Here is a 56030-nt window from a genome sequence, read left to right as displayed (position 1 = left end):
CCAACATGACGGCCAACTGACCAAACGCGATGTGCGCGCCATCACCCTCGCGCGCCTCGCCCCGACACCCGGCGAACTGCTATGGGACGTCGGCGCTGGCAGCGGCTCAATCGGCATCGAATGGATGCGCGCGCATCCGAGTTGCCGCGCATTGGCCGTCGAAGCCGATGACGGCCGCCAACAATTGATCGAGCACAACCGCGATGCGCTGGGCGTGCCCGGGCTGCAATTGATCCGTGGGCGCGCGCCGCAGGCACTCGCAGGGCTGGAGCGCCCGGACGCGATTTTCATCGGCGGCGGTGTGACCCGCGAGGGCGTCTTCGAGACCTGCTGGGAGCAACTCAAACCCGGCGGCCGACTGGTCGCCAACGCCGTAACTCTGCAAAGCGAAATCACCCTGATGAACTGGCGGGAGCGCTACGGCGGCGAACTGACGCGCATCCATATCGCCCAGGCGCAACCGCTGGGCGAGTTCGACACCTGGCGTCAGGCGTTGCCAATCACCCTGCTCGATCTGGTCAAACCTCTTGATGCGTGACGAAACCGCCGAACAACCCGCGCCCCTGCGCAGCGGCCTGACCACCGGCAGCTGCGCCACCGCTACCAGCCTCGCCGCTGCTCGCCTGTTGCTCGGCGGCATCTCGGCCGACGCGGTGCAGATCGTCTTGCCCAAAGGCAAACAGGTGCAGATGCGTCTGGAGTTCTGCCGGTTGACTGACGACGGCGCTGAAGCCGGAACGATCAAGGACGCCGGCGACGACCCGGACGTGACCCACGGCGCACTCCTCTATTCGCGGGTGCGATTGATGGCCGAGCCGGGCGTTCGTTTCAATGCCGGCGCAGGCGTTGGCACCGTGACCCGACCCGGACTGGTGCTGGGCGTCGGCGAACCGGCGATCAACCCGGTGCCACGCAAGATGATCAGCGATCACCTGAGCCTGCTCGCCGCCGAGACCGGTTATGCCGGCGGCTTCGACGTCACGGTCAACGTCGAGGGCGGCGAAGCCCTGGCACTGAAAACCATGAACCCGCGCTTGGGCATTCTCGGCGGCCTGTCGATCCTCGGCACCAGCGGCATCGTCCGGCCGTTTTCCTGCGCGGCCTACATCGCCTCGATTCATCAGGGCATCGACGTTGCCAAGACCAACGGCTACCTGCACGTCGCAGCCTGCACCGGCAACGCCAGCGAAGACACCATGCGCCGGGTTTACGACCTGCCGGAAATCGCCTTGATCGAAATGGGTGACTTCGTCGGCGCGGTGCTCAAGCATCTGCGCAAAGTGCCTGTGGATAAACTCAGTTTGTGTGGCGGTTTCGGCAAGATCAGTAAACTGGCGGCCGGGCACATGGATCTGCACTCGCGCCATTCCAGCATCGACTTGCCGCAACTGGCGCAATGGGCGGCGGCGATTGGCGCGGATGAGATTTTGCAGTTGGGCATCCGAGCGGCGAACACCAGTCAGCAAGCGCTGGCCATGGCCAGTGCGGCGGGGATCGCATTGGGGGATGAGGTCTGTCGCCACGCGCTGGAATTCGCCCGCAGCGTGGTGCCGGCACAGGTGCAGGTCGAAGTGTTTGCGATTGATCGTCAGGGCGGCATTGTCGGCCATGCCGGAGGTTTTGCATGAAGCGGATTTTGCTGCTGGGCGGCGTGACTGAAGCGCTGGCCATCGCCCGTAAGCTGGGGCCTGAGCACATTTACAGTCTGGCCGGGGTGGGTCGGGTGCCAACGGATCTGACTTGTCAGGTGCGCGTCGGTGGTTACGGTGGCGCCGAAGGTCTGGCGCAATTCATCCGTGACGAAGGCATCGACCTGCTGTTCGACGCTACCCATCCCTACGCCGCGCAAATCAGCCACAACGCCGCCAACGCCGCGCAACTGGCCGGCATTCCCTGCTGGGCCTTGCGCCGCCCTGCGTGGCAGCCGCTACCGGGTGATGACTGGCGCGAAGTCAGCGACTGGGCTGAGTTGATGACTGCCCTCAAACCGTTCTACCGCCCCTTGTTCACCTTGGGCCGCGAGCCACTGCAACACCTCGACGAAATCCCTGCGGATCAATTCTGGACGCTGCGCGCCCTCGACGTTTATCCCGGCAACGAACACTGCGAAGTCATCGCCGCTCGCGGGCCGTTCCTGCTGGAAGATGAACGCGCGTTGTTCGAGCGGCAGCAGATCGATGTGCTGATCAGCAAGAACAGCGGCAGTGCGGCGACTGAGCCGAAGCTGGAAGTGGCGCGCGAGCGTGGGGTGCCAGTGATGGTGTTGAAGCGGCCGGGATTGCCTGGGGTTGATCGGGAGTTTGGATCGGTGTCTGAAGTCCTTGATGCCTTCTCTGCGTCAGACGTTTCCTGATTTCAAATTTACCCGCGAATTAGCCGGCAGATTTTTAAGAAGCGGCCGACTGTTCCCCACTACAGCTTCACTCCACTATTCCGCTTCCTTTAATCCAAACAGGCAGACAGTTCGGCAGTTTCCGGGAAGCATCAACTGCCTCCGGGGAAATTCTGTCTTGCCAGCCTGTATCCCAAGGAATACGATCCGGACATGATCGACTTTGAACGATCCCGCACATTTGCCGAGTGGCTCGATATCCTGAGAGACACCATCGGTAAAGCGCGAATCATCGCCAGGCTTCGAGCGGCCGAGCATGGCAACTTTGGTGATTGCGAGTTCGTAGGCGACTCCGTTTATGAAATGCGGGTTCATTACGGCCCCGGCTACAGGATTTACTTCACACGGCGAGATGAAGTGATTTATCTGCTGCTAATCGGGGGAGACAAGTCGACGCAAAAACGAGATATCAAACGTGCCATAAAGATGGCGCAACGTATCGGTAATGAGGAGTAAGTCATGACCGAAAAATTCACCCGTTTCGATGCTGCCGAGTTTCTGAAAACACCCGAGGAAATGGCGGCTTACCTGGACGCATGCTTTGACGAAGATGCCGGGGATGGAGTCCTGATCCGTGCCGCACTCAATGACATTGCCCGAGCCCAAGGCATGACCCAAGTGGCTCGTGATGCCGGCCTGGGCCGGGAAAGCCTTTATAAAGCTCTAAGCAGCACTGGCAATCCTGAATTCGCAACTATTATGAAAGTCATGAAAGCACTGGGTCTGAAGTTACATGCCGTGGCAATTTGATTGATCTGCGACACCAAACCGCACGACGCTTTTTTACTTATCGGCCCTGATCAGGCTAAATAGCCGCGCCTGATCGCCCACCCAACGGATCTGTCCCATGAACCGACACCGGCTCGCATTTGCCTGGATCGCCTGCTTTGCAGTGCTGTTCAACATGCTCGCCATGCCGATGACGGGAGCGATGGCGCAAGCGGCCAATTCACCGGCCGAGCAATTGCTGTGGAGCAGTTTCTGCACCGGCAGCGGGACGAAGATGGTGGCGATCAACATCGGCACCACGGAGCAGAAAGCCCCGTCCAACGACAACCACTCCAACATGCAGCATTGCTGGTGCTGCTCGGGTTCAGCGCCTTTGGTGGCGCTGCCGGGGCATACGCCGCAGCTGTATTTCGCCCGCTTTGAGAGCAATCGCAGCGTGGCGCCCGCCTCACTGCAAACACCCACACCGCGCCAGCAATGGCCGAGCCTCAATCCCCGCGCTTCCCCTCTGGTTTGATTTGTTCGCGCAATTGACCTGCGTTTCAAATCGTTCTGGAGAACTGCCATGTTGAACAAACTCTTCGTCATCGCTGCGCTGTTGCTGCCTGCGTGCTTCGCCCATGCCCACGAATACAAGGCCGGCGAGCTGGAAATCGCTCACCCGTGGTCGCAGGAACTGCCACCGAATGCGCCTACCGTTGCCGCTTACTTCATCATTCACAACGCCGGCAAAAACGCCGACCGCTTGCTCAGCGTCGACTCGCCAATCGCCCCCGAGGCGCAATTGCACGAGCATGTAATGCAGGGCGATCTGATGAAGATGCAGCAAGTGCCGAGCGTGGAAATCCCGGCGGGCGGCAATGTCACTTTCGCGCCGATGGCCTATCACGTGATGCTGCTCAACCCGACGGATCGCAGCCTGCTCAGCGACGGCAAAAGCTTCCCGCTGACGATGCATTTCGAGAAGGCCGGTGACGTCACCGTCGAAGTGGCCGTGCAGAAGAAGCCGCCGGAAACCACACAAGCCCACGCGCACGCTCAGTAAGCCTTTCGGCTGACCGCAATCATGCGCCCGTCCAGCGCCAGGTCTATCCGCAGCAACCGTGAGCACGGTAGCTGGATCGCCCTGTTCGCCATGTTGATGATCTTCATCGGCCCACTGATTTCTCAGTCGATGCCGATGGATCAACACGCCTCGACGTCCATGCCGATGAGCATGGACATGTCGATGGACATGCCGATGAGCATGGACATGTCGATGGACATGCCCGGTATGGATCACACCGCGCATGACGTCAAATCCTCCGTCGAACACTGCCCGCCGCAATCCTCGCACCACGCGCTGTGGGAAAAGTGCGGCTACTGCAGCCTGCTGTTCAATTGCCCGGCACTGACCGGCGGCGGCACGTTCGCCGCATTCAGCATCGCCCACGCCAACACCTTCACCTCGCCTTTCCCGCGCCTGGGCCATGCCCGGCAAACCTTCTTCCCCGGCGCCCGCACGCGCGCCCCGCCCATCGCAGCGTAATCACCCACCGCTGATTACACACGGTTGAGAAGACAGCTTCAGGCTGCCGGCCGTGTCGTTTACGACTGTTTGATGGAAATTGTCATGTCCAGGTTTTCTGCTGTTCCACGTCTGGGTTCTACCCGGGCGACCTTCGCTTTGAACGAATCGCGCATTCGTTTCAGGCACGCTATCGCCGTCCTTTGCGGCGTCCTGCTGTCCCCGCTGGTGCTGGCCGATGACCACGCCGCACACGCGGATGAAGTGAGTCCGACGGTGATCACCGCCATCGCGCCGAGTTCGCCGCTGACCATCGTCACCAACCCCAAAGACCCGCGCCAACCAGTGCCAGCCAGTGATGGCGGCGATTATCTGAAGACCATTCCGGGGTTCGCGCTGGTGCGCAATGGCGGCACCAATGGCGATCCAGTGCTGCGCGGCATGTTCGGTTCGCGGCTGAATATCCTCACCAACGGCAGCATGATGCTTGGCGCGTGCCCCGGTCGAATGGACGCGCCGACCTCGTACATCTCGCCGGAAACCTACGACAAACTCACCGTAATCAAAGGCCCGCAAACCGTGCTTTATGGCCCCGGCGCATCGGCCGGCACGATTCTGTTCGACCGTGAGCCGGAGAGTTTCGGTGAAGTCGGCACGCGGATGAACGCGAGCATTCTGGCCGCCTCCCACGGCCGCTTCGACAAAGTCGTCGACGCCGCAGCTGGCGGGCCATTGGGCTACGTGCGAGTGATCGGCAACACCGCGCACTCCGACGATTATCGCGACGGCAATAACGACATCGTCGCCTCGCGCTACGACAAGTGGAACGGCGACGTGGCGCTCGGCTGGACCCCGGACGCCGACACCCTGATCGAGTTGACCGCCGGCAAGGGCGGCGGCGAAGCCCGCTACGCCGGACGCGGCATGGACGGCTCGCAGTTCCTGCGCGAAAGCCTCGGTCTGCGTTTCGAAAAGTCCAACATCACTGACGTGCTGGAGAAACTGGAGGCGCAGGTCTACTACAACTACGCCGACCACGTCATGGACAACTACACCCTGCGCACGCCGTCCGGCACCGGGATGATGGCCGGGCCCATGGCGTCGAACGTCGACCGCCGCACTCTCGGCGCGCGGATCAAAGCCACCTGGCGCTGGGCCGACATCCAGTTGATCACCGGCCTCGACGCGCAGACCAACGAGCATCGCCAGCGCAAAGCGATGGGCATCGACACCTACAAGAATGTGCCGCGCAACAAAGACGCCGATTTCCATAACTACGGCGTGTTCAGCGAAATGACCTGGTACGCCGCCGACCGTGATCGCCTCATCACCGGCGCCCGAATCGATCGCGCTTCAGCCAAGGATTACCGGCAAACCACCAGTTCGGGAATGATGTCCCGGCCGAACCCGACCGCCGACGACACTCGCGCTGACACATTGCCCAGCGGCTTCGTGCGTTATGAGCATGACCTGTCCGACAGCCCGACCACGCTCTACGCCGGCCTCGGTCACGCGCAGCGCTTCCCGGATTACTGGGAGCTGTTTTCGCCCAAGTCGGGACCTGCCGGTTCGGTCAATGCATTCGATTCGATCAAACCGGAAAAGACCACTCAGCTCGACTTCGGCGTGAACTACAAAAGCGCCGACCTTGAGGCCTGGGCCTCGGGCTACATCGGCGTGGTGCGCGATTACATCCTGTTCGATTACACCCCCGCGATGATGGGCATGAGCACTTCGCGCGCCGAAAACATCAACGCGCGAATCATGGGCGGTGAACTCGGTGCCGCTTACAACCTCACCGACCACTGGAAAGCCGACGCAACCGTGGCCTACGCCTGGGGCAAGAACAGCAGCGACGGTAAAGCGCTGCCGCAGATGCCGCCGCTGGATGCACGTTTCGGCCTGACCTACAGCGAAGACAACTGGAGTGCCGGCGCACTGTGGAGGGTGGTGGCCAGGCAAAACCGTATCGATCAGAACAAGGGCAACGTGGTCGGCAAGGATTACGACAAGAGTTCGGGCTTCGGCGTGTTCTCGCTCAACGGTGCCTACCGGATCAACAAGCACTGGAAGGTCAGCAGCGGCGTCGACAACCTGTTCGGCAAGGCTTACGCCGAACACCTGAACCTGGCGGGCAACGCCGGTTTCGGCTACCCGGCCAACGACCCGCAAGCCATCAATGAACCGGGGCGCACGCTCTGGACCAAGGTGGATATGAGTTTCTAACAGCATCGCCGGCAGGCTGGCTCCCACTGTAGGAGCGAGCCTGCTCGCGATCGGTTGCGCTGCAACCGCAAAAGACAACTAAAAGATCCAAGCCAAGCGGAGCAAACGTGATGCAAAAGCCCAAACCGAATTTCTACAACCTGGCCTGGCGTTGGCATTTTTATGCCGGATTGTTCGTCGCGCCCTTCATGGTGATGCTATCGCTGACCGGCATCATCTATCTGTTCAAACCGCAGCTCGATTCGCTGATGTACAGCAGCCTACTCAACGTCCCGGCCGGGCATCACACGGTGCCGGCCGATGACCTGCTGCAACGGGTGAAAAGTGCTTATCCACAAGGCCAGATCACTCAATACCTGCCGCCGGTAAATGCCGAACGCAGCGCGCAATTTGTAGTGAAGAACGCCGGCGACGAACTCAACGTGTTCATTGATCCGTACCACGGCGACATCCTCGGCGAGCAGGATGCCAAGCAGAATCTGCAAGCTATCGCCCGAGCGATTCACGGCGAATTGATGATCGGCACGGTCGGTGACCGGCTGATCGAAATGGCCGCTGGCTGGGGCATGGTGCTGGTGGTGTCGGGGCTTTTCCTCTGGTGGCCGCGCGGCCAGGCGGCGGGGATTCTGTGGCCGCGTCTGAACAGTCGCGGGCGCGTGTTGTGGCGCGATCTGCACGCCGTCACCGGGTTCTGGGGGGCGACACTGTTGCTGGTGATGCTGCTCAGCGGCATGACCTGGACCGGCTTCTGGGGCAAGCAATACGCCCAGGTGTGGAACGTGTTCCCGGCGGCGATGTGGGACAACGTGCCGACCTCCGACGTCGAGGCCCGCAGCCTCAACAGCGCCACTCGCCAGACCGTGCCTTGGGCGATGGAAAACACGCCGATGCCGATGTCCGGCGACCATGCCGAACACATGGCCCATGGCAGCGCAAATGCAGGCCCAGCCTCGCCAACCATCAGCCTGCAAGACGTGCAGAACATCGCCACTCAACGCAAGGTCGAACCGGGCTACAGCATCACCCTGCCGACCACCGCCACCGGCGTTTTCACCATCGCCGTGTTCGCCGATGACCCGCGAAACGACGCGACCCTGCACGTCGATCAATACACCGGCAAAGTCCTCGCCGATGTGCGCTTCGAGCATTACGGCACAGTGGCCCGCGCCACGGAAATCGGCGTGATGCTCCATGAAGGCAAGATGTTCGGCACCTTCAACCAGATCGTCGTGCTGCTGATCTGCCTGATGATTCTGCTCAGCGCCGTCAGCGGGGTAGTGATCTGGTGGAAGCGCCGACCACAGGGCAAATTCGCTGTGCCGCCGCTGCGTCATGATTTGCCGAAGTGGAAAACCGGGGTGGTGATCATGCTCGCGCTGGCGGTGATTTTTCCGCTGGTGGGGGCTTCGCTGGTGGTGGTCTGGTTGCTTGATCGACTGCTGCTGTCGCGGTTTGGCGGGCAACCTGAATCTGCCTCACCTTCATCATGAGTCCACCGAGATGCGCGTTTTAGAGAGGTCTATAAAATGCCGGCCTTATAAGTCGGTGTTTTTTAGTGTTACTGTATAACCCTAATTCGCCATTCTGCCCGCGGCCAAAAGCTGCGGGCATTCTTTTGAAGAAGTGATTCACCATCCCCGATGAACAAGTACCTCTTGTCCAGCCTCTGCCTGTTCGGCCTGAACAACGCCCATGCCGACAACCAGGCGCTGACGCTGCCCACCGGCACCATCAGCGCACCGGCCATCGACGACGCAAGCGTCAGCCTGACCACGCCAACCACCGCCGGCTCGCGCCTGAACCTCAACGCCATGCAAACTCCGGCCAGCGTCGAAAGCCTCAGCGGCGAACAGGTCCGCGCCCGGGGTGATCGCAGCGTGCAGGACGCGGTGTCGCGCAGCACCGGCATCAGCCGCACCGGTACGCCGGGCGATGGCGGCACCTCGTTGCAGGCCCGGGGTTTTACCGGGCAGAGTTCAGTGATGCAGTTGTATGACGGCAATCGCCTGTACAGCGGCATGGGCACGGTGACGTTCCCGGTCGATACCTGGTCAGTGCAGCGCGTCGATGTGCTGCGCGGCCCGGCTTCAGTGCTGTACGGCGAAGGCGCGACGGGTGCGGTGGTCAACGTGATCCCGAAGAAGCCGCTCGAAGGTGAAATCGAAAACCACGCGCGCGTCGGCTATGGCTCCTACGACACTCAGCAACAGGCCTTCGACAGCGGCGGTTCGCTGAGCGATACCCTGAGCTACCGCCTCAATCTCAATCGTCTGCGCAGCAACGGCTGGATCGATCGCGGCGATTCGTCCAGTGACTTCATCAGCGCTGCCCTGCGCTGGCAGGCCACTGATGATCTGGCGTTTACCCTCGCCCACGACTACGGCGAACAGCGCCCGCAGAATTACTTCGGCACGCCGCTGATCAACGGCCACTTCAAGGACAGCCTGCGCAACAAAAACTACAACGTGCGTGACGACAAGCAGCACTACAACGATCAATGGACGCGCCTGACCAGCGACTGGCAGATCAACGATGCCGTCAGCGCCAGTAACGAGCTCTACTACCTCAAGGCCCAACGCCGCTGGCAGAACGCCGAGAACTTCAACTTCGACGCGGGCAGTCAGCAACTGAGTCGCAGCGGTTACTTCGGCATCGGCCACAAGCAGGAACAGGTTGGTGATCGTCAGACGTTCACCTTCAAGCACTCGCTGTTCGGCCTCGATAGCCAGACCGTCACCGGCGTCGATTACAACCGCATCCGCTTCCAGCTCGACAGCAACTCGCCGTTCAACGACGTGCTGCCGAACGGTCAGCCATTGGATCTGGATCACCCACAAAGCGGGTATTTCGAGAGTGCCGATCCGTACCGCGATCAGTTCGACAGCACCACCAGACAGATGTCGGCGTTCGCCGAAAACCGCACGCAGTTGAGCGAGCGCTGGTCGTTGGTGACCGGCGTGCGTCGCGATTATGTGCATGTCGGTCGTAACGACTTGACCGATGGCAGCCAGAGCGACCAGACCCTGACCGGCAACAACTGGAAGGCCGGCCTGGTGTTTGCGCTGACGCCCGAGACGTCGTTCTACGGCCAAGTGGCAACCAGCACTGATGGCATCGGCGGCTTGATCTCTCTGAGCCCGAGCCAGCAGCAATACGATCTATCGACCGCCCGCCAGACGGAAATCGGCCTGAAGCAGTTGTTCTGGGATCAGCGTGGCGAGTTCACGCTGGCGGCGTATCGCATCGTCAAAAAGAAACTGCTGACTGACGATCCGGGCAACCCGACGCTCAAGCAGCAGGTCGGCCAGCAATCGTCCAACGGACTTGAAGCCAGCCTTGATCTGCAACTGCCGAACGCCTGGCAACTGCAGGCCAACGCCGCAATTGTGAAGGCCAGGTACGACGACTTCTCGGAAGTGGTCAACGGGCAAACCCTGTCGTATAACGGCAACCGCCCGTTGGACGTGCCGCGACGCACCGCCAATCTGTGGCTGAACAAAGCGCTTAGCGATGACCTGAAGGCCGGTGCGGGCGTGCGCTATGTCGATGCACGTTACGCCGATATGGCCAACCGTAACGAGTTGCCGAGTTACACCGTGGTGGATGCGACAATGTCGTGGCAGGCCTTGCGTAACACGACCTTGGGTTTGCAGGTGAACAATCTGTTTGACCGCCGGTATGCGCAAAGCCAATACAATGGCGGGCAGCAGTGGATCCTTGGCGAGCCGAGGTCGTTTTTTGTCACCGCTGATTACACCTTTTGATCGAAGAATGCTGCCCCTCACCCTAGCCCTCTCCCGGAGGGAGAGGGGACTGACCGTGTTGTCTGGACAAGTTGCACCGACCTGAAAGACCGAGTCGAGCTCAGGCTCGAAAAGCATGAAGATCGGCTCCCTTTCCCCCTCTCCCCCCTGGGGGAGAGGGCTGGGGTGAGGGGGATGGATCTACCGAAAAAAAATGAAATCGAGAACACACCGAACGCCCTATGACGTCACTCACCCTCACGAATCTCGCCTGGACACCCCTGGGCCACGGCCACTGCCATCACCAGTTCCAGCTGCGTGACGCCTCCTTGCAGGTGGCCGCCGGTGAGTTCGTCGGGCTGATCGGCCCCAACGGCAGCGGCAAGACCAGCCTGTTGCGATGCGCCTACCGCTTCAGCCAACCGGAACACGGCGAGGTCAAACTCGATCACTACAACGTGTGGAAACAATCCTCTCGCTGGTGCGCGCAACGCATCGCGGTGGTCTTGCAGGAGTTCCCCGATGCTTTCGGCCTGACCGTCGAAGAAGTCGTCGCCATGGGCCGCACGCCGCACAAAGGTCTGTTCGACGGCGAAACCCTTGAGGATCGAAACCTCGCGACCCAGTCGCTCAAATCCGTCGGTCTCGAAGGCTTCGAAGACCATGCCTTCGCCACGCTGTCGGGCGGCGAAAAGCAGCGGGTGATTCTTGCCCGCGCCCTGACCCAGCAACCGCAACTGCTGATCCTCGACGAGCCGACCAACCACCTCGACCCGCGCTATCAGTTGGAACTGCTGCAACTGGTCAAGCGTCTGCAAATCGGCACGCTCGCCAGCATCCACGACCTGAACCTGGCCGCTGCGTTCTGCGACCGACTGTACGTGATCAACCACGGCCGCATCGTCGCCAGCGGCACACCGCAAGAAGTCCTCACCACGGAACTGTTGCGCGACGTCTTCGGCGTCGAGGCATTGATCGACTCTCACCCTCTTCACGGCTACCCGCGAATCACCTGGATAACCCGACCATGACTGTGCGTTCCCTGCTTTGCGTTGCTCTTCTGCTGTGCAGTGCCCAAGCCTTGGCCGAGGCCACGAAATACCCACTGCCCCTTCAAAGCTGCAACCGCGAAGTGACCTTTAAAGAAGCGCCAAAACACGCGGTCAGCCATGACATCAACATGACCCAGATGATGCTCGCCCTCGGCCTCAAATCGAGGATGGCCGGTTACAGCGGCGTCAGTGGCTGGAAGTCGGTCACCCCTGAGATGCAGTCGCTCCTCGATGGCCTGCCGGAGCTGGCAGCGAAGTACCCGTCGGTGGAAACCCTGCTCAACGCCAACGTCGACTTCTTCTTCGCCGGCTGGGATTACGGCATGCGCGTGGGCGGCGATCTCACGCCGCAAACCCTGCAACCGCTGGGCATCAACGTCTATGAGCTGACCGAGTCCTGCGCGTTCGTGATGAAGCGCCCGGCCGCGACCCTGGACGACACCTACAACGACCTGCGCAACCTCGGCAAAATCTTCGACGTGCAGGATCGCGCCAATGCGCTGATCGCCGAGATGCAGGCGCAGGTCGCCGCAGTACGAAAAGACCTGCCCGCCGATAAGCCGCGCGTGTTCCTCTACGACAGCGGCGAAGACCGCGCCATGACCTCCGGCCGCCTCGGCATGCCGCAAGCGCTGATCGATGCGGCGGGTGGGCGCAACATTCTCGATGACGTCGAAGCGAGCTGGACGCGGGTCAACTGGGAGACCGTGGTCGAACACAATCCGCAGGTCATCGTGATCGTCGACTACAGCGAAATCACCGCCGAGCAGAAAATTGAATTCCTGCTGAAGAACAAAGCCCTGCAATCGATCGACGCGATCAAGAATCAGCGTTTCATCGTCATCCCGTACGTGCAGGCCACGCCGGGGATCGACAACGTGCTGGCCGTTGAAACCCTGGCCAAAGGTTTCCACGGCCAATGATCAACCGTCGCTACGCCCTGTTGCTGATTGCCCTAGGCGCCGTGTTGCTGGTGTCGTGCGTGGTGTCGCTCGGCTTCGGGCCCGCGCGGGTGCCGGTCGATGTGGTGTGGCGGATTTTGCTGCACAAGGCGTTTGGTTTTGGCGAGGTGAACTGGAGCGCTGGGCAGGAACATATCGTCTGGCTGATCCGCGTGCCGCGCATGTTGCTCGGGGCGCTGGTGGGTGCCGGGTTGGCGCTGATCGGCGCGGTGCTGCAAGCGGTGACGCGCAATCCTTTGGCCGATCCGCATCTGCTTGGCGTTACTTCAGGGGCGACGTTGGGCGCGGTGATTGTGGTGCTGCATGTCGGTGAAATCATCGGCCTGCTGACCTTGCCGATCGCGGCGTTTATCGGCGCGTTGCTGAGCATGCTGGTGGTGCTGGCGATAGCCAGTCGGCATGGCCGGCTCGACAGCGATCGCTTGCTGCTGTGCGGTGTGGCGGTGTCGTTCGTGATGATGGCGATCGCCAATTTGCTGCTGTTCATGGGCGACCACCGCGCCAGTTCAGCGGTGATGTTCTGGATGCTCGGCGGACTTGGGCTGGCGCGTTGGGAGTTGCTCGCGGTGCCGGCGGCCAGCGTGTTGCTCGGGTTGATCTTGCTGTTGGGCATGGCGCGTCCGCTGAACGCGTTGATGGCCGGCGAACAGACCGCCGTCACCTTAGGCCTGAATGCCCGGTCGGTGCGTCTGCGGGTTTTCGTCATCGCTTCGTTGATGACCGGGGTGCTGGTGTCGATCAGCGGCTCCATCGGGTTTGTCGGGCTGATGGTGCCGCACATTGCGCGGCGCCTCGTCGGCGCCGAACACCGGCGATTGCTGCCGGTGTGCGTGCTGATCGGCAGTGTGTTCCTGATCTGGGTCGACGTTGCCGCCCGCACAATGATCGCCCCCGAAGACCTGCCCATCGGCGTCGCCACCGCGGCCATTGGCGGGCTGTTCTTTATCGGCCTGATGCGCCGCCGCTGACCCACCCCCCCTCTCCCCACTGTAGATACCGTCTTGCCCCTCATCGGGCAAGGGCAATTTTCGGGTCAAATGGCTGGCCCGATTTAAGAACGGCGTAGACAAAATGTAGGAGTTTGCGCATCGCTGCACAGATGATTTGCTTGGGGGCCTTGCCGTTGGCCTTCAAGCGGTCCTTCATGGCGATGATTGCCTTGTTGTGCTTCAGTGCAACCAACCCAGGCATGTATAGACCCGCCCGAACGCGAGCCGATCCGATCCTCGAAATCACTGTTCTGCCTTTGAATTTTCCCGAGTCCTGCAGCTTTGGGTTCAACCCGGCGGCAGCGACCAGCTTGCGAGGGTCGTCATATTTACGCAGGTCGCCCAACTCGGCCAGCAGCCGCTCAAGGGTTTTCTGGCCGATACCGTCGATGGTCACGATCAAGTCGCGCATTTGGCGCATGTCTGGATCATCGTCGATGTGTTTTTTGATTGATTTGTGAGTTTCAACGATCTCTTTCTCGATGTGACGCAGCACAGAGTTGATCGAGTCTTTGACCTTTTCGTCGGATACATCCAGGCGATTGAGCTCCATTTGCTCCATTTCCTGAAGGTCATCCAAGCGACGTACCATCGCCTTTAGCTGACGATATTTCAGCGGCTCTGGAGCCCAAAGCTGAAGCTTTTCAGCCTTTTCCCGAGCAAAGTCAGCGATCAATTTGGCGTCGCTTTTGTCGGTTTTGATCCGGCGCAGCTCGCTGTCGGCGTAAGCGTGGGTCGTAGCCGGATTGACGACGCAGACCCGGTAACCCTTGTTGTAGACGAACTCGGCAAGTTCCAGGTGATAAACGCTGGTGGCTTCCATCACGATCAGAGCTGTAGGCTCGACCTGCTTGTTCAGCCAGGCGTCAAACTCTTTGAAACCTTTTGAGTCGTTAGCCAGTTTGGCCTTGGTTTTGTGCTTGCCGTTTGGCAGGTGAGTGGCGATATCAAAGGTATTTTTAGCGACATCGACGCCGACGAAATTGGACATGACCGTTTCTCCATTAATCCGTTTTCGATCATCACTGCACTCTGTCCAACCTTGCGAATGCGGGCTCTCGCCAGAGACGGGCCCAAGATACCGTTCGAACTATACGAGTGAGTGTGGAGGGCTGGAGCACGATCTACATCACAGGCAAAAAGCCTAAGGAGCTGCACGGCTTCCAAGTCCCTCCCTCGATGATCAGTCGAGAACTATCGCTCCTGACGGAGCGATAGTCGAGATACAAGGAGCTGCCGAAGGCTGCGATCTTTTGATTTTTTGCTTAAAAGACAAGATCAAAAGATCGCAGCCTTCGGCAGCTCCTACAGGTATCGGTTCGCGCCCCAATCTGGCGCGGCCGCCTGCACCAACGCTCCACCAGCGTCCCTTCATGGTGCATCGCAATCGCGCGCAAGCGCTCTAAACCGACATTTTCCTGCCCAAACCCGACCGGGCACAGCCCTTGCAAAACACCCTTCAGTCGTCCGCATCTGCCAACCATAAAAAACTTTAACGTTCATGGAGATCGCACAATGAAGCGTCGCAGTTTGATCAAGGCTTTCACACTCTCGGCATCCATTGCCGCGATGGGCATGACCTGGACAGTCCAGGCCGCCGAGACCATCAAGGTCGGGATTCTGCATTCGTTGTCCGGCACCATGGCGATCTCCGAAACATCGCTCAAAGACATGGCGCTGATGACCATCGACGAGATCAACGCCAAGGGCGGCGTCAACGGCAAGATGCTTGAACCTGTGGTGGTCGACCCGGCGTCGAACTGGCCGCTGTTCGCCGAAAAGGGCCGGCAGTTGCTGACCCAGGACAAGGTAGCGGTGGTGTTCGGTTGCTGGACTTCGGTGTCGCGCAAATCGGTGCTGCCGGTTTTCGAAGAACTCAACGGTCTGCTGTTCTACCCGGTGCAGTACGAAGGCGAAGAGATGTCGCCGAACGTGTTCTACACCGGCGCCGCGCCGAACCAGCAAGCGATCCCGGCGGTTGAATACCTGATGAGCGAAGAAGGCGGCAGCGCCAAGCGCTACTTCCTGCTCGGCACCGACTACGTCTACCCGCGCACCACCAACAAGATCCTGCGTTCGTTCCTGCACTCCAAAGGCGTGGCCGACAAGGACATTGAAGAGGTCTACACCCCGTTCGGTCACAGCGACTATCAAACCATCGTTGCCAACATCAAAAAGTTCTCGGCTGGCGGCAAGACTGCCGTTATCTCCACAGTCAACGGCGACTCCAACGTGCCGTTCTATAAAGAGCTGGCCAACCAGGGTCTGAAGGCGACTGACGTACCGGTCGTGGCGTTCTCGGTCGGCGAAGAAGAACTGCGCGGCATCGACACCAAACCGCTGGTGGGCAACCTCGCGGCGTGGAACTACTTCGAGTCGGTGGAGAACCCGCAGAACAAGAAATTCGTCGCGGACTGGAAAGCCTACGCGAAGAAACACAACCTGCCGGGCGCCGACAAAGCGGTGACCAACGACCCGATGGAAGCCACTTACGTCGGCATCCACATGTGGGCGCAAGCAGCTGAGAAAGCCAAGTCCACCGACGTCGACAAAGTCCGCGAAGCGCTGGCCGGCCAGACCTTCGCCGCACCGTCTGGCTATACGCTGACCATGGACAAGACCAATCACCACCTGCACAAACCGGTAATGATCGGCGAGATTCAGGCCGATGGTCAGTTCAACGTGGTCTGGCAGACCGAAGGGCCGATCCGCGCCCAGCCGTGGAGCCCGTTCATCGATGGCAACGACAAGAAGCCGGATTATGCGGTGAAGAGCAACTGAGTCACTGGATGTCAGCCTTGCGCTTGGCGTGGGGCTGATGCAATTCCCCTGTGGGAGCGGGCTTTTGTGGCGAGGGGATTTATCCCCGATGGGTTGCGAAGCAGCCCCCAATCCAGCAGTCGCGGTGTATCAGATTGATCGCGTCGACTGATTTCGCGACTGCTTCGCAGCCGATCGGGGTTAAATCCCCTCGCCACAAAGGCTCGCTCCCACAATGTCCGCGTCAAGGCGACTGACTATGCCCACTGCCCTCTACCGTTTTATCTGCGCCATCGCACTGTTGCTGCCGATGGCCACCCACGCCGGCGACGCCGAAGACTTCGTCGCGGCCAATCCCATGCAACAGGCCAAACTGCTCGAAGCCTGGGCCGCGCAGCCCGACCCGGCCCGTATCGAACTGATCAACGCCCTGCAACAAGGCGAACTGACCGTCGACGGCCAACCAAAAACCCTGCGCCTGAACAACCGCCTGCGGGGTCTGATCGACACCGCCATGGCCAGCCACCAATTGCTCGCCGCCGACGCCAAAATCCGTCTGACTGCCGCGCAGCAATTGCAGAAAAGCGCGAAACCCGCGCAGCTGAAATTCCTCGACCAGCAACTCGCTGGCGAAAAAGATGAAAGTGTCCACGCCGCTCTGAGCCTGGCGTTAGCCAATCTGCAATTGGTCGATACCGATCCGGCGGTGCGTCTGGCCGCCGTGCGCTTGCTCGGTGAAACCGGCGACCCACTGGCCCGCACCCGCCTCGAAGGCTTGCTCGAACCCGGTGTCGAAGCCGATGCTGGCGTGCGCACGGCCGCCGAAACCAGCCTCGCCCAGGTCAAACGCAAACTGCTGATCGGCGAAATACTCGGTCAGGCATTCAGCGGTATGTCGCTCGGTTCGATCCTGCTGCTGGCGGCCCTCGGCCTGGCGATCACTTTCGGCTTGCTCGGCGTGATCAACATGGCCCACGGCGAGATGCTGATGCTCGGTGCCTACTCGACGTATGTGGTGCAGCTGATGTTCCAGCGTTACGCCCCGCAGGCCATCGAGTTCTATCCGCTGATCGCGCTGCCGGTGGCGTTTTTCGTCACCGCCGCCATCGGCATGGCGCTGGAACGCACGGTGATTCGCCACCTCTACGGGCGACCACTGGAAACATTGCTCGCGACGTGGGGCATCAGCCTGATGCTGATTCAACTGGTGCGCCTGCTGTTCGGTGCGCAAAACGTTGAAGTGGCGAACCCGGAGTGGCTGTCCGGCGGCATTCAAGTGCTGCCGAATCTGGTGCTGCCGTACAACCGCATCGTCATCATCGCCTTCGCGCTGTTTGTGGTTGTCCTCACCTGGCTGCTGCTGAACAAGACTCGCCTGGGCCTCAACGTCCGCGCGGTCACCCAGAACCGCAACATGGCCGCTTGCTGCGGTGTGCCGACCGGACGCGTCGACATGCTCGCCTTCGGCCTCGGCTCGGGCATCGCCGGCCTCGGTGGTGTAGCGCTGAGCCAGATTGGCAACGTCGGCCCGGACCTGGGTCAGAGCTACATCATCGACTCGTTCCTCGTGGTGGTGCTCGGAGGTGTTGGCCAGTTGGCCGGTAGCGTGCTCGCAGCGTTCGGCCTCGGTATCGCCAACAAGATCCTTGAACCGCAGATCGGTGCGGTGCTCGGCAAGATCCTGATCCTCGCGCTGATCATTCTGTTTATCCAGAAACGTCCGCAAGGCCTCTTCGCACTGAAAGGACGGGTGATCGACTGATGAACCAGCCTCTGTTAGTCACGGCCACGCAAAAGGCCGGCCCGAAAGTCACGATTGCCATCGGCGCGGTGATTCTCGCGTTACTGATCGCATTGCCGTTGCTGTCGCTGTTGTCGCCGGACAGCGCGCTGCACGTCTCCGCTTACACCCTGACGTTGGTCGGCAAGATTCTTTGCTACGCCATTGTCGCCCTGGCGCTGGATCTGGTCTGGGGTTACGCCGGTCTGTTGTCCCTCGGCCATGGCTTGTTCTTCGCCCTCGGCGGTTATGCGATGGGCATGTACCTGATGCGTCAGGCCGCCGGTGATGGCTTGCCGGCGTTCATGACCTTCCTGTCGTGGACGGAGTTGCCGTGGTACTGGACCGGCACGAGCAGCTTTGTCTGGGCCATGTGCCTGGTGGTGTTGGCGCCGGGTTTGCTGGCGCTGGTGTTCGGCTTCTTCGCCTTCCGTTCGCGGATCAAGGGCGTGTACTTCTCGATCATGACCCAAGCCCTGACCTTCGCCGGCATGCTCCTGTTTTTCCGCAACGAGACCGGGTTTGGCGGCAACAACGGCTTCACCAATTTCCGTACGATTCTGGGCTTCGGCATCACTGAACCGGGCACTCGCGCGGTGCTGTTTCTGGCGACCGTACTGCTGCTGGTGGCGAGTCTGTTTATCGGCTGGCGTCTGGCGCAGAGCAAGTTCGGCCGGGTGCTGACCGCGCTGCGCGATGCGGAAAACCGCTTGATGTTCTGCGGCTACGATCCGCGTGGTTTCAAGCTGTTCGTCTGGGTATTGAGCGCGGTGCTGTGCGGTTTGGCCGGTGCGCTGTATGTGCCGCAAGTGGGGATCATCAACCCGAGCGAGATGTCGCCGACCAACTCGATCGAAGCGGCAGTGTGGGTCGCCCTTGGCGGTCGTGGCACGCTGATCGGGCCTTTGCTCGGCGCCGGTGTGGTCAACGGCATGAAGAGCTGGTTCACCGTGGCGTTCCCCGAATACTGGCTGTTCTTCCTCGGCGCGCTGTTCATCGTCGTGACCCTGTACCTGCCCAAAGGCGTGATCGGTCTGCTGAAGAAACGAGGTGAATCATGAGAGTCACGGCAAGCGCTGAATTCATGCTGGAGCCAGCCTTCTTCCCCGTCGAGCCGAACAAGGACGCCGGCACCAGCCGCGATTCCATCGGCCTCGGCCAACGCGTCGGCCCGGGCCTAGATACCCGCCACGGCACGATCCTGACCCTGGAAGACATCAGCGTCAGCTTCGACGGCTTCCGCGCGCTGAACAATCTCAATCTGTACATCGGTGTCGGCGAATTGCGCTGCATCATCGGCCCCAACGGCGCGGGCAAGACCACGCTGATGGACGTGATCACCGGCAAGACCCGCCCCAGCCACGGCAAGGCATGGTTCGGCGAAACCCTCGACCTGACACAGATGAGCGAAGTGCAGATTGCCCAGGCTGGCATCGGCCGCAAGTTCCAGAAACCGACGGTGTTTGAAGCGCTGAGCGTGTTTGAAAACCTCGAACTGGCGCAGAAGACCGACAAGTCGGTGTGGGCCAGTTTGCGGGCACGGTTGAGTGGTGAGCAGAAAGATCGCATCAGCGAAGTGCTGGAGACCATTCGCCTGACCACCTCGGTCAATCGCCCGGCGGGCCTGTTGTCCCACGGCCAAAAGCAGTTCCTGGAAATCGGCATGTTGCTGATGCAAGACCCGCAACTGCTGCTGCTCGACGAACCGGTGGCGGGCATGACCGATGCCGAAACCGAGTTCACCGCCGAGTTGTTCAAGTCGCTGGCAGGCAAGCATTCGCTGATGGTGGTGGAACACGACATGGGCTTTGTCGGCTCGATTGCCGACCACGTCACCGTATTGCACCAAGGCAGTGTTTTAGCCGAAGGGTCGCTTGAGCAGGTGCAGGAAAACGAGCGGGTGATCGAGGTTTACCTCGGCCGCTGACTTTCCCCTGTAGGAGCTGCCGGAGGCTGCGATCTTTTGATCTTGCTCTTCCACAACAAGATCAAAAGATCGCAGCCTTCGGCAGCTCCTACATTGGGACTTGAGGAGAATTTGAGAATGCTGCAAGTCGACAAGCTGCACCAGTATTACGGCGGTAGCCACATCCTGCGCGGCCTCACGTTTGACGTGAAGGTCGGCGAAGTCACCTGCCTGCTCGGCCGCAACGGCGTGGGCAAGACCACCCTGCTCAAATGCCTGATGGGCCTGTTGCCGGCCAAGGAAGGCGCAGTGAATTGGGAAGGCAAACCGATCACCACGTTCAAGCCACACCAGCGGGTACACGCCGGTATCGCTTATGTGCCACAGGGCCGGGAGATTTTCGGGCGGCTGACGGTGGAGGAAAACCTGCTGATGGGCCTGTCGCGTTTTCCCGGCTCCGAGGCCAAGGAAGTCCCTGCGTTCATCTACGAACTGTTCCCGGTGCTGTTGCAAATGAAGCAGCGTCGGGGCGGTGACTTGTCCGGTGGCCAGCAACAACAGCTTGCGATTGGTCGCGCACTGGCCAGCCGTCCGCGTTTGCTGATCCTCGACGAACCCACCGAAGGCATTCAGCCGTCGGTGATCAAGGAGATCGGCGCGGTGATCAAGAAACTGGCGGCTCGCGGCGACATGGCGATTCTGCTGGTCGAGCAGTTCTACGATTTCGCCGCCGAACTGGCCGATCAATACCTGGTGATGTCCCGGGGTGAGATCGTCCAGCAGGGTCGCGGAGAAAATATGGAGGCCGAGGGTGTGCGTGGGCTGGTAACCATCTAACCTGTAGCTTCCTAACGATAATTAGAAAATATGAACTCGACTGTCTCACCTGCCCTGTTTACCCCGAGCTGGCACGCCGAGCTGGAGCTGGCCTACGCCCGTTTCGGCGACTGCACGCGCCCGGTCATGCGCCGCCACCTCGGCCCGCTGCGGGTGCAAAAGCATCTGTACGCCGAGGGCCCTGAGGTCTGTCAGCACATCATCGTCCACCCACCGGGCGGGATTGCCGGCGGTGATCGGCTCAATATCAGCGCCCGTGTCGAACAAGACGCCTGGGCACAGATCACCAGCCCCGGCGCAGCCAAGTGGTATCGCGCGGCGGGCCCCGCTTATCAGAAGCTCGACTTGAAGGTGGCTGCCGGGGCGACACTGGAATGGTTGCCGCAAGAGACCATCGTCTACAGCGCCGCTCAGGCTGAACTGACCACCTCGATCGATCTTGAGGGGGATGCGCGGCTGTTCTACTGGGATGTGGTTGCGCTGGGTCGACCGGCCAGTGGCGAGCGTTTCGACCTCGGGCACTTTCAGAGCCACCTGGATATTCGTCGCGATGGTCGATTGCTCTGGCATGAACGCCAGCGCATTGTCGGCGGTGACGGTTTGCTCGATTCGCCGATCGGGCTGGATGGGCAACCGGTGTTTGCGACGCTGTTGGTCACTGGCGAAATTGATGCCGAACTGCTTGAGCGCTGCCGCTCGCTGGGGCATGAAGTGCGCGGGGATCTGACGCAGCTGCCGGGACTTTTGGTTGCCAGGTGTCTGGCCAGTGAGGCGTTGTTGGCGCGGGGCTGGTTGATTGATTTGTGGCGATTGCTCAGACCCGCCCTGCTAGGACGCGAAGCCCAGCCCCCACGAATCTGGAACACCTGAAATGCATTCCCCTGTAGGAGCTGCCGAAGGCAGCGTACGTCTCAATCATTTCTAACTGCCGATATTGGATTCCAACAATGGACCTGACCCCACGCGAAAAAGACAAGCTGCTGATCTTCACCGCCGGCCTCGTCGCCGAGCGCCGACTGGCTCGCGGTGTGAAGCTCAACTACCCGGAAGCCATGGCCTACATCTCCGCCGCGCTGCTCGAAGGCGCCCGTGACGGCCGGACCGTGGCCGAGCTGATGCACTTCGGCACCACCCTGCTTTCCCGCGAACAAGTGATGGAAGGCATCCCGGAAATGATCCCGGAGATCCAGGTCGAAGCGACGTTTCCCGACGGCACCAAACTGGTGACCGTCCACCAACCGATCGTCTGAGGCCGCGCCATGACTTACAGCATTCGCGATGCGCTGCACGCCGACCTGCCGGCGATCCGCGACATCTACAACGACGCCGTGCTCAACACCACGGCGATCTGGAACGAATCCGCCGTGGACCTCGGCAACCGTCAGGCGTGGTTCAGCGCCCGTCAGTCGCAGGCCTATCCGATTCTGGTGATCTGCGACATCGACAACAGCGTGCTCGGCTACGCTTCGTTCGGTGACTGGCGGCCATTCGACGGCTTCCGCCACACCGTCGAGCATTCGGTTTACGTGCGCAGCGACCAACGCGGCAACGGTCTTGGCCCGCGACTGATGACGGCGCTGATCGAGCGGGCAAAAACCTGCGGCAAGCACGTGATGGTGGCCGCCATCGAAAGCGGCAACGCCGCCTCTATTCGTCTGCATGAACGTGCCGGTTTCATCATCACCGGACAGATGCCGCAAGTCGGCACCAAGTTCGGCCGCTGGCTCGATCTGACCTTCATGCAACTGACCCTCAACCCTGGCGCGGAGCCGCCCGAAGCCAACAAGGAGTGACACTGATGAACGCCGCCCAACTGCGCCGCGTCAACGCTGAAAGTTTTGCGCACTATCGTCAGGGCCTGATCGATCTGTTGCTCGATGCGGTGGGCTATGGCGCGAGTGTCGGCTTCATGGCCGACCTCGACGCCGCCCAGGCCCGCGCCTACTTCGATGACGTTCAGGACAACGTCAACAAGGGCAGCGTATTGCTCTGGGTGGTGGTCAAGGACGAGCAGGTGCTGGCCAGCGTGCAACTGGGGCTGTGCCAAAAGGCCAACGGTCTCAATCGCGCCGAGGTGCAGAAACTGCTGGTGCGTGAACACGCCCGTCGTCGCGGCCTCGGCCAACAATTGATGCATGCGCTGGAACTGGAAGCGCCCAAGCACAAGCGCGGCATGCTCTTCCTCGACACCGAGGCCGGCTCCCCCGCTGAAGATTTCTATAAAGCCCTGGGTTACACCCGCGCCGGCGAAATACCCGACTACGCCTGCGACCCGAACGGCACCTATCGACCGACCGCCCTCTACTACAAGATTCTGCAAGGAGCCCAGTGATGATTCCCGGTGAATACCAGATCCAGCCCGGCGACATCGAACTCAACGTCGGCCGCCGCACCGTCAGCCTGAAAGTCGCCAACAGCGGCGACCGGCCGATCCAGGTGGGTTCGCACTATCACTTTTTCGAAACCAACGACGCGCTGACCTTTGATCGCGCGGCCAGCCGTGGCATGCGTCTGAATATTCCGGCCGGCACGGCGGTACGCTTCGAGCCGGGGCAGAGCCGCGAGGTTGAGCTGGTGGATTACGCCGGGCATCGACGGGTGTTCGGCTTTGCCGGGCGGGTCATGGGTGATCTCTGAATTGCGTGCGCACCGCTGCCCCTCACCCCAGCCCTCTCCCGAGGGAGAGGGAGCCGATTTGGGGGCTTTTCAGATCCTGAGCTCGACTCACTATTTCAGGTCGATGCCTGTCGAAAGATACCCACGGTCAGTCCCCTCTCCCTCAGGGAGAGGGCTAGGGTGAGGGTCGACGGCTCGCCACTATTTTCCTGAAGGACGCAGCATGAAAATTTCCAGACAAGCCTACGCCGACATGTTCGGCCCCACCGTCGGCGACAAGGTGCGCCTGGCCGATACCGAGCTGTGGATCGAAGTCGAAAAAGACTTCACCACCTACGGCGAAGAAGTGAAATTCGGCGGTGGTAAAGTCATCCGCGACGGCCAGGGCCAGAGTCAACTGCTCGCCGCCGAAGTGGTCGACACACTGATCACCAATGCGCTGATCATCGACCACTGGGGCATCGTCAAAGCCGACGTCGGCCTCAAGGACGGGCGCATCGCCGCGATCGGCAAGGCCGGCAACCCGGACGTGCAGCCCAACGTGAATATTGCCATCGGCGCCAGCACCGAAGTGATCGCCGGCGAAGGCATGATCCTCACCGCTGGCGGCATCGACACGCACATTCACTTCATCTGCCCGCAGCAGATCGAAGAAGCGCTGATGAGTGGCGTCACCACCATGATCGGCGGCGGCACCGGACCCGCCACCGGCACCAACGCCACCACCTGCACCTCGGGCCCATGGCATCTGGCGCGCATGCTCCAGGCCGCCGATGCCTTCCCGATGAACATCGGCCTCACCGGCAAGGGCAACGCCAGCCTGCCGGAGCCGCTGATCGAACAGGTCAAGGCCGGCGCCATCGGCCTTAAGTTGCACGAAGACTGGGGCACCACCCCGGCGAGCATCGACAACTGCCTGAACGTGGCCGACCAGTACGACGTACAAGTGGCGATCCACACCGACACGCTCAATGAGTCGGGGTTCGTCGAAACCACCCTCGGCGCCTTCAAGGGCCGCACCATCCACACCTATCACACCGAAGGTGCCGGTGGCGGTCATGCGCCGGACATCATAAAGGCCTGCGGGTTTGCCAACGTGCTGCCGAGTTCGACCAACCCGACCCGGCCGTTCACCCGCAACACCATCGACGAACACCTCGACATGCTGATGGTCTGCCACCACCTCGACCCGAGCATTGCCGAAGACGTGGCATTCGCCGAGAGCCGCATCCGCCGCGAGACGATTGCCGCTGAAGACATCCTTCACGACCTCGGTGCGTTCTCGATGATCAGTTCCGACAGCCAGGCCATGGGCCGCGTCGGCGAAGTCATCACGCGCACCTGGCAGACCGCCGACAAGATGAAAAAGCAGCGCGGCCCCCTGCCCCAGGACGGTGAAGGCAACGACAACTTCCGCGCCAAGCGCTACATCGCCAAATACACGATCAACCCGGCGATCACTCATGGCATCAGCCATGAAGTGGGCTCGATCGAAGTAGGGAAATGGGCGGACCTGGTGCTGTGGCGCCCGGCGTTTTTTGGCGTGAAGCCGACGCTGATCCTCAAGGGTGGCGCCATTGCCGCCAGCTTGATGGGCGATGCCAACGCATCGATTCCGACACCGCAACCGGTGCACTACCGCCCGATGTTTGCCAGTTATGGCGGTTCGCTGCACGCTACCAGCCTGACCTTTATCAGTCAGGCCGCGCAGGAAGCCGGGTTGCCGGAAACGCTGGGGCTGAAGAAGAAAATCGCGGTGGTCAAAGGTTGCCGCGAGGTGCAGAAAACCGATTTGATCCACAACGATTACCTGCCGAACATCGATGTCGATCCGCAGACTTACCAGGTCAAGGCCGACGGCGTGTTGCTGTGGTGCGAACCGGCAGACACCCTGCCGATGGCTCAGCGCTATTTCCTGTTCTGACCTCAACGCAATAAAACAGGCCCCGATACCGTGCCCTGCAGCACGGTCTCGGGGCCTTTTTGATGGCGGTAGAAAACCACCGCACAAACGGTCGTGTATTTCCCGCCAAAGGGACTAATATTCGATTCGCTTCACTATTTTCAGGGACCGCCCATGCGTCTTTCCGAGTTCATCGTGGCCAACATCGACCCTATCGTCGATGAGTGGGAACAGTTTGCCGCTACCATTACCCCGGCCGCCGACCATCTGGACTCCACCGCGCTGCGCGATCACGCCAGCGAAATTCTGCGGGCCGCCGCTCGCGACATGAACAAACCGCAGAGCCCCGCCGAACAGGCTGCCAAAGCCAAGGGCGAAGGCCCGGAGAAAACCCCAAGCCTGGACGAGGCCGGCGCCAGCCATGGCGAGTTGCGCCACACCGTGGGTTTTGATCTGGTGCAGATGACCAGTGAATTCCGCCATCTGCGGGCCTGTGTGATTCGCCTGTGGGTCAACAGCCTGCAATCCCCTGACGTCGCCTATTTCCAGGACATGATCCGCTTCAACGAAGCCATCGACGAAGCCCTGGCCGAATCGACCGCCGCCTATGCCGAACAGGTCAACCGTTCGCGCGACATCTTCCTTGCCATCCTTGGCCATGACCTGCGCGCGCCGCTGCAAGCGGTGAGCATGTCCACCGAATTGCTGCTGCGCAAAACCCGTCTGGAAGGCGATGCCCTGACGTGCGCCCTCAATATCAAACGTGGCGCACGACACATGGCGGCCATGGTCAGCGACTTGCTGGAACTGGTGCGCAGTCGTCTGGGCAGAAGCCTGCCGATCGAGCCGGCGCCGATGGACATGGCCGACGCGACGCGGGCAGCGATTGCCGAGGCTTGCGCGGGCAATCCGGAATGCGATCCGACGCTGACTGTAGAAGGCGATACCAGGGGAACATGGGATGCCGGGCGCATCGATCAACTGCTGCAAAACCTGATTGGCAATGCCTTGCAGCACGGTTCAAACCAGCACGACGTGACCGTGAGCCTCAGCGCAGAAGGCGATAGCGTGTGCCTTACGGTGCATAACTTCGGCACACCGATTCCCGAAGAAGCAGTCGGTACGATCTTCGACCCGCTGGTGCGCAGCGCCGACGAACAGCTCGGGCAGCCTTCTACCAGCCTCGGTTTGGGGTTGTTTATCGTCAAGGAAGTAGTCATCGCCCATGGCGGGACAATCGAAGTCAGCTCGAACGCGGCTGACGGGACGCTGTTCAGTGTGGTGTTGCCCAGAAAGGTTTAAGCAGATAAACCGAGGGGAATTCATCGCTGGCAAGCCAGCTCCCACAGGGTTCTGCGTCGGTTGCAAAATATGCATTCGACGCGATACTTGTGGGAGCTGGCTTGCCAGCGAAGAGGCCCTTCAGTGCAAACTGTAAACAACGGTAAAACTACTCGACCACCAGCCGCCCCAATCGCTGGCGCAACATACGGTTCTCGGCCCGCAGTTCCTTCACTTCTTCCAGCAGATTCAACGCCAGGGCGACGCCTTCCCACTCCAGATCCAGGTCGCGCCGCAGCTTGGCGGCGCGTTTGGCCAGAGTCAGCTCGTAATCGGTGAAACGCCATTCCCGGGGCTGCGCGCCCTGAGGTTCGAGGATGCCGTGTTCGACGATTTCGATCACGTAGACGTCCGACAAATCGGCTGCCTCACAGAATTCTGCCATGTCCAGTTGAACGATCAGGGGGCTGCTCATGATGGGCTACTCCGTCGCTGGGTTCAGAAGTTCTCTCGCGGATTGAAGGCGGCTTTTTTCGCCAGTTCCTGCCACAACGCCTTGACGTCATCGTCCGCTGCTTTCGGCATCACGGCCTTGAGCTGCACGAACAGATAACCGCGCTCGCCGGCCTTGTTTTTCAGACCATGGCCCTTGGCGCGCATGCGCTGACCGTTCTGACTGCCGGCCGGAACCTTGAGGTTGATCTTGCCGGACAGGGTCGGCACGGCCACTTCAGCGCCCAACGCCAACTCCCACGGTGCCAGCGGCAACGTAATGATCAGGTTTTCGCCTTCGACATCGAACTTCGGATGCGGCGCGAAACGAATGGTCAGGTACAGATCGCCATTCGCCCCGCCACCTGCGCCAGGTGCGCCCTGACCTTTGAGGCGGATGCGCTCGCCGTCGGTCACGCCCGCCGGGATCTTCACGTTCAGGCTCTTGCTGGTGTTGCTGACGTGCTGGCCGTTGGCGTTGTATTGCGGCACCTGAAAGGTGACCTTCTTCGATTCGTTCGAGAGCGTTTCCTCGAGGAAGATCGGCAGTTCCATTTCCACGTCTTGCCCTCGGCGCCCTGCACTGCGTTGTTGCCGACCTTCACCGCCACCGAAACCGGGGCCGCGATTGCCGAAGATCGAACTGAAGAAGTCCGAGAAGTCGCCGGTGTCGCCACCGCCGCCGCCAAAACCGCCCCGGCTCTGCCAGCCCGGTGGCCCCTGGAACGGCTGACCGTGCTGGCCATAGCGGCGCAGCTCGTCGTATTCGGCACGTTTGTCGGCGCTTTTCAGCGCTTCATAGGCTTCCGAGGCGTCCTTGAACTTGGCCTCGGCGTCCTTTTCCTTGCTGACATCGGGGTGGTATTTGCGCGCCAGCTTGCGATAGGCAGCCTTGATTGCCTTGTCGTCTGCTGTCGGCTCCACGCCGAGTATCTTGTAATAGTCTTTGAAGTCCATTGAAGGAATCACCGTCCGTTATCGATTTCGCGCCGATGCCAGCATGCGCCGATTCGCGCATGCCGGGTTGACCGATCTCAAACTTGTGACCGGGTGGCGCAGCAGAAGTTTATCGGCAGTGGGCGACGGTTCTTGCGACCGCCGGTATGTCTGCCGGCCCATGCCAGCAAGTTTGGGGCGAAGCTGCGAGTTTCAACCCAGTCTAGTCGCGAAATAGCTGATGACCGGCCTTCGAATCTGCCGCGCACTGACATACACTGCGCGGCCGTTTTTTGACCGGAACCCGAAAGACATGAATAACGCCTCTCCAGCCCGTGCCTGCGGCATCGACTTCGGCACCTCCAACTCCACCGTCGGCTGGCTGCGCCCTGGCATGGAAACGATGATCGCGCTGGAAGACGACAAGATCACCCTGCCGTCGGTGGTCTTTTTCAACATCGAGGAGCGCCGCCCGGTCTACGGTCGCCTGGCGCTGCACGAATACCTGGAGGGCTACGAAGGCCGGCTGATGCGCTCGCTCAAGAGCCTGCTCGGCTCCAAGCTGATCAAGCACGACACCAGCGTTCTCGGCACGGCAATGCCGTTCAAGGACTTGCTCGGCCTGTTTATCGGCCAGCTCAAGAGCCGCGCCGAAACTGCCGCCGGTCGGGAATTCGAACAAGTGGTGCTGGGGCGTCCGGTGTTCTTCGTCGATGACGATCCGCTGGCCGACCAGGAAGCCGAAGACACCTTGGTGGAAGTGGCACGCAAGATCGGTTTCAAGGACGTGTCGTTCCAGTACGAACCGATTGCCGCAGCATTCGACTACGAGTCGACCATCGAAAAGGAAGAGCTGGTACTGATCGTCGACATCGGCGGTGGTACATCCGACTTCTCGCTGGTGCGCCTTTCGCCCGAGCGTCGCGGTGTGGAAAACCGCCACGACGACATCCTCGCCACGGGCGGCGTACACATCGGCGGGACCGACTTCGACAAACAACTGAGCCTGCAAGGCCTGATGCCGCTGTTCGGCTACGGCAGTCGCATGAAAAGCGGCGCCTACATGCCAACCAGCCACCACATGAACCTGGCGACCTGGCACACGATCAACTCGGTGTACTCGCAGAAATCCAGCCTGGCGCTGGGCAGCATGCGCTACGACATCGAAGACACCGGCGGCATCGATCGCCTGTTCAAGTTGATCGAACAACGCGCCGGCCACTGGCTGGCGATGGAAGTGGAAGAAACCAAGATCCAGCTGACCCACGCCGACAGCCGCCATGTGCCGCTGGATCGGATCGAACCCGGGTTGAGCGTGGAACTGACGCGGGCGCTGTTTGAATCGGCGATTGATGCATTGCTGGAGCGCGTGCGCGGCAGCGTCACGCAGTTGTTGAACGACGCGAATGTGTCAGTGGCTCAGGTCGATACAGTGTTCTTCACCGGTGGTTCCAGCGGCATCCCGGCCCTGCGCAACAGCGTTTCGGCGATGTTGCCGAATGCGCGGCATGTCGAAGGGAATATCTTCGGCAGCATTGGCAGCGGTCTGGCGATTGAGGCGATGAAGCGTTACGGCGCAATGGCCTGACCCAGAATCGGCGGCGCGCCCTTCGCGAGCCTGCTCGCGAAGAGGCCAGCTCAATCACTACAAATTCTGAATCAAACCATCCCGCCCAGCTTCAACTCACTCTTCAGATACGCATAGTAAATCGGCCCTGCCACTACCCCCGGCAGGCCGAATGCGGCCTCGAACACCAGCATCGCCAGCAGCAACTCCCACGACTTCGCACTGATCTGCCCGCCAACAATGCGCGCATTGAGAAAGTATTCGAGCTTGTGGATAAAAATCAGATACCCCAACGCCGCCAACGCCACCCAGATCGACAGCGACAGGCCGACGATGGTGATCAGCGTGTTCGATATCAGGTTGCCGATCACCGGCAACAGGCCGAGCAGGAAGGTCAGGACGATCAGGGTCTTGGTCAGCGGCAGATGGATGCCGAACATCGGCAGGATCAACGCCAGAAAGATCCCGGTGAAGAAGGTGTTGAGCAGGGAAATCTTGATCTGCGCGAAAACGATGTTACGAAACGCCTGCACCAGCAGGTGCAGGCGATCGAACAAAGCGGCGGCCAGCGGCTTGCGTTTGGTGACATCCGGTATGCGCTGCAGGGCAATGATTGCGCCGAGCACCATGCCGATCAACAGCGTCACGAACATGTGCGCCGCGTCCTTGCCCACCAGTTGCAGGTCGGCCAGGTGCTTGCTCGCCCATTCGCCAATCGCTACGCGAAATTCCGCGGCACTGGCCGGCAGATAAGCGTCGATGAACGGCGGCAACTGACCGCGCGCGCGGTCGACCACTCCCATGAATTTGTCGAGGGAAGCCCCGGGATTTTCCGCTTCGTGCAGGAGGAAACTGATGGCGCCGGCGAAGATCAGCGCCAGCACACTGACCACCAGCGTGCCCAGCAGCGCCACCGCCAGCCAGCGCGCGCGCCGGCCTTCGATCAGCCGTTGCAGTTGCGGAGTGAGCATGTTGACCAGCTCGAACACCAGCAACCCCGCCAGCAGGCTGGGCAACAAGCGCAGCGGGAGCACCAGCAGCAAACCGCCGAAAATAATGATGCAACTGACCCAGAACACAACATGACGCTCAGAAAACGTTGGCATACAGCCTCAAAACGAACGGCGTAAAAGGATTGGCAGTCTGCCAGCGATCCGGGGGGAGCACTAGGGATATGCGGTGTTTGCAGCCCTCACCCTAGCCCTCTCCCAGAGGGAGAGGGAACTGATCGGGGGATGCTGAGGATATCCGGCGACCTGAAAGAGCTGATTGAATCCATAATCAACAGCTTTGTTCTGGTCGACGAATGTCTTGAGACAACGCGGTCAGTCCCCTCTCCCTCCGGGAGAGGGTTAGGGTGAGGGCGAATCTCAAGACGGACTCAAAAAACTCAGGCAGTACGCGAACCCGTTTATTTTTTCTTCAGGCATTCACTCATGAACGTCTTGCGCGCATCACCGGCCAGCGCCTTGGTTTTCGCATCGGCATTACACGTTTTCATCTTTTCCTGCTGCGGGGTCAGGGCCTTGGCGTCGTTGGCTGCCGGCGCTGCCTTGAGGCAGGTGCTCATGAAGGTTTTGCGCTCATCGCCTTTCAGACTCTTGGCGGTCGCATCGGCATTGCAGGTGGTCATTTTGTTCTGTTGCGCCGTGGCGGCGAAACCTTGGGAACACAGGAGCAAACCAATCATCAACAAAGGGACACGCAACATCTTCATGGAGTTTTCTCCTTGTCGCCGCTTCGATGGAGGCGGCCTCTTCGGCAGTGTAGCCAAATCTTGTTACACCTTCCTGCCTTCCAGGTGGCTGCGGCGGTACTGCTCCGGCGTGCAGCCCGCCTGACGGGCAAACATGGCGATAAAAGCCGAGCCGCTGCTGTAACCCAGGTCGAAAGCGATCTCCTGCACACTGCGCGAAGTTTCCAGCGCTTCGATCGCGGCGAGATAGCGCAGGCGCTGGCGCCACTCGCCGAAACTCATCCCCAGCTCGCGCACGAATTGCCGCGCCAGCGTGCGCTCGCTGACATGCACCTGCGCCGCCCAGTGCGCCAGCGGTTGATTGTTGCCAGGCTCAGCCTGCAACGCTTCGAGGATCGCCAGTAACCCGGGATGGCTCGCATAGGGCAGATAACACTCATGCACCGGTGCCTGTTGCAGTTGATCGACCAACACCTGGGCAAGACGCTGATCGGCATCGAGTTCGGGGATTTTCACGTCGCGGGCGGCGAAGTCTTTGAGAATCGCCTTGAGGATGTCGCTGATCGCCAACGTGCAGGCGCGCGCCGGCAATTCGGCACAGACCTTGGGATCGAGACACACCGCACGATAGTTGACCGGTTGATGGCTGTAGAAACTGTGCTCGACCTGCGGCGGCACCCAGACTGCGTATTGCGGCGGCGACATGAAACGACTGCCGTCGACGTCCATGTGCAGCACGCCATGGGCCGCGTATTCCAGCGTGCCCCACGGATGACGGTGGGGCGCGGCGAATTCGTGGGCGTTGAAGTCGGCGTAGCGGAAGTACACCGCCGACGGCAGTTCGCTGAAATCCAGCAGATCGATGTGTTTACTGTTCATGCTGTCCGGTTTCAGAGGCAGGTTGTCCGGTTCGAAGTATAGGCCTGCATCCAGACAAGGGATAATCGCGCTTCATCAACGTAATGGTTTCAACGCATGCAATACGCTTTTCCTCTGCTGGCGATTTTTATCTGGGCCGGCAACACCGTGATCAACAAACTCGCGGTCGGTGCGATCTTCCCCGCCGAGATCGGTTTTTACCGCTGGCTGCTGGCGGGTCTGTTGTTCACGCCGTTCATGCTCAAACAAGTGATCGCGCACTGGCCGCAAATTCGCCCGAACCTGGGCAAGATTTTCGTCCTCGGCGTGCTCGGCATGGCGGTTTATCAGAGCCTGGCCTACTTCGCCGCGACCCTGACCACCGCCACCAATATGGGCATCATCCTGTCGCTGATGCCATTGATGTCGCTGGCCATGGCGATCATCAGCCTCGGCCAGCGCCTGACAGCCGGTGCGCTGATTGGTGCGGTGTTCTCGTTCGCCGGCGTGCTGGTGGTGGTGTCGTCCGGCAGCTTCGGCGCGCTGTTGCAACACGGGGTGAACCTGGGTGACGCGATGATGCTGATTGCCACGCTGGCCTACGCGATTTACAGCACATTGCTGAAAAAATGGCAGCTGCGCCTGCCGCCGTTGGTGTTGCTGTACTTGCAGGTGCTGGTGGCGATTGTGGTGTTGTTTCCGCTGTATGCCACTTCGCCGAAAACCGGGCTGACCCTGCAGAATATTCCGCTGGTGCTGTACGCGTGTCTGCTGGCTTCGATGCTCGCGCCATTGGCGTGGATGCAGGCGGTGCAGCGCCTGGGGCCGAGCCGGACGACATTGTTCTTCAATCTGCTGCCGTTGATTACGGCGCTGATTGCGGCGGTGGTGTTGAAAGAACAACTGGCGATGTATCACCTGGTCGGCGGCTTGTTGACCTTGGGTGGGGTGATTTTGTCTGAGCGCTGGACGACGGTGCTGAGCCGCAGAGTGAGCGTTGCCTGATCCGGCCTGTGGTGAGGGGATTTATCCCCGATGGGTCGCGAAGCGGCCCCTCTCTTCATCCAATAACTGGGGCTGCTGCGCAGCCCATCGGGGATAAATCCCCTCGCCACAAAAGCACAGTCAGACCCCGGCTGCTTTAAGCCGCGCCGCATGCTCGACAAACAGCCGCACCGGATCGGCGCCCTTGCCCACCAGCCCCAGCGACTGGTTGACGATGTCGAAATGATCCAGCGGATAGTCATCGCCAATCACCGTGCCCAAGTGCGAACTGTAACGCCCGACCATGCCATCGCACTGCCCAGGTTCACGCACGAATGTCTTGGCGAACAACCGGCAACTGCGATTGGTCCCGTCAAACAGATTGCCGCCACGATCCGTCTTGCCCGGCTGCAACGTCCCCGACCACGAGTAATACCTCACGCCGTTGACCTCTTCCGGCCCATGCCCGCCCCAGGTTTCGGGCAGGCCTTGTGGATAACGCTGGTTGAACAGCGCCACACCTTCAAAGGTCAGCGATTGGTGCGAGGCGTGGATATCCACCGGCAGTTTTGGCCCGTGATAGCCGGTCTCCAACAACGCCATCAACCAGCCGACACAGCGCAGCAATGCCTCAAGGATTCGGCCCTTGGCGCTGTCCGCCGGGTAGTGCTTTTGCAGATAGTCGGCCAGTTCGGAACCGTGATTAGGCCCGGCGACCGACGTCACCGAAGCCACCAGATCCGGGCGTCTCGCCGCGGCATAACGCGCCGTCAGCGAGCCTTGGCTATGACCGAACAGATTGACCTTGGCCGCGCCGGTTTCGCGCAGGATCTCCTCGATCCGTGTCAGCAATTGCTCGCCACGCACCTCGGTCGAATTCAACGGCGACACCTGCACGGCAATCACCGTCGCACCACCACGGCGCAACGCGCCGATGATCCCGTACCAATATGGATAGAGAACGAGCCGGATAAACCCGAGCATTCCTGGCACCAGCACCAGTGGATAACGCGTACGCGAGGCGTGCGACATGGGCAAACATCCTTGTGGTCGGTGAATGGATGCAAGGCGTGCAAAACGCCCGCCAAGCATCCTCCCTGAACATGACAACTCGATGAGCAGCCTACTTCAGCCCCACCACCCCCGCCACAATCAGGCCTACCGACAGCAGTTTGACCAGCGTCAGGCTCTCGCCGAGCAAGGCAAAGCCGAGAAACACTGTGCCCAGCGAACCGATGGCGGTCCAGATCGGATAGGCGATACTCACCGGCAATTCACGCATGGCCAATGTCAGGAAGTATATCCCGCCGACCGCAGCGACCACGGTGATCATCGACGGCCAGAGCCGGGTGAACCCTTCCGCGTACTTCATGCCCATGGCGAAGGTCACTTCAAACCCCGCGGCGATCAGCAGGAACAGCCAGGCCACCTAGAACGCCCGGGCGAGGTCGAGCAAACGCTGCTCGGCCTCGGCCACCGACACCGCGAAGGTGCGTTCGGCAGACTCCTCACCCTCGGCCGCGACTACCGTGACGTCGTTGATGCCGATAAATCCCAGCGCCGTGCGCAGCCATGGATCGGCGTGGTTCAAAGCCTCTAGCTCACCCCCGGGACCGAAGCCGAAACCGCCGCGACTGGTGACGATCAAGGCTTTCTTGCCCTGCAACAGCGGCGTGTACTGGGCAATGCCGTTGTCCAGCGTGTGGTCAAACGTCAGGCCCAGCCGCACGATCTGATCGACCCAGGCCTTGAGGCCACTGGGCACGCTGAAGTTATACATCGGCGTGGAAATCAGCAGCAGGTCGTGGTCGAACAACTCGCCGACCAGTTGATCGCTTAGCGCCAGATCGGCCTGCATCGACAATGGTCGCGCCTCGGGTTCCGGGTAAAACGCCGCCGCGACGAAGGCCTCGTTGACCGCTGGAATCAGCGCCCGACCAACTTCACGCCGAGTTACCTGAGCCTGCGGATGGCGCACTTGCCAGGCACTGAGAAAACCTTCCGCCAAGCGCCGCGAATAGGAGCGATCGCCACGGGGGCTGGCATGAAGTGCAAGAATCCTGTTCATCTATAAATCCTCCGGACTAGAATCAACCTGCTTGTGGCTTGCAGCTTGAGGCGCGTCACGGCATCTCTTCAAATGAACAGAAATCAGTCTGGATGAGTTTATTTCACCCATGGAGTAACAAATGTTCGCCTCGCTGCCGCTAACCGCCCTGCGCGCCTTCGAATCCGCCTCGCGCTTGCTGAGTTTCAAGGCTGCCGCTGAAGAACTGTCGGTGACACCCACAGCGATTTCCCATCAGATCCGAGCGCTGGAGGACTGGTTGGGCGTCGCGCTGTTCGAACGCCTGCCGCGACAGGTACGCCTGACCGAGGGCGGTGAACGGTTGTTCCGCAGTCTGCACGGCGCCTTGCTGGAAGTGGCGCAAAGCGTCGACACCCTGCGCCCGCAACGCAGCGGCAGCAGCCTGACGCTGTCGACCACCGCCGCGTTCGCTGCGCTGTGGCTGGTGCCGCGACTGGGGCGGTTTTATGCGAAACACCCCAACATCAACGTGCGTCTCGACACCCATTGCGAAGTGATCGATCTGCATCAGGACGCCAGTGTCGATCTGGTGCTGCGCTACAGCCTCGATGACTACCCGAATCTGTATGGCCTCTGCCTGTTCGATGAATCGTTCGGCGTGTACGGCTCGCCGGAGCAAGTGGCACTGGCCGCACGCCGCACACCGACCTTGATCAGCGTGCACTGGCACAACTCCAAGCTGTATGCCCACGGCTGGGAAGCCTGGTGCGCCAAGTCCGGCGAGAACTGGCTGAATCAACATCCGGCGATCCGCGAATACGACGAAGAGCATTACGCCCTGCAAGCCGCGATTGCCGGGCAAGGGCTGGTACTGGCGAGCAATATTCTGGTCTCGGAGAGCGTCGCCAGCGGTTTGCTGGTGCCGTACAAGAGCGAGGTTCAGGTCGATGGGGCCGGCTACAGTGCGTTGTGTGTGCCGGGGCGCGAGCGGCATCCGCCGGTGCGCGCATTTTTTGCGTGGTTGCGCGACGAAGCGCAGCTTTCAGGGTTGGCGCCGAGGTTGCCGAAAATCCCGTAAAACTTTTTGCATCGCTCAAGACTCACAACCTGGGTAGGCGATCACGTCAGTAGAGCGTGACGCCAATCGGATTAGCCTCCAGGAGACTGAAATGAGCGACCTGCATTTATCTGATGTTCAAACCCTGCGCGAGCGCGCACGACAACACGTGGAAAACGGTGCGGTGACCGAGGGTTACAGCGCCAACCGTGAAGAGGTGCTGCGCTTGCTCAATGAATCGCTGGCCACTGAACTGGTCTGCGTGTTGCGCTACAAGCGCCACTACTTCATGGCCAACGGCCTGAAAGCCCACGTGGCCGCTGAAGAGTTTCTCGAACACGCCACCCAGGAAGCCGAGCACGCCGACCGCCTGGCCGAGCGCATTGTGCAACTGGGCGGCGAACCGGAGTTCAACCCCGACCTGCTGTCGAAAATGTCCCATGCGCAATATGTCGCGGGGAACACTTTGAAAGAGATGGTCTACGAAGACCTCGTGGCCGAGCGGATCGCCATCGACAGCTACCGCGAGATCATTCAGTACATCGGCGAGAAAGACCCGACCACTCGACGCATCTTCGAAGACATCCTGGCGCAGGAAGAAGAGCATGCCGATGACATGGCCGACATCCTCAACGACCTCTAAACCTTAAACGCAAAAGATCGCAGCCTGCGGCAGCTCCTACACTGATCTCTGTAGGAGCTGCCGCAGGCTGCGATCTTTTGATCTGCTGTTACTTGCTTGGCTTGACGGTCACCGGCGCCTTGCCCGCCTTCATCTGCTCCAGCAGCGGCGCACACTGATTGGGTTCCCCACCACTCGGTGCCACCAGCGCCAGCAGCCCGGCCGCCGGTGCGGCAATCACACCCAGCGCTACCATCCCCGCCCCGCGCAGCAACAACGGCACGGCTTTCACGCCCGCGTCCGGCTTGATGAATTTGCCGCGCACGTACAGTGGCGAACGCAGGGATATCAAACGCCAGCCTTTGGATTCCGGCGTCACCGTCAGGTCCAATTGCTCGGTGGCCATGTTCGCCGTGCCGTCGATGTAGATGATCGCGTTCTCGGTATCGAAGACAAACAGCCGCGTGGTCGCCAAACCCGTCTTGATGTCGAAGTCCGCCGCCGCGCAATTGATCTTCACTTCCTTGTCGCCAAAGATCTTGCCGATCACATAGTTACCGACGTTAAGCCCCGCCAGCTCCATCAGCTCACGGCTGATCGCACCGTCGTTGATCAGCATCTTCAGATTGCCATTCGCACCGCCCAGCAGCTTGGCCACCGAGTTACCGCGACCGGTGATATCCGCATCGCCGTTCAGCTCGCCGAAACTGGTTTTCATCGGTTCGAAAGTCGGGAACAGCTCCTTGAGCTTGAATCTGCGCGCCGTCAGTTTGGCCCGGCCTTCCAGCGGTTCGGTGCGACCGTTGAGGCGGATCTGCGCGTCCAGATTGCCGCCAGCCACGCCAAAGCGCAGCGGCTCCAGGCTGAGCTCGCCGTCGTTGAGTTTCAGGTGGGTATAAAGGTCGGTGAATGGCAGCTTTTCACTGTGGACGATGCGCTTGCCGGTGAATTCGACATCGGCGTCCATTGCGCGCCAGCGGTCAGTCTTGAACTCTTCTACCGGCAGCACTTTGTCAGCCGGTTGCTTGCTCTCACCGCCACGGGCCTTTTGTTTGTCGTTCGAATCAGCACCGATCAATGGTGCGAGGTCGGCGAACAGCAGTTGATTGGACAACAGCGCGCCGCTGAGTTTTGGCCGTGGCTGGCTGGCGACATAGGTCAGGTCACCATGGATGTCGCTGCCGCCGATCTTGCCGTTGAATTTTTCATAGGTGAATTTCGCGCCAGCCTCGTCATGCAGCTTGGCGATCAGGTGGCCATCGGTGGAGTACGGTGGCGTGTCCGGCAGGGTCACGCCGGTCAGCGGGTAGAGATTGCCAAGGCTGGCACCGGCCAGCTTCAGTCGCAGGTCGAGGGCGCCGAGGTTGCGCGGATCGGTGAGGGTGCCGGCCAGTTCAATGCGGGTGTCACCGATTTTCGCTTGAGCCTGCAGCGGGAACGGTTTGCTCGCATCCTGCAAGGCCAACAGGCCGCCGATCTTGCCTTGGCCGGTCAGATTCTGGCCGTGATACTGACCTTTAACCTTTAATGCGAAGGCATAGTCCTGCGGTGCGCCGCCCTTGTCCTGCGCAGTTTTCGCTGCTTTGTCACCGACGATTTCGCTGAACGGAATCGGTTTGCCCAGCGGATCGATCAGCACATCGAGATTGGTCTTGAGCGTCTGGTCATCGAGGGTAACGTGGCCCTTGTCGAACTTGATGGCGCCGATGTCGACAACCCAGTTCGACGGCTCGGCATTCGGGTCCTTGGGATCGAACTTGAACGTCCAGTTGGCGCGGCCATCGGCCAGACGCTGCAATTCGGCGTTGGGTTCGGTCAGGTCAATACGCGGGATCACCACCCGTTGCGCCAGCAATGCCAGCGGCGAGATGCGCAGCTCAACGCGCTTGAGCGTGACCATCTGCGGTTTCTTAGACCAATCCGGATTACCCAGGCTCAAATCCTCGGCGACCACGTGCGGCCACGGCACCCAGGCGCGCCAACCGCCCTCCTCCGGCTCGCGCTGCCAGATCACTGCGAGGTTGCCGTTGATGGCAAACGGTCGGTGCAGTTCTTCCGAGACTTTGGCGTTGAGCGGCGGTTTGATCCGGTTCCAGTCGAAGAACACGATGATCAGCACCAGTACGGCCAGTAGCAATAAGAGGATGGCGAAGGTCCAGCTGAAGATTTTTCCAGTGCGCGTCATGCACAAAGCTCCTGATCACGACCGCGCGCCGAAAACGCGGCGCACAGCTGAAACGGCGAGCCAAAGCGGCCCATATGAAATCTGTGACTGGCGAAAGGCCCGCAGGTTTAATCAAAAGGCAGATTAAGACGCAAAAAACCGCGCGCAATCTGACCAATCGGTCGAACAGCGTTACCGCCCCCGCACTTTTGCGAAGCGCGAGTGGGTCGAAAATACCCACTACGGTGCAAAAGCATCCCTCTGAAAGGCCCGTTCTAGAGCCTCTCCGCAGAACAATCAATTCTGTTGATTATTACCATTGCGTTTATGAACTTTTATATCGACTTATCGAGAGTAGCATTGCCCTCGTACCCACTTTATCGCCCTCCCAAGGAGCAACCCATCATGAAACGCCAATTACTGCTCAGCCTTACCCTGTCGATGCTTGCCAGCACTGCTTTTGCCCTGCCCGCTGCCGACCAGGCTACTCCGCAAGTAAAAGACAGCCACTCGGTGTTCAGCCAAACCCTCGCCGAAGACGGGTATGACAAAACCCCACAAGGTCAGACCCTGGCTGAAGATGGTTACGACAAAACCCCACAAGGTCAGTCGTTAGCAGAAAACGGCCGTAATCGTCTGGAAGAAAAAGGTCTGGTCGAAGACGGCTACGATAAAACTCCACAAGGTCAGGCTGTCGCCGAAAACGGTCGTAACCGCTTGGAAGAAAAAGGTCTGGTCGAAGACGGCTACGATAAAACCCCACAAGGCCAAGCTGTTGCCGAAGGTGGTGGTGACCGTGTCATCGAACGCAACAGCGCTTTGAGCTAAGCCCATGGCGGCCCTGAAAAAAAGCCCAATCCCCGGATTGGGCTTTTGACTTTTCAGCCGCTGCTATTAATAAGTCGCTGTTTCCCCGCTGCATCCCCCCGCTGCCGTTCGACGCCGTTAAAGCCGATTTGCTAGAGTGCTGCGCTTGTCCTGCCGAAGAAAACACCTTGCGATGCTGCCCCGCGCCGAACAGAAACAACAGACCCGCAACGCCCTGATGGATGCTGCCCGCCACTTGATGGAAAGCGGCCGAGGATTCGGCAGCCTCAGCCTGCGCGAAGTGACGAAAACCGCCGGCATCGTGCCCACCGGTTTCTATCGGCATTTTGCCGATATGGATGAACTCGGTCTGGTGCTGGTCAGCGAAGTCGGCCAGACCTTCCGCGAAACCATCCGCCTGGTACGCCACAACGAATTCGTCATGGGCGGCATCATTGATGCGTCGGTGCGGATCTTTCTCGATGTGGTCAGCGCCAACCGTTCGCAGTTTTTATTTCTCGCTCGCGAGCAATACGGCGGCTCGCTGCCGGTGCGCCAGGCGATTGGCCGTTTGCGTGAGAACATCAGCTCCGACCTTGCGGCCGACCTGACAATGATGCCCAAGCTTCAGCATCTGGACGCGGCCGGGTTGAGCGTGGTGGCGGATCTGATCGTCAAATCGGTGTTTGCCACCCTGCCGGACATCATCGACCCGCCGGCCGAAGCCTTGCCTGAGCATTTGACCCCGCAAGCAAAGATCACCCAGCAATTGCGCTTCATCTTTATCGGGCTCAAGCATTGGCAAGGGCTCGGTAGTACCGAATAAAGATCAAAAGATCGCAGCCTTCGGCAGCGCCTACAGAGAACAAGGTAGGAGCTGCCGAAGGCTGCGATCTTCTTTGTGCGCCGCAAATTGGTGCATGAAAAATTCTTAACGCACCAAAACCTCTCAAATCCCCGCAACATTCCGAAACATCTACTACGATCCGACAGGGATTTCCTACATCTCGTCCGATTGGCAAGCCCCTTGCTCTAGCCTGAGTATTGTCCACTGCTGGAAGCTTTCCGATGCTGGTGATTCATCGCAGAATCGACCCTCAACCTGTCTGGGCCGCCGAGTTGCACCTGACCTTCGAAGCACGGAGCAAAAGCCGTTTGCGCTGTTTCAGTGCCGAGAATGAAGACGTCGGGTTGTTTTTGGAGCGCGGTCAGCCGCCGTTGTATGACGGCGAATGTTTAAAGGCTGAGGACGGCCGAATCGTCCGTGTCTGCGCCCGCCCCGAGCAACTGCTGCACGTCACTTGCGCCAACGCTTTCGAATTGACCCGCGCCGCGTATCACTTGGGCAATCGCCACGTCGCCCTGCAAGTCGGCGATGGCTGGCTGCGGTTGCTCGACGATTACGTGCTCAAAGCCATGCTTGAACAGCTTGGCGCGCAGGTCGAAGCCATTGAAGCACCGTTCCAGCCGGAACACGGTGCCTACGGCGGCGGCCATCACCATTCACGTCACGGCGACGAAGACTTCAACTACGCGCCCAAACTCCATCAGTTCGGCGTACGCCTGTGAATCCGGCCTGGGCGCTGCTGCGCCTGGCCAGTCCGCAATTGCCGATTGGCGGCTACAGCTATTCCCAAAGTCTGGAAATGGCGGTGGATAACGGTCGCGTGAACAACCCGGACAGCGCCCGCCGCTGGATCGGCGATCAATTGCTGCTCAACCTCGCCCGCTTCGAAGCGCCGCTGCTGCTTGCCCATTGCCAAGCCGCTGCCGAGGAAAAATGGGACGACTTGCTGCGCATCTGCGAAACCCACCGTGCCAGCCGCGAAACCCGCGAGCTGCATCTGGAGAGTCGGCAGATGGGCTATTCGTTGCAGCAACTGCTCAACGGCTTGCCCGAACTCGACGCACCAGCACGCCACTTTCTCGATCAATGCGCCGAACCGCACCTGGCACTTGGTTGGGCACTGGCGGCCCGCGCCTGGGGCATCACTCCGCAGGACGCCCTCGCCGCGTGGCTGTGGAGCTGGCTGGAAAACCAGCTCGCCGTCCTGATGAAAACCCTGCCACTGGGCCAGCAAGCCGCCCAGCGCCTGACCAGCGAACTGCTGCCGCTGCTGCAACAAGCCCAGCAGGACGCCACCCGAATCAACCCCGAACACATCGGCAGTGCCGCGTTCGGTCTGTCCCTGGCGTGCATGGCCCATGAGCGCCAGTACAGCCGCCTGTTCCGTTCCTAGGGCCTGTTATTTTGGAGAAGCATATGAACACACAACCTCTGCGCGTCGGCATCGGCGGCCCGGTCGGTTCCGGCAAAACCGCGTTGACCCTGGCCCTGTGTCTGGCGCTGCGCGAGCGCTACAACCTCGCCGTGGTGACCAACGACATCTACACCCGCGAGGACGCGGACTTTCTGGTGCGCAACGAAGCGCTGGCACCGGAACGCATCATCGGCGTGGAAACCGGTGGCTGTCCGCATACGGCAATCCGCGAAGACGCCTCGATCAACCTCGAAGCGGTGGATCAATTGAACCGGCGCTTTCCGGGGCTGGATCTGATTCTGGTGGAGTCCGGCGGTGACAACCTGTCGGCGACCTTCAGCCCGGAATTGTCCGACCTGACCATCTACGTGATCGACGTTTCTGCCGGCGACAAGCTGCCGCGCAAGGGCGGGCCGGGTATTTGCAAGTCTGACCTGCTGGTGATCAACAAGATCGACCTGGCGCCGCTGGTCGGTGCCTCGCTGGAGATGATGGACAGCGACACAAAACGCATGCGCAACGGCAAGCCGTTCGTGTTCAGCAACCAGAAAACCGGCCAGGGCCTGGAAGACATCATCGCCTTCATCGAACGACAGGGCCTGCTGACCGCAGCCTGATTCACTTATCAACAAGGAAGCTTATCCATGACACTCAAACGCATTCTTGGCGCAGTCGCACTGTTGCTGACCCCGGCACTGGCCTTCGCTCACCCCGGGCATGGGGACAGCGGTTTGATCGCCGGGATCAGCCACCCGATCGGTGGCCTTGATCATTTGCTGGCGATGATTGCCGTCGGTTTGTGGGCAGCGCAGCAGCAAGGTGCGGCGCGCTGGGCGCTGCCGTGCACCTTCGTCGGCACCATGTTGATGGGCGGCATGCTGGGTTTTGAAGGGCTGGAGTTGCCGGCGCTGGAAAGCGGGATTGCCGCGTCGGTGCTGGCGCTCGGCCTGGCCGTTGCGTTGGCGGTGCGTCCGCCACTGGTGATGGCGGTGGCGGCAACAGCGTTGTTTGCGTTGTTCCATGGTGTCGCGCATGGCCTGGAGTTGCCGGACATGTCCAGCCCTTGGGCGTATGCCGCAGGATTTGTGGCGGCGACCGCTGCGCTGCATGCTGCAGGTTATGCGGTGGTACGTTTCCTTCCTCAGGCTGCTGCGCCGCTGGTGCGACTGGCGGGTGCGGCTTCGGCAGTGACTGGCGCATGGCTGCTGGCCGGCTGATCTCTGTCGCCTGATACGGCCCCTTCGCGAGCAGGCTCGCTCCCACATCGGAATGCATTCTCCTGTGGGAGCGAGCCTGCTCGCGAAGGCGGACTGACAGACACAACCTCTCTCTAACCGGTCTCTCTGCTACCATGTCGCGCAATCGCCCCAGCCGTGACGACGTCCGCCCATGCCCCACGCTTCTCGCTCCAAATCCCTGCCTGAATTGACCGCCCTGTTCAGTGAGGTGCAACAGCACTTTTTGAACGTGATCGTGCCGCTATGGCAAGGCCCGGGCTGGAACGCCGACATGGCGCTGCCTTACGAGGCGCTGGACGCCACGCATCAACCATTGCCACCACAACGCTATCGGGCGATGGCCTGCGCGCGGCAGCTCTATCTGTTTTCCAGCCTGATCGACGTTGTGGATAACGCAGAAGTCCGTGCGGCAGCGCTGTTCCGCTCCCTGCAACGGCATTTCCATGATGCCGAGCATGGCGGCTGGTTCTACAGCATCGATGCGCAGGGCAAACCGCTGGATGAGCGCAAGGATCTCTACACCCACGCTTTCATCCTGTTTGCCTGCGCGCATTACTGGGAAAAATCCCGCGAGCCGCTGGTGGAATCGACGCTGAACGCCGCGCTGGAAGTCATCGGCCGACGCTTTGCCACCGGTGATGGCCTGTACGAGGCCTGCCTGAATCGAGACTGGAACACGCTGGAAACCGGCCCGTTGCAAAATCCGTTGATGCATCTGGCCGAAGCCTTCCTCGCCACCCTTGCCGTACGCGAAGACGCGGCAACGCAACAGGCCCTCAACGAGTTATGCACAGCGATGCACAAGCGCTTCGTCGACCCGCAACATGGCGTGTTGATGGAGAAACCGTTGGGGGCTGTGGATAACTGGTACGAGCCGGGGCATCAGTTCGAGTGGTATTTCCTGCTGGAATCGTCACCGCTATTGCGCGGGTCGAAACTGCATACGGCGCTGGACAAGGCCTTCGCGTTTACCGAGCAGTTCGGCGTGGTACAGCCGTCCGGCGCGGTGCGGGCGATGCTTGATCTGGAGATGGACGGACGCCCGAGAGATTCGACCCAGCGGATCTGGGCTCAGGCTGAATACCTGCGCGCGCTAACGTTGCGCCCGGACAGTGAAGCCGTGGTGCTGCATCAGTTGCAGGCGCTGCAACAGCGTTTTCTGCATGCCGGTGGCTGGTATGAGTGCCGCGATGAGCAGGGTGAGATCAGCCGCAAGGACATGCCGTCGACGACGCCGTATCACTTGGCGACTTGCTACAGCGGCCTGGCTGAATATCTTCGCTGATTTCATGGCAATTGAGATTGATCGTGGCGAGGGGATTTATCCCCGATGGGCTGCACAGCGGCCCCGCTCTTTTCAGGGCGGCTTCGCGCCCCATCGGGGATAAATCCCCTCACCACAACAGGGTTCAACTTAGAACCGGGTTACCTCAGGCAATCCACTTCTTGTCACCGGTAAAGCTGATGGTCAACCAGCGCGCCGCATCCGGCGTGCCCAGCTTCGCCGAAATCCCCTCGCGCAATGCATCCAGCTGACCGACACTGCTCAACGCATAATCCGCCGGCAACACCACATGAATCTCGATAAACCGCGCCCGCCCGTGTTTCTGCACGTAGGACACGTAATCATCGAAACCATGTTCGACCTTCGCCGCTTCCATCACCTGACGAACCTGTTCATCAAGGGTATCCGGCGCAATCCCGAGCACATCGCGCAACGCCGGGCGAAGAATCTTGAACGCCGGAGTCAGCATGGTCAGCGCCAGCACGATCAGGATCAGCGGATCGACAAACTTCGCCCACTCGCCATAGCCCTGGGACTTGAGCAGCAGCGCTGCAAGGAAACTGATCAACAGACCGACCGACAGCATCGCGTCCACGAGCCAACTGATGTTGTCGAACTGGATCAGGCTGGATTTGAGCTTGCGATTGCGCCGACGCACATAGAAGAAGTAGGCGAATTCAACAACGGTAAACACTGCCGCATAGATGATCACCAGACCCAACTCGATCTCGCGACCGCCGTTGATGATGCCGAATACGCCGTTGAGAAACGCATAGATGGCGATCAACAGCAGGAAACTCCCTTCGATCAGCAGCACCATTGGCTCCAGATGCCAGAAACCGAACTGGAAGCGGTGATTGCTTTGTTTGGCGATCAGCTTGGCGGTGATCAGCATCAGGACTTTGATGAACGTTGCAATCAGCGAGAAAAAACCATCGAACAGGATGGATTGGGAACCAGATACAAAACCGGTGACGATCCCGGCGATCGCCACGGCGAACATCAGGATGGTCGATTGTTTGAGCAGCGACTGCTCACCTCGGTTACTCACTTTAACTCCTCGAAAAACCTTGAAAACCGCAGGGTGCGGTGGGGTTGTTACGAGAGGAGTTTACCTTATCGCCATGTTTTGGCCGATTTGGCCTCTTCGCCAGCAGGCTCGCTCCCACATTCGAACGCGATCTTATGTGGAAGCGAGCTTGCTCGCGAATGGGCTCACTGGGGTCTTAAGCCTTGTTACGCTCGATAGCAAAACCCGCCCAGGTCTGGCTCACCGGCATCAACTCAAGGCTGTTGATGTTGATGTGCGCTGGCGTATTCATCACCCAGAAAATCGTCTCGGCGATGTCCTGCGGCTGGATCGGCTCGGCACCGGCGTAGGTGGCGTTGTAGCGTTCCTGGTCGCCAGCGAAACGTACCAGCGAGAACTCGCTCTCGCACAGACCCGGCTCAATGTTGCTGACCCGCACACCAGTGCCCTGCAAGTCGCAGCGCAGGTTCAGCGAGAACTGTTTAACGAATGCCTTGGTCGCGCCGTACACGTGGCTGCCCGGGTACGGGTAGTTACCGGCAATGGAGCCGAGGTTGATGATGCCGGCGCCACGGCCATGGGCGATCAGGCGCGGCAACAGCAAACGGGTCGCGTACATCAGGCCTTTGACGTTGGTGTCGACCATGGTGTCCCAGTCATCCAGATCGCATTTCGGCGCAGGGTCCACACCCAGTGCCAGCCCGGCGTTGTTGATCAGGCCACGCAACTTGGCGAACGACGGCGGCAGGTTGGCAATCGCCTCCTCCATCGCCTTGCGATCACGCACATCGAGCACCAGGCCATGCACTTCGGTCTGCTTCGACAGTTCGGCGCACAGGGCATTGAGACGTTCTTCACGACGGCCGGTCAGCACCAGTTTCCAGCCAGCCTCGGCAAAACGACGGGCACAGGCTTCACCAAAACCGGACGTCGCGCCGGTGATAAACAGGGTGTTGGACATCGTGTTCTCCTCGCTTCGGCTGCCGGAGCAGCCCTTGAATAGAAAATCAGCACGCAGCATGCCCGGCCCCGCATTTACGGGCAACTCCTCTAAGCTGTACAAAAAACAACCAACACGAGCAACGCCTTAACCAACGTGGCTTGTAGCCATGTGCACGCACGTTATCCACAACCCCTTCCACAGTTTCCGGGGGCAAGTGGAAACGCGCAAAGCCGCGCCACACAAGGCTTTGCGAGGGAAATAGAAAGTTTTTTGCTTGACCCTGAACTGGCAGATGTGCGGGACATGGCATTTTGCACGACCGAGCAGTTACCGGGGTGATTGCGCGGGGCCAGTAATTACGGCCCTTAGCGCGGTCTTTCCAGAGTTTAATCACAGACTTATCCACAGGACTGCGCATAGGGAAATGTCTGTTCCGGGGTGACCACAAAAAGGTTGACAAAGGCGCCTTACGCTATCGCCAAAACGCCTGATCAAAAAACAACCACAAGCCTGCAAGCCACGGCCTGCAAGGCTTTCAGCCAGCTACTCCCACGTTATTCACAGCCAGCTCCACAGCAAACGGGGACAAGTCAAAACTGTGGAAAAACAGCCATTTGCAGCGTCTATATGTCGCGCTTTGGCAGGTTGGGGAATTTGTTTTCCACAATTTCACAATCGACTTGATATGGAAGATGGATTCACGGTAGGAGCTGCCGAAGGCTGCGATCTTTTGATCTTGTTTTCCAAATTCAAAAGATCGCAGCCTTCGGCAGCTCCTATAGGGTTTTGCGGTGTTTTGGAGATATAAAAAAGCCCCGGGACTCGCGTCGCCGGGGCTGTGTGTATCTGGGGATAACTCAGTGCCCGCCCAGATAGGCGTTACGCACCTCTTCATTCACCAACAACTCTTTCCCGGTGCCGGTCAAACGAATCTCGCCGTTGACCATCACATACGCCCGATCCGACAGCTTCAGCGCATGGTTGGCGTTCTGCTCGACGAGGAAAATCGTCATGCCGGTTTTCGCCAGTTCACGCAGGGTGGCGAAAATCTGCTTCACCACGATCGGCGCCAAACCCAGGCTCGGTTCATCGAGCAGCAACAGCTTCGGCCGGCTCATCAACGCCCGGGCGATGGCGAGCATTTGCTGCTCGCCGCCGGACATGGTCATCGCCCGCTGGTTACGCCGCTCCTCCAGCCGCGGGAACAGCGCGAACATCCGCTGCATATCCTCTTTGGCGTACTTGTCGCCAATCGGAATGGTGCCCATCAGCAGGTTTTCCTCGACGGTCATGTCGGGGAACACCCGCCGGCCTTCCGGCGACTGGGCGATGCCGTTGGACGCGATGTAGTGCGATGACTTGTGGGTAATGTCGACGCCTTGATAAAGGATCTGCCCACTCGCCGCCCGTGGCTGGCCGAAGATCGACATCAGCAACGTCGACTTGCCGGCACCGTTGGAGCCGATCAGGCTGACGGTTTCGCCTTCGTTGATCTGCAGTGAAACGCCTTTGAGGGCCTGGATCGGGCCGTAGAACACGTCCAGGTTTTTGAGTTCGAGGATCGGTTGGCTCATACCAGCTCCTCTTCGTCAGCGCCCAGGTAGGCGGCGATCACTTTCGGATCGTTACGGATGGCTTCAGGGCCCCCTTCGGCGATAACGATGCCGTGGTCCAGCACCACGATGTGGTCGGAAATGCTCATTACCATGCCCATGTCGTGTTCGATCAGCACCACGGTCAGATCATGCTCATCGCGCAGCAGCCGGATCATCGCGCTCAGCGCTTCGGTTTCCTGAGGGTTAAGGCCGGCGGCCGGTTCGTCGAGGCAGATGATCTGCGGCCGCGTGCACATGGCCCGGGCAATCTCCAAACGGCGTTGCTGGCCGTAGGAGAGTTCACCGGCCAGACGGTTGGCGCAGTCCACCAGATCGACCACTTCCAGCCAGTAGAACGCGCAGTCCAGCGCGTCGCTTTCGGCCTTGCGATAGCCCTTGGTGTTGAGGATGCCGGCGAGCATGTTGCGGTTGACCCACATGTGCTGGGCCACCAGCAGGTTTTCCAGCACGGACATTTCCTTGAACAGGCGAATGTTCTGGAAAGTCCGGGCCAGGCCTGCACGGTTCACCAAGTGAGTCCCGCCGAACATCTTGTAGTACAGGCGACTGAGGAAGCTTTTCGGCGAAACGAAATCGGTCGGTTTGAACGACTCGCCCAGCAACTGGATGACGTTGGTCTGCTGGCCGCGCACGTTGAGTTCGATCTTGCCGCCGGAGGCCTTGTAGAAGCCGGTCAGGCAGTTGAACACCGTGGTCTTGCCGGCACCGTTGGGGCCGATCAGGGCGAAGATCGAGTTGCGTTTGACCTTCAGGCTGACATCGCTCAACGCCTTGATGCCACCGAAATGCATCATCAGTTTTTCAACAGAGAGTACGACTTCACTCATGGCGCAGTCCTCTCATAGTGAATGGCACCTTTGCGTGGTTTGACCCCGGTACGGCTGATGCGAATCAGCCCGCGTGGTCGCCAGATCATCATCAACACCATCAGGATGCCGAACAGCAGCACGCGATATTCAGCGAAGCCACGCAGCAGTTCCGGTGCGACGGTCAATACGAACGCTGCGATCACCACACCGATGGTCGAGCCCATGCCGCCGAGCACGACGATGGCGAGGATCAGCGCCGATTCGAAGAAGGTGAACGAGGTCGGGTTGACGAAGCCTTGATAAGTGGCGAAGAACACCCCGGCCAGACCGGCAGTCGAGGCACCGATGGTGAACGCCGAGAGTTTGACCAGTACGTGGTTCAGGCCCATCGAACGGCAAGCGATCTCGTCTTCACGCAACGCTTCCCAGGCACGGCCCACGGGCATCTTCACCAGACGATGCTTGATGTACAGCACGGCCAATACCACGAGGAACAACACTGCGTAGATGAAGTAGTACTTCACGTCCGGGTTGTAGGCGATGCCGAAGAACTCGTGAAACGGCACCCCGCCATCCTTCGCTCGTTTGCCGAACTCCAGACCGAAGAACGTCGGCAGCGGCGCCGGCATGCCGTTCGGGCCGCCGGTCAGGGACAGCCAGTTGTTGAGGACCAGGCGAATGATTTCACCAAAGCCCAGGGTCACGATCGCCAGGTAGTCGCCGTGCAGGCGCAGCACCGGAAAACCGAGGATGCAGCCGGCAAGACCAGCGGTGATCGCCGCCAACGGCAGCACCGTCCAGAAGCCCAGGCCGAGGTACTGATAACCGAGCGCCAGACCATAAGCACCGATGGCGTAGAACGCCACGTAGCCTAGGTCAAGCAGACCGGCCAGACCGACCACGATGTTCAGCCCCAGGCCCAGCAGCACGTAGATCAAGCCGAGAATGACCACGCCCAGCAGGTAGGAATTGGAGACAAACGGCACCGCCACAGCAATCACAATCAACAGCGGGATGATCCAGCGCAGACTGGATTTGTGATCGCTCGGCAGCACATGCACACCGGAACCGGTGCTCTCGAATCCGTCGAGAATTTTCAGGCCCTTGGGCGTTTGCAGAAACAGGCTGAGGGCAAAGCGACCGATCATGACAATGCCGATAATCCACGCCACGCGGGTCGGCTCAAGATTGAAGCTGTAGCCTTCGAGCACGACGCCGACAATCGGGCCGAACACGATCAAGGCAATAAGGCCGGCAAGAATCGCCTCAACCAGACTTTTTTTGATATCGATGGGTTTTTGGGTGGTTGAAGACATCGCTTACACCTTCGACACAAGAGGACGGCCCAACAGGCCCTGCGGCCGGAAGACCAGAACAAGTACGAGCAGCGAGAAGCTGAACACGTCTTTGTAGTCGGAGTTGACCAGACCGGAGAACAGCGACTCGGAGATCCCGAGGATGATCCCGCCGAGCATCGCGCCGGGCAATGAACCGATCCCGCCAAGCACCGCTGCGGTGAACGCCTTGATGCCGATGATGAACCCGGCATAGAAGTCGAACGTGCCGTAGTTCATGGTGATCAGCACACCGGCCAGCGCCGCCATGGCCGCACCGATGATGAACACGTAGGAAATCACCCGGTCGGTGTTGATCCCCAGTATCGAAGCCATCTTGCGGTCTTGCTGAGTGGCGCGGCACATGCGGCCAAGCTTGGTGTACTTGATCACGTAGGTCAGCAGGCCCATGCCCACAAACGCCGCGATCAGAATGAACACCTTGGTGTAGGTCAGTTGCACGAAGCCAGTGCCGATCTCGACACGCCAGGCACCGGTGAGTAACGTCGGAACCCCTTGTTGCTTCGCGCCTTGGGCAATCTGTGCATAGTTTTGCAGGATCAGCGAGATACCGATGGCGCTGATCAGCGGTGCGAGTCGGGTGGAGTTACGCAGGGGTTTGTAGGCAACACGCTCGATGACCCAGCCATACACCGCCGTGACGACGATGGTGAAGATCAGCGTGCCAAGCATCAGCAGCGGGAAGGATTCGATACCGAAGTACGCCAGCAGAGCCAGACTGATTGCCGCCAGGTAAGCGGAAATCATGTAAACCTCGCCGTGGGCGAAGTTGATCATGCCGATGATGCCGTAGACCATTGTGTAGCCGATGGCGATCAGGCCATAGACCGACCCGAGGGTCAGGCCGTTGACCAGTTGCTGCAGGAAAATACCATCCATAACGCAATCTCACGCAGTGAGAACCTGCACACCCTGAGGTGTGCGGTTCTTCTAAGGAAAATACAGATTTACGTCGGAGTAATGTCAGAGCGCGATCCGCCCGTCCCACACCGTTCCTGTGGGAGCGAGCCTGCTCGCGAATGCGGTCGATCATTCAACACATGTGTTGGCAGTCATTCCGTCTTCGCGAGCAGGCTCGCTCCCACATTGGATTGGTGGGGATCTGCTGATCGCGTCAGCCCTTACTTCTGTTTTTCCAGCTGGTGATATTTGCCGTCCTTGTCCCACTGGTAAACCACGTAGTCGGAGACTTTCAGGTCGCCCTTGGAGTCCCAGGTTTTCTCGCCCATAACGGTCTTGACCGGGTTTTTCTTCAGCCAGGCAGCCGCTTCTTCGCCCTTGTTGGACTTGGCGCCATTGAAGGCGGCGGCCAGGGTCTGTACCGAGGCGTAGGCGTACAGGGTGTAGCCTTCAGGTTCGGTGCCGGCCTTGCGGAAGGCGTCTACCACGGTCTTGCTGTCTGGCAGCAGGCGTGGGTCGGCGCCGAAGGTCATCAGCACGCCATCAACGAATTGCGGGCCACCGGCGGTGGTCACCAGTTCGTCGGTAACGATGCCGTCGTCGGACATGAACTTGACGTCCTTCAGGCCTTGCTCACGCAGTTGGCGAACCAGCGGACCGGCTTCCGGGTGCAGACCGCCGAAGTACACGACATCGGCGCCGGCACCACGGATTTTGGTAACGATGGTGCTGAAGTCTTTTTCGCCACGGGTCAGGCCTTCGTACAGCACCGGAGTCACGCCGCGCTTGACCAGTTGGGCCTTGGTGGCATCAGCCAGACCCTGGCCGTAGGTGTCCTTGTCGTGCAGTACGACAACCTTTTTACCCTTGAGCACGTCAACGATGTAGTCGCCGGCGACGATGCCTTGCTGGTCGTCACGGCCGCACATGCGGAACATGGCGCTCAGCCCGCGCTCGGTCACTTGCGGGTTGGTGGAGCCCGGAGTGATGGCGATGATGCCGGCTTCGTCGTAGATTTCCGACGCAGGAATGGTCGAAGAGGAGCAGAAGTGACCGACCACGCCAGCGACTTTCTGGTTGGTGAGGTCCTTGGCGACCGTCACGGCCTGCTTCGGTTCGCAGGCGTCATCGCCCTTGACCAGTACGATTTTTTCCCCGTTGACGCCGCCAGCCGCGTTGACCGCATCGGCCGCCGCCTGTGCACCCTTCATGTACTGCTCGCCAAATGCCGCGTTGGCGCCCGTCATTGGACCCGCTACACCGATTTTCACATCAGCTTGAGCAAACGCAGAAACACCCAACGCAGTAGCCACTGCGAGGGCCAGAAAGCCTTTCTTGTAAAACGTCTGGGACATGAGGTGGTGCTCCAAGGTTTTTTTTTAGTTGGCACTGCGACTTCACTTCACTGAATGCTCAGAGCAAGGGCCGTGCCATCGGTTTTTTATTCTTCAAAAAGTCGCTGCTTTCTTGTTATTTCGACTGTTTCGTTCCCATTTTCATTGGGCGTGCAACCGTCTAAACCGCGGAAGGTGAAACCATTTATTTTTTCAGGCGCAACCCGCACGCGCCATCATTGCAACCGCGGCGCCAAACGACGTGCAACCAGCCTGTAACAGCCCGCGTCACCGAACTGCACACTGCTGGTGCGGGACTGCTACAACCCGCACCATTACAGGCTAGTCGTTACGTCGAAAAGCGCCGCTTCCAGCAACATATTTCAACACTCAAATGACGATGCGCAGGCACTGGCCTGCGTGATACAGCGAGAAACCAGCCTCATAAAGGCAACTGCGCAAACCTACGCCCGCCAGGGGCTGCATCGGTGCAAAAGGAATCGGCAGGGCTTGAGGGTTTCCGTTGCACAGGTAATCAGCGAAAGCCTTGCCGACTACGGTGCCGGTGGTCACGCCACGGCCGTTATAGCCGGTAACTGCCACCAGTCCCGGTGCCGGTTCGAACAGCCGCATCAAGTGATCGGGCGTGAAAGCGATGCGCCCGGTCCAGGTGCATTCCCACTCGACGGGTTTCAGATTGGGGAAGTAATGCTGCTGCACCCTGTCGGCCCAGGCCTTGAGAAACCAGGTCGGCTTCTGATTGCCGTTGCCGAGGCTGCCGAGCAATAGCCGCCCTTCCTTGTCGCGGCGGATGCTGCTCAATACCTGACGGGTGTCCCATGAGCCCTGCCCGCCCGGGAGGATTTCCTGGGCGGCATCTTCAGTCAGCGGCACCGAAGCGACCTGGTAGTAGTAACCGGGGAAAAAGTTGCGTTTGAGTTCGGTCCAGTCACCTTCGGTGTAGGCGTTGGAGGCGATGACAACCTGCTCGGCCAACACTGAACCCTGCTCGGTCTGCACCGACCATTTTTGACCCACGCGTTCGAGACGGGTGACCGGGGAATGATCAAACATCTGCCCGCCCAGACCGATCACCGCATTGGCGAGCCCGGTGACATAAGCCATCGGATTGAGCGTACCGGCGCGTCGATCGAGCAATGCAGCAGCAATCTTTTGCGTACCGGTGGCCTGCTCGCATGCCTTGCCGGTCAGCAATTCGACCGGTGCACCACGGCGTTTCCATTGCTGCTCACGACTGCGCAGATCCGCCCCGCCCTTGGCGTTGTGTGCCATGTGCAGCGTGCCTTCGCGGCGTAACTGGCAATCGATGCCGTACTTGTCCACAAGGCTGAACACCAGCGCCGGCGCCGCACCGAGCATGCGGTTGAGCTGGCTGCCAACGGCTTCGCCGAACCCCGCTTCGATCTCGTCCGGAGGGATCCACATGCCGGCGTTGACCAGCCCGACGTTGCGCCCGGAACCGCCGTGGCCGGCGCGATGGGCTTCCAGCACGCAGATGCTTTTGCCTTTTTCCAACAGATGCAGCGCCGCCGACAAGCCGGTAAACCCGGCGCCAATCACGCACACATCGACTTTGACTTCACCCTTGAGCGCCGTGTTATCGGGCCTTTGCGGCGTGAGTTTTTCCCACAGACATTCTTCGCGTAACGGCATTGCCAGACTCCAACAGAAACCTGCCAAACACATTGTTCACATTGTGGGAGCGAGCCTGCTCGCGAAAGCGGCATATCAGACAACATTGATGTCGACTAACTCACCGCCTTCGCGAGCAGGCTCGCTCCCACAGGGTATGGGGGGTCGCCCCGACATCAGTCGAAGGTAATGCCCTGCGCCAGCGGCAATTCCAGCGAATAGTTCACGGTATTGGTCTGTCGACGCATGTACGCGCGCCATGCATCCGAGCCCGACTCACGACCGCCGCCGGTCTCTTTCTCACCGCCAAACGCACCACCGATTTCCGCACCGCTCGGGCCGATGTTGACGTTGGCGATGCCGCAGTCACTGCCGACCGCCGACATGAACTGCTCGGCCTCGCGCACGTCAGTGGTGAAGATGCACGACGACAGACCTTGCGGCACTGCGTTGTTCAGGCGCAGCGCCTCTTGGAAGTCGCTGTAGCCGACCACATACAGAATCGGTGCGAAGGTTTCGCTGCAAACCACGTCGCTCTGCTCTGGCATTTCAACAATCGCCGGCGAGACGTAGTAAGCGTTGGGGAATTGATCTTGCAATTGACGCTTGCCGCCAAACACCCGGCCGCCCTCGCTCAGCGCCTGTTCCAGGGCATCTTGCATGTTTTCGAAGCTGTGTTTGTCGATCAGCGGGCCGACCAGATTGCCTTCCAGCGGATGGCCGATGCGCACTTTCGCGTACGCGGCTTTGAGGCGGGTGACGATTTCTTCTTTCACCGATTCATGGGCGATCAGGCGACGCAACGTGGTGCAACGCTGGCCGGCGGTGCCGACCGCGCTGAACAGGATGGCGCGCACGGCCATGTCCAGATCGGCGCTTGGGCCGAGGATCATCGCGTTGTTGCCGCCCAGTTCAAGGATGCTGCGGGCAAATCGCGCGGCGACTTTCGGCGCCACTTCGCGGCCCATACGGGTGCTGCCAGTGGCGCTGATCAACGCGACACGCGGGTCATCGACCAACGCTTCGCCCGCGTCACGGCCACCGATAATCACTTGGCAGAGACTGGCCGGGGCATCCGTGAAATTCTTCACCACGCGGTCAAACAGCGCCTGACAGGCCAGCGCCGTCAGCGGGGTTTTCTCCGACGGTTTCCACACCACCGGGTTGCCGCAGACCAGCGCCAGCGTGGTGTTCCACGCCCACACCGCGACCGGGAAGTTGAACGCACTGATCACGCCGACCACGCCCAGCGGGTGCCAGGTTTCACGCATGTGGTGGCCCGGGCGCTCGGAGGCGATGGTCAAACCGTACAACTGGCGGGACAATCCGACGGCGAAGTCGCAAATGTCGATCATCTCCTGCACTTCACCCAGGCCTTCCTGAGTAATCTTGCCCGCTTCCCAGGAAACCAGTTCGCCGAGATCAGCCTTGTACTCGCGCAGCACTTCACCGAATTGACGCACCAGTTCACCGCGACGCGGTGCCGGAACCTTGCGCCACGCCTCGAACGCATGATCTGCGCGACTGATGTGCTGCTCGACTTCGGCCGGGCCTTCCCAGTTCACGGCGGCGATGCGGCTGCCGTCGATCGGCGAATGCACCGGCACTTTGCCGTTCTGATAAAGGGCCGGGTTCACACCAAGACGATCAAGCAATGCGGCAACCATGGGTCACTCCTCAAGCAAAAAACTGAATGTGTGCGGTCGCCATT

56 protein-coding genes (1 of these 56 running past the window's edge) are annotated in these 56030 nt (G+C 60.2%); 37 read left to right on the top strand and 19 right to left on the bottom strand.

The window, feature by feature from the left end:
- From cbiE to ACA043_RS03010, 14 genes are all read left to right on the top strand, one after another.
- Nucleotides 1–538 carry the end of a precorrin-6y C5,15-methyltransferase (decarboxylating) subunit CbiE gene (cbiE, locus tag ACA043_RS03075; protein WP_497658598.1) on the top strand. Its footprint begins 674 nt before the window's first position, so only the last 538 of its 1212 coding nucleotides appear in the window; the start codon falls outside the window, past its left edge; its stop codon occupies nucleotides 536–538.
- The gene (locus ACA043_RS03070; RefSeq protein WP_497658597.1) at nucleotides 531–1628 is read left to right on the top strand and encodes a cobalt-precorrin-5B (C(1))-methyltransferase; all 1098 of its coding nucleotides are present in this window, start codon (nucleotides 531–533) and stop codon (nucleotides 1626–1628) included. The genes cbiE and ACA043_RS03070 overlap by 8 nt, the downstream gene beginning before the upstream one ends.
- Nucleotides 1625–2353 carry a cobalt-precorrin-6A reductase gene (locus ACA043_RS03065; protein ID WP_497658596.1) on the top strand — a complete coding sequence of 243 codons (729 nt, stop codon included), beginning with the start codon at nucleotides 1625–1627 and terminating at the stop codon, nucleotides 2351–2353. Before ACA043_RS03070 ends, ACA043_RS03065 begins: the two co-directional genes overlap by 4 nt.
- A gap of 192 nt (nucleotides 2354–2545) precedes the next feature.
- Nucleotides 2546–2848, top strand: coding sequence for a type II toxin-antitoxin system RelE/ParE family toxin (locus ACA043_RS03060; RefSeq protein WP_401265984.1), 303 nt, complete (start codon nucleotides 2546–2548; stop codon nucleotides 2846–2848).
- A gap of 3 nt (nucleotides 2849–2851) precedes the next feature.
- A complete protein-coding gene (locus ACA043_RS03055; RefSeq protein WP_401265982.1) occupies nucleotides 2852–3142 on the top strand; it encodes an addiction module antidote protein in 291 nt (96 codons plus the stop codon).
- A 97-nt stretch (nucleotides 3143–3239) separates the two neighbouring features.
- The gene (locus ACA043_RS03050) at nucleotides 3240–3638 is read left to right on the top strand and encodes a DUF2946 domain-containing protein (protein ID WP_497616281.1); all 399 of its coding nucleotides are present in this window, start codon (nucleotides 3240–3242) and stop codon (nucleotides 3636–3638) included.
- Nucleotides 3639–3686: 48 nt separating this feature from the next.
- Entirely contained in the window at nucleotides 3687–4166 is a 480-nt protein-coding gene (locus ACA043_RS03045) for a copper chaperone PCu(A)C (protein WP_489880662.1), read from the top strand.
- 21 nt (nucleotides 4167–4187) lie between these two features.
- Nucleotides 4188–4649 carry a DUF2946 domain-containing protein gene (locus tag ACA043_RS03040; protein ID WP_497658595.1) on the top strand — a complete coding sequence of 154 codons (462 nt, stop codon included), beginning with the start codon at nucleotides 4188–4190 and terminating at the stop codon, nucleotides 4647–4649.
- A gap of 84 nt (nucleotides 4650–4733) precedes the next feature.
- A complete protein-coding gene (locus ACA043_RS03035; protein WP_497658594.1) occupies nucleotides 4734–6854 on the top strand; it encodes a TonB-dependent copper receptor in 2121 nt (706 codons plus the stop codon).
- A gap of 110 nt (nucleotides 6855–6964) precedes the next feature.
- The gene (locus ACA043_RS03030; protein WP_497658593.1) at nucleotides 6965–8344 is read left to right on the top strand and encodes a PepSY-associated TM helix domain-containing protein; all 1380 of its coding nucleotides are present in this window, start codon (nucleotides 6965–6967) and stop codon (nucleotides 8342–8344) included.
- A 150-nt stretch (nucleotides 8345–8494) separates the two neighbouring features.
- The gene (locus tag ACA043_RS03025; protein WP_497658592.1) at nucleotides 8495–10618 is read left to right on the top strand and encodes a TonB-dependent receptor; all 2124 of its coding nucleotides are present in this window, start codon (nucleotides 8495–8497) and stop codon (nucleotides 10616–10618) included.
- A 221-nt stretch (nucleotides 10619–10839) separates the two neighbouring features.
- Nucleotides 10840–11628: an ABC transporter ATP-binding protein gene (locus ACA043_RS03020; protein ID WP_497658591.1), complete on the top strand. Its 789-nt coding sequence runs from the start codon at nucleotides 10840–10842 to the stop codon at nucleotides 11626–11628.
- Complete coding sequence (locus tag ACA043_RS03015) at nucleotides 11625–12572, top strand: ABC transporter substrate-binding protein (protein ID WP_497658590.1); 948 nt, start codon at nucleotides 11625–11627, stop codon at nucleotides 12570–12572. The genes ACA043_RS03020 and ACA043_RS03015 overlap by 4 nt, the downstream gene beginning before the upstream one ends.
- Nucleotides 12569–13579 carry a FecCD family ABC transporter permease gene (locus ACA043_RS03010; RefSeq protein WP_497658589.1) on the top strand — a complete coding sequence of 337 codons (1011 nt, stop codon included), beginning with the start codon at nucleotides 12569–12571 and terminating at the stop codon, nucleotides 13577–13579. Before ACA043_RS03015 ends, ACA043_RS03010 begins: the two co-directional genes overlap by 4 nt.
- Nucleotides 13580–13619: 40 nt before the next feature.
- Here the strand turns inward: ACA043_RS03010 and ACA043_RS03005 are convergent, their stop codons facing one another.
- On the bottom strand, nucleotides 13620–14591 hold the full coding sequence (locus ACA043_RS03005; protein ID WP_497657778.1) for an IS110 family RNA-guided transposase: 972 nt from the start codon (nucleotides 14589–14591) through the stop codon (nucleotides 13620–13622).
- 524 nt (nucleotides 14592–15115) lie between these two features.
- Between ACA043_RS03005 and urtA the strand changes: the two genes are divergently transcribed.
- The 12 genes from urtA (at nucleotide 15116) to ACA043_RS02945 (ending at nucleotide 26704) form a co-directional block, all read left to right on the top strand.
- A complete protein-coding gene (gene urtA, locus ACA043_RS03000; protein ID WP_497658588.1) occupies nucleotides 15116–16381 on the top strand; it encodes an urea ABC transporter substrate-binding protein in 1266 nt (421 codons plus the stop codon).
- Nucleotides 16382–16619: 238 nt separating this feature from the next.
- Nucleotides 16620–18122, top strand: coding sequence for an urea ABC transporter permease subunit UrtB (urtB, locus tag ACA043_RS02995; RefSeq protein WP_497658587.1), 1503 nt, complete (start codon nucleotides 16620–16622; stop codon nucleotides 18120–18122).
- The gene (urtC, locus tag ACA043_RS02990; RefSeq protein WP_187678548.1) at nucleotides 18122–19201 is read left to right on the top strand and encodes an urea ABC transporter permease subunit UrtC; all 1080 of its coding nucleotides are present in this window, start codon (nucleotides 18122–18124) and stop codon (nucleotides 19199–19201) included. The genes urtB and urtC overlap by 1 nt, the downstream gene beginning before the upstream one ends.
- On the top strand, nucleotides 19198–20067 hold the full coding sequence (urtD, locus tag ACA043_RS02985; protein ID WP_008078129.1) for an urea ABC transporter ATP-binding protein UrtD: 870 nt from the start codon (nucleotides 19198–19200) through the stop codon (nucleotides 20065–20067). The genes urtC and urtD overlap by 4 nt, the downstream gene beginning before the upstream one ends.
- A 117-nt stretch (nucleotides 20068–20184) precedes the next feature.
- Nucleotides 20185–20883, top strand: coding sequence for an urea ABC transporter ATP-binding subunit UrtE (gene urtE / locus ACA043_RS02980; protein WP_008031204.1), 699 nt, complete (start codon nucleotides 20185–20187; stop codon nucleotides 20881–20883).
- Nucleotides 20884–20913: 30 nt separating this feature from the next.
- On the top strand, nucleotides 20914–21753 hold the full coding sequence (locus ACA043_RS02975; RefSeq protein WP_497658586.1) for an urease accessory protein UreD: 840 nt from the start codon (nucleotides 20914–20916) through the stop codon (nucleotides 21751–21753).
- A gap of 77 nt (nucleotides 21754–21830) precedes the next feature.
- Entirely contained in the window at nucleotides 21831–22133 is a 303-nt protein-coding gene (gene ureA / locus ACA043_RS02970) for an urease subunit gamma (RefSeq protein ID WP_008085431.1), read from the top strand.
- A 9-nt stretch (nucleotides 22134–22142) separates the two neighbouring features.
- A complete protein-coding gene (locus tag ACA043_RS02965; RefSeq protein ID WP_489880673.1) occupies nucleotides 22143–22676 on the top strand; it encodes a GNAT family N-acetyltransferase in 534 nt (177 codons plus the stop codon).
- 5 nt (nucleotides 22677–22681) lie between these two features.
- Entirely contained in the window at nucleotides 22682–23215 is a 534-nt protein-coding gene (locus ACA043_RS02960; protein ID WP_401265943.1) for a GNAT family N-acetyltransferase, read from the top strand.
- Nucleotides 23215–23520, top strand: coding sequence for an urease subunit beta (locus ACA043_RS02955; protein WP_007915947.1), 306 nt, complete (start codon nucleotides 23215–23217; stop codon nucleotides 23518–23520). The genes ACA043_RS02960 and ACA043_RS02955 overlap by 1 nt, the downstream gene beginning before the upstream one ends.
- Before the next feature lie 202 nt (nucleotides 23521–23722).
- Nucleotides 23723–25423: an urease subunit alpha gene (gene ureC / locus ACA043_RS02950; RefSeq protein ID WP_401265940.1), complete on the top strand. Its 1701-nt coding sequence runs from the start codon at nucleotides 23723–23725 to the stop codon at nucleotides 25421–25423.
- Nucleotides 25424–25576: 153 nt separating this feature from the next.
- On the top strand, nucleotides 25577–26704 hold the full coding sequence (locus ACA043_RS02945; RefSeq protein WP_489880674.1) for an ATP-binding protein: 1128 nt from the start codon (nucleotides 25577–25579) through the stop codon (nucleotides 26702–26704).
- A gap of 148 nt (nucleotides 26705–26852) precedes the next feature.
- On the opposite strand, the gene ACA043_RS02940 is transcribed toward ACA043_RS02945, so the two are convergent.
- Complete coding sequence (locus ACA043_RS02940) at nucleotides 26853–27158, bottom strand: chaperone modulator CbpM (RefSeq protein WP_401265935.1); 306 nt, start codon at nucleotides 27156–27158, stop codon at nucleotides 26853–26855.
- Between the two features lie 23 nt (nucleotides 27159–27181).
- Complete coding sequence (locus tag ACA043_RS02935) at nucleotides 27182–28132, bottom strand: DnaJ C-terminal domain-containing protein (protein WP_497658585.1); 951 nt, start codon at nucleotides 28130–28132, stop codon at nucleotides 27182–27184.
- Between the two features lie 292 nt (nucleotides 28133–28424).
- On the opposite strand from ACA043_RS02935, the gene ACA043_RS02930 reads away from it, so the two are divergent.
- Nucleotides 28425–29699, top strand: a complete 1275-nt coding sequence (locus tag ACA043_RS02930; protein ID WP_187678557.1) for an Hsp70 family protein — start codon at nucleotides 28425–28427, stop codon at nucleotides 29697–29699.
- Between the two features lie 71 nt (nucleotides 29700–29770).
- Here ACA043_RS02930 and ACA043_RS02925 read toward each other — a convergent pair whose 3' ends face one another.
- The 3 genes from ACA043_RS02925 to ACA043_RS02915 all read right to left on the bottom strand — a co-directional run bounded on the left by ACA043_RS02925 (nucleotide 29771) and on the right by ACA043_RS02915 (nucleotide 32253).
- A complete protein-coding gene (locus ACA043_RS02925) occupies nucleotides 29771–30784 on the bottom strand; it encodes an AI-2E family transporter (RefSeq protein WP_489880675.1) in 1014 nt (337 codons plus the stop codon).
- A gap of 305 nt (nucleotides 30785–31089) precedes the next feature.
- Nucleotides 31090–31395 carry a PsiF family protein gene (locus ACA043_RS02920; protein ID WP_187678558.1) on the bottom strand — a complete coding sequence of 102 codons (306 nt, stop codon included), beginning with the start codon at nucleotides 31393–31395 and terminating at the stop codon, nucleotides 31090–31092.
- Nucleotides 31396–31458: 63 nt separating this feature from the next.
- Complete coding sequence (locus ACA043_RS02915; protein WP_497658584.1) at nucleotides 31459–32253, bottom strand: AraC family transcriptional regulator; 795 nt, start codon at nucleotides 32251–32253, stop codon at nucleotides 31459–31461.
- A 96-nt stretch (nucleotides 32254–32349) separates the two neighbouring features.
- Between ACA043_RS02915 and ACA043_RS02910 the strand changes: the two genes are divergently transcribed.
- Nucleotides 32350–33237: a DMT family transporter gene (locus tag ACA043_RS02910; RefSeq protein ID WP_497658583.1), complete on the top strand. Its 888-nt coding sequence runs from the start codon at nucleotides 32350–32352 to the stop codon at nucleotides 33235–33237.
- Nucleotides 33238–33357: 120 nt separating this feature from the next.
- On the opposite strand, the gene ACA043_RS02905 is transcribed toward ACA043_RS02910, so the two are convergent.
- The 3 genes from ACA043_RS02905 to ACA043_RS02895 form a co-directional block, all read right to left on the bottom strand.
- Nucleotides 33358–34248, bottom strand: coding sequence for an alpha/beta fold hydrolase (locus ACA043_RS02905; protein ID WP_497658582.1), 891 nt, complete (start codon nucleotides 34246–34248; stop codon nucleotides 33358–33360).
- Nucleotides 34249–34339: 91 nt separating this feature from the next.
- Nucleotides 34340–34645: a DMT family transporter gene (locus ACA043_RS02900; RefSeq protein WP_401265926.1), complete on the bottom strand. Its 306-nt coding sequence runs from the start codon at nucleotides 34643–34645 to the stop codon at nucleotides 34340–34342.
- Nucleotides 34646–35284 carry an FMN-dependent NADH-azoreductase gene (locus tag ACA043_RS02895; protein ID WP_497658581.1) on the bottom strand — a complete coding sequence of 213 codons (639 nt, stop codon included), beginning with the start codon at nucleotides 35282–35284 and terminating at the stop codon, nucleotides 34646–34648. It abuts the gene before it with no gap.
- 121 nt (nucleotides 35285–35405) lie between these two features.
- On the opposite strand from ACA043_RS02895, the gene ACA043_RS02890 reads away from it, so the two are divergent.
- On the top strand, nucleotides 35406–36323 hold the full coding sequence (locus tag ACA043_RS02890; RefSeq protein ID WP_489880678.1) for a LysR substrate-binding domain-containing protein: 918 nt from the start codon (nucleotides 35406–35408) through the stop codon (nucleotides 36321–36323).
- A 91-nt stretch (nucleotides 36324–36414) separates the two neighbouring features.
- Nucleotides 36415–36945 carry a ferritin-like domain-containing protein gene (locus tag ACA043_RS02885; protein WP_187678565.1) on the top strand — a complete coding sequence of 177 codons (531 nt, stop codon included), beginning with the start codon at nucleotides 36415–36417 and terminating at the stop codon, nucleotides 36943–36945.
- Between the two features lie 88 nt (nucleotides 36946–37033).
- On the opposite strand, the gene ACA043_RS02880 is transcribed toward ACA043_RS02885, so the two are convergent.
- Entirely contained in the window at nucleotides 37034–39109 is a 2076-nt protein-coding gene (locus tag ACA043_RS02880; RefSeq protein WP_497658580.1) for an AsmA family protein, read from the bottom strand.
- A gap of 384 nt (nucleotides 39110–39493) precedes the next feature.
- Between ACA043_RS02880 and ACA043_RS02875 the strand changes: the two genes are divergently transcribed.
- From ACA043_RS02875 to ACA043_RS02845, 7 genes are all read left to right on the top strand, one after another.
- The gene (locus ACA043_RS02875) at nucleotides 39494–39916 is read left to right on the top strand and encodes a hypothetical protein (protein ID WP_401265913.1); all 423 of its coding nucleotides are present in this window, start codon (nucleotides 39494–39496) and stop codon (nucleotides 39914–39916) included.
- Between the two features lie 172 nt (nucleotides 39917–40088).
- The gene (locus tag ACA043_RS02870; protein WP_123530830.1) at nucleotides 40089–40721 is read left to right on the top strand and encodes a TetR family transcriptional regulator; all 633 of its coding nucleotides are present in this window, start codon (nucleotides 40089–40091) and stop codon (nucleotides 40719–40721) included.
- A 242-nt stretch (nucleotides 40722–40963) separates the two neighbouring features.
- On the top strand, nucleotides 40964–41464 hold the full coding sequence (gene ureE, locus ACA043_RS02865) for an urease accessory protein UreE (RefSeq protein WP_497658579.1): 501 nt from the start codon (nucleotides 40964–40966) through the stop codon (nucleotides 41462–41464).
- Nucleotides 41461–42135, top strand: coding sequence for an urease accessory protein UreF (locus ACA043_RS02860; protein WP_497658578.1), 675 nt, complete (start codon nucleotides 41461–41463; stop codon nucleotides 42133–42135). The genes ureE and ACA043_RS02860 overlap by 4 nt, the downstream gene beginning before the upstream one ends.
- Before the next feature lie 23 nt (nucleotides 42136–42158).
- On the top strand, nucleotides 42159–42773 hold the full coding sequence (gene ureG, locus ACA043_RS02855) for an urease accessory protein UreG (protein WP_187678571.1): 615 nt from the start codon (nucleotides 42159–42161) through the stop codon (nucleotides 42771–42773).
- A gap of 27 nt (nucleotides 42774–42800) precedes the next feature.
- The gene (locus ACA043_RS02850) at nucleotides 42801–43373 is read left to right on the top strand and encodes a HupE/UreJ family protein (protein ID WP_187678572.1); all 573 of its coding nucleotides are present in this window, start codon (nucleotides 42801–42803) and stop codon (nucleotides 43371–43373) included.
- Between the two features lie 172 nt (nucleotides 43374–43545).
- Complete coding sequence (locus ACA043_RS02845) at nucleotides 43546–44679, top strand: AGE family epimerase/isomerase (protein WP_497658577.1); 1134 nt, start codon at nucleotides 43546–43548, stop codon at nucleotides 44677–44679.
- A gap of 145 nt (nucleotides 44680–44824) precedes the next feature.
- Here ACA043_RS02845 and ACA043_RS02840 read toward each other — a convergent pair whose 3' ends face one another.
- The 9 genes from ACA043_RS02840 to amaB form a co-directional block, all read right to left on the bottom strand.
- Nucleotides 44825–45730: a cation diffusion facilitator family transporter gene (locus ACA043_RS02840; RefSeq protein WP_489881501.1), complete on the bottom strand. Its 906-nt coding sequence runs from the start codon at nucleotides 45728–45730 to the stop codon at nucleotides 44825–44827.
- A 175-nt stretch (nucleotides 45731–45905) separates the two neighbouring features.
- Nucleotides 45906–46670, bottom strand: coding sequence for an SDR family oxidoreductase (locus tag ACA043_RS02835; protein WP_100846416.1), 765 nt, complete (start codon nucleotides 46668–46670; stop codon nucleotides 45906–45908).
- 839 nt (nucleotides 46671–47509) lie between these two features.
- On the bottom strand, nucleotides 47510–48226 hold the full coding sequence (locus ACA043_RS02830) for an ABC transporter ATP-binding protein (RefSeq protein ID WP_497658576.1): 717 nt from the start codon (nucleotides 48224–48226) through the stop codon (nucleotides 47510–47512).
- Nucleotides 48223–49095, bottom strand: a complete 873-nt coding sequence (locus ACA043_RS02825) for an ABC transporter ATP-binding protein (RefSeq protein ID WP_007967487.1) — start codon at nucleotides 49093–49095, stop codon at nucleotides 48223–48225. Before ACA043_RS02825 ends, ACA043_RS02830 begins: the two co-directional genes overlap by 4 nt.
- Nucleotides 49092–50393, bottom strand: coding sequence for a high-affinity branched-chain amino acid ABC transporter permease LivM (livM, locus tag ACA043_RS02820; RefSeq protein WP_187681242.1), 1302 nt, complete (start codon nucleotides 50391–50393; stop codon nucleotides 49092–49094). The genes ACA043_RS02825 and livM overlap by 4 nt, the downstream gene beginning before the upstream one ends.
- 3 nt (nucleotides 50394–50396) lie before the next feature.
- Complete coding sequence (locus ACA043_RS02815) at nucleotides 50397–51311, bottom strand: ABC transporter permease subunit (RefSeq protein ID WP_187681241.1); 915 nt, start codon at nucleotides 51309–51311, stop codon at nucleotides 50397–50399.
- 242 nt (nucleotides 51312–51553) lie between these two features.
- The gene (locus ACA043_RS02810; protein WP_007915892.1) at nucleotides 51554–52687 is read right to left on the bottom strand and encodes an ABC transporter substrate-binding protein; all 1134 of its coding nucleotides are present in this window, start codon (nucleotides 52685–52687) and stop codon (nucleotides 51554–51556) included.
- Nucleotides 52688–53056: 369 nt separating this feature from the next.
- Nucleotides 53057–54340 (bottom strand): L-pipecolate oxidase, encoded by a 1284-nt coding sequence (gene amaA, locus ACA043_RS02805; RefSeq protein ID WP_497616239.1) that lies wholly within the window; start codon nucleotides 54338–54340, stop codon nucleotides 53057–53059.
- Between the two features lie 155 nt (nucleotides 54341–54495).
- Entirely contained in the window at nucleotides 54496–55986 is a 1491-nt protein-coding gene (gene amaB, locus ACA043_RS02800; RefSeq protein WP_401265892.1) for an L-piperidine-6-carboxylate dehydrogenase, read from the bottom strand.
- Nucleotides 55987–56030: the final 44 nt, after the last annotated feature.

The sequence above is a fragment of the Pseudomonas sp. LBUM1648 genome (genome assembly GCF_059716145.1).
The sequence above is the reverse complement of the archived record's forward strand: the minus strand, read 5'-3'. Positions and strand labels throughout refer to the sequence as shown.

What these genes read in the sequence shown, in the direction of transcription:
- ACA043_RS03070 (WP_497658597.1), top strand. Translation starts at nt 531, where the DNA reads ATGCGTGACGAAACCGCCGAACAACCCGCGCCCCTGCGCAGCGGCCTG.
- ACA043_RS03065 (WP_497658596.1), top strand. Translation starts at nt 1,625, where the DNA reads ATGAAGCGGATTTTGCTGCTGGGCGGCGTGACTGAAGCGCTGGCCATC.
- ACA043_RS03060 (WP_401265984.1), top strand. Translation starts at nt 2,546, where the DNA reads ATGATCGACTTTGAACGATCCCGCACATTTGCCGAGTGGCTCGATATC.
- ACA043_RS03055 (WP_401265982.1), top strand. Translation starts at nt 2,852, where the DNA reads ATGACCGAAAAATTCACCCGTTTCGATGCTGCCGAGTTTCTGAAAACA.
- ACA043_RS03050 (WP_497616281.1), top strand. Translation starts at nt 3,240, where the DNA reads ATGAACCGACACCGGCTCGCATTTGCCTGGATCGCCTGCTTTGCAGTG.
- ACA043_RS03045 (WP_489880662.1), top strand. Translation starts at nt 3,687, where the DNA reads ATGTTGAACAAACTCTTCGTCATCGCTGCGCTGTTGCTGCCTGCGTGC.
- ACA043_RS03040 (WP_497658595.1), top strand. Translation starts at nt 4,188, where the DNA reads ATGCGCCCGTCCAGCGCCAGGTCTATCCGCAGCAACCGTGAGCACGGT.
- ACA043_RS03035 (WP_497658594.1), top strand. Translation starts at nt 4,734, where the DNA reads ATGTCCAGGTTTTCTGCTGTTCCACGTCTGGGTTCTACCCGGGCGACC.
- ACA043_RS03030 (WP_497658593.1), top strand. Translation starts at nt 6,965, where the DNA reads ATGCAAAAGCCCAAACCGAATTTCTACAACCTGGCCTGGCGTTGGCAT.
- ACA043_RS03025 (WP_497658592.1), top strand. Translation starts at nt 8,495, where the DNA reads ATGAACAAGTACCTCTTGTCCAGCCTCTGCCTGTTCGGCCTGAACAAC.
- ACA043_RS03020 (WP_497658591.1), top strand. Translation starts at nt 10,840, where the DNA reads ATGACGTCACTCACCCTCACGAATCTCGCCTGGACACCCCTGGGCCAC.
- ACA043_RS03015 (WP_497658590.1), top strand. Translation starts at nt 11,625, where the DNA reads ATGACTGTGCGTTCCCTGCTTTGCGTTGCTCTTCTGCTGTGCAGTGCC.
- ACA043_RS03010 (WP_497658589.1), top strand. Translation starts at nt 12,569, where the DNA reads ATGATCAACCGTCGCTACGCCCTGTTGCTGATTGCCCTAGGCGCCGTG.
- ACA043_RS03005 (WP_497657778.1), bottom strand. Translation starts at nt 14,591, where the DNA reads ATGTCCAATTTCGTCGGCGTCGATGTCGCTAAAAATACCTTTGATATC.
- urtA (WP_497658588.1), top strand. Translation starts at nt 15,116, where the DNA reads ATGAAGCGTCGCAGTTTGATCAAGGCTTTCACACTCTCGGCATCCATT.
- urtB (WP_497658587.1), top strand. Translation starts at nt 16,620, where the DNA reads ATGCCCACTGCCCTCTACCGTTTTATCTGCGCCATCGCACTGTTGCTG.
- urtC (WP_187678548.1), top strand. Translation starts at nt 18,122, where the DNA reads ATGAACCAGCCTCTGTTAGTCACGGCCACGCAAAAGGCCGGCCCGAAA.
- urtD (WP_008078129.1), top strand. Translation starts at nt 19,198, where the DNA reads ATGAGAGTCACGGCAAGCGCTGAATTCATGCTGGAGCCAGCCTTCTTC.
- urtE (WP_008031204.1), top strand. Translation starts at nt 20,185, where the DNA reads ATGCTGCAAGTCGACAAGCTGCACCAGTATTACGGCGGTAGCCACATC.
- ACA043_RS02975 (WP_497658586.1), top strand. Translation starts at nt 20,914, where the DNA reads ATGAACTCGACTGTCTCACCTGCCCTGTTTACCCCGAGCTGGCACGCC.
- ureA (WP_008085431.1), top strand. Translation starts at nt 21,831, where the DNA reads ATGGACCTGACCCCACGCGAAAAAGACAAGCTGCTGATCTTCACCGCC.
- ACA043_RS02965 (WP_489880673.1), top strand. Translation starts at nt 22,143, where the DNA reads ATGACTTACAGCATTCGCGATGCGCTGCACGCCGACCTGCCGGCGATC.
- ACA043_RS02960 (WP_401265943.1), top strand. Translation starts at nt 22,682, where the DNA reads ATGAACGCCGCCCAACTGCGCCGCGTCAACGCTGAAAGTTTTGCGCAC.
- ACA043_RS02955 (WP_007915947.1), top strand. Translation starts at nt 23,215, where the DNA reads ATGATTCCCGGTGAATACCAGATCCAGCCCGGCGACATCGAACTCAAC.
- ureC (WP_401265940.1), top strand. Translation starts at nt 23,723, where the DNA reads ATGAAAATTTCCAGACAAGCCTACGCCGACATGTTCGGCCCCACCGTC.
- ACA043_RS02945 (WP_489880674.1), top strand. Translation starts at nt 25,577, where the DNA reads ATGCGTCTTTCCGAGTTCATCGTGGCCAACATCGACCCTATCGTCGAT.
- ACA043_RS02940 (WP_401265935.1), bottom strand. Translation starts at nt 27,158, where the DNA reads ATGAGCAGCCCCCTGATCGTTCAACTGGACATGGCAGAATTCTGTGAG.
- ACA043_RS02935 (WP_497658585.1), bottom strand. Translation starts at nt 28,132, where the DNA reads ATGGACTTCAAAGACTATTACAAGATACTCGGCGTGGAGCCGACAGCA.
- ACA043_RS02930 (WP_187678557.1), top strand. Translation starts at nt 28,425, where the DNA reads ATGAATAACGCCTCTCCAGCCCGTGCCTGCGGCATCGACTTCGGCACC.
- ACA043_RS02925 (WP_489880675.1), bottom strand. Translation starts at nt 30,784, where the DNA reads ATGCCAACGTTTTCTGAGCGTCATGTTGTGTTCTGGGTCAGTTGCATC.
- ACA043_RS02920 (WP_187678558.1), bottom strand. Translation starts at nt 31,395, where the DNA reads ATGAAGATGTTGCGTGTCCCTTTGTTGATGATTGGTTTGCTCCTGTGT.
- ACA043_RS02915 (WP_497658584.1), bottom strand. Translation starts at nt 32,253, where the DNA reads ATGAACAGTAAACACATCGATCTGCTGGATTTCAGCGAACTGCCGTCG.
- ACA043_RS02910 (WP_497658583.1), top strand. Translation starts at nt 32,350, where the DNA reads ATGCAATACGCTTTTCCTCTGCTGGCGATTTTTATCTGGGCCGGCAAC.
- ACA043_RS02905 (WP_497658582.1), bottom strand. Translation starts at nt 34,248, where the DNA reads ATGTCGCACGCCTCGCGTACGCGTTATCCACTGGTGCTGGTGCCAGGA.
- ACA043_RS02895 (WP_497658581.1), bottom strand. Translation starts at nt 35,284, where the DNA reads ATGAACAGGATTCTTGCACTTCATGCCAGCCCCCGTGGCGATCGCTCC.
- ACA043_RS02890 (WP_489880678.1), top strand. Translation starts at nt 35,406, where the DNA reads ATGTTCGCCTCGCTGCCGCTAACCGCCCTGCGCGCCTTCGAATCCGCC.
- ACA043_RS02885 (WP_187678565.1), top strand. Translation starts at nt 36,415, where the DNA reads ATGAGCGACCTGCATTTATCTGATGTTCAAACCCTGCGCGAGCGCGCA.
- ACA043_RS02880 (WP_497658580.1), bottom strand. Translation starts at nt 39,109, where the DNA reads ATGACGCGCACTGGAAAAATCTTCAGCTGGACCTTCGCCATCCTCTTA.
- ACA043_RS02875 (WP_401265913.1), top strand. Translation starts at nt 39,494, where the DNA reads ATGAAACGCCAATTACTGCTCAGCCTTACCCTGTCGATGCTTGCCAGC.
- ACA043_RS02870 (WP_123530830.1), top strand. Translation starts at nt 40,089, where the DNA reads ATGCTGCCCCGCGCCGAACAGAAACAACAGACCCGCAACGCCCTGATG.
- ureE (WP_497658579.1), top strand. Translation starts at nt 40,964, where the DNA reads ATGCTGGTGATTCATCGCAGAATCGACCCTCAACCTGTCTGGGCCGCC.
- ureG (WP_187678571.1), top strand. Translation starts at nt 42,159, where the DNA reads ATGAACACACAACCTCTGCGCGTCGGCATCGGCGGCCCGGTCGGTTCC.
- ACA043_RS02850 (WP_187678572.1), top strand. Translation starts at nt 42,801, where the DNA reads ATGACACTCAAACGCATTCTTGGCGCAGTCGCACTGTTGCTGACCCCG.
- ACA043_RS02845 (WP_497658577.1), top strand. Translation starts at nt 43,546, where the DNA reads ATGCCCCACGCTTCTCGCTCCAAATCCCTGCCTGAATTGACCGCCCTG.
- ACA043_RS02835 (WP_100846416.1), bottom strand. Translation starts at nt 46,670, where the DNA reads ATGTCCAACACCCTGTTTATCACCGGCGCGACGTCCGGTTTTGGTGAA.
- ACA043_RS02830 (WP_497658576.1), bottom strand. Translation starts at nt 48,226, where the DNA reads ATGAGCCAACCGATCCTCGAACTCAAAAACCTGGACGTGTTCTACGGC.
- ACA043_RS02825 (WP_007967487.1), bottom strand. Translation starts at nt 49,095, where the DNA reads ATGAGTGAAGTCGTACTCTCTGTTGAAAAACTGATGATGCATTTCGGT.
- livM (WP_187681242.1), bottom strand. Translation starts at nt 50,393, where the DNA reads ATGTCTTCAACCACCCAAAAACCCATCGATATCAAAAAAAGTCTGGTT.
- ACA043_RS02815 (WP_187681241.1), bottom strand. Translation starts at nt 51,311, where the DNA reads ATGGATGGTATTTTCCTGCAGCAACTGGTCAACGGCCTGACCCTCGGG.
- ACA043_RS02810 (WP_007915892.1), bottom strand. Translation starts at nt 52,687, where the DNA reads ATGTCCCAGACGTTTTACAAGAAAGGCTTTCTGGCCCTCGCAGTGGCT.
- amaA (WP_497616239.1), bottom strand. Translation starts at nt 54,340, where the DNA reads ATGCCGTTACGCGAAGAATGTCTGTGGGAAAAACTCACGCCGCAAAGG.
- amaB (WP_401265892.1), bottom strand. Translation starts at nt 55,986, where the DNA reads ATGGTTGCCGCATTGCTTGATCGTCTTGGTGTGAACCCGGCCCTTTAT.